Annotated in this window: 48 protein-coding genes (2 of these 48 only partly in view); all 48 read right to left on the minus strand. The window is 48.2% G+C overall.

What is annotated here, in order from left to right; all coding sequences use genetic code 11:
• Positions 1-2,444: the 5' portion of a DNA mismatch repair protein MutS gene (gene mutS, locus KTG14_RS01195; protein WP_216968632.1), read on the minus strand. Its footprint begins 82 nt before the window's first position; only the first 2,444 of its 2,526 coding nucleotides appear in the window; the start codon lies at positions 2,442-2,444; its stop codon lies off the left edge, out of view.
• Between the two features lie 134 nt (positions 2,445-2,578).
• Positions 2,579-3,007 carry a YlbF/YmcA family competence regulator gene (locus KTG14_RS01200; RefSeq protein WP_211654411.1) on the minus strand — a complete coding sequence of 143 codons (429 nt, stop codon included), beginning with the start codon at positions 3,005-3,007 and terminating at the stop codon, positions 2,579-2,581.
• Positions 3,008-3,239: 232 nt separating this feature from the next.
• Positions 3,240-4,037 (minus strand): TIGR00282 family metallophosphoesterase, encoded by a 798-nt coding sequence (locus tag KTG14_RS01205; protein ID WP_216968633.1) that lies wholly within the window; start codon positions 4,035-4,037, stop codon positions 3,240-3,242.
• 66 nt (positions 4,038-4,103) lie between these two features.
• The gene (gene rny, locus KTG14_RS01210; protein WP_211654413.1) at positions 4,104-5,663 is read right to left on the minus strand and encodes a ribonuclease Y; all 1,560 of its coding nucleotides are present in this window, start codon (positions 5,661-5,663) and stop codon (positions 4,104-4,106) included.
• A 228-nt stretch (positions 5,664-5,891) separates the two neighbouring features.
• Positions 5,892-6,959, minus strand: coding sequence for a recombinase RecA (recA, locus tag KTG14_RS01215; RefSeq protein ID WP_216968636.1), 1,068 nt, complete (start codon positions 6,957-6,959; stop codon positions 5,892-5,894).
• A gap of 175 nt (positions 6,960-7,134) precedes the next feature.
• Positions 7,135-8,388, minus strand: coding sequence for a competence/damage-inducible protein A (locus tag KTG14_RS01220; RefSeq protein WP_216968637.1), 1,254 nt, complete (start codon positions 8,386-8,388; stop codon positions 7,135-7,137).
• 24 nt (positions 8,389-8,412) lie between these two features.
• Positions 8,413-8,991, minus strand: a complete 579-nt coding sequence (gene pgsA / locus KTG14_RS01225; protein ID WP_216968639.1) for a CDP-diacylglycerol--glycerol-3-phosphate 3-phosphatidyltransferase — start codon at positions 8,989-8,991, stop codon at positions 8,413-8,415.
• 49 nt (positions 8,992-9,040) lie between these two features.
• Positions 9,041-9,904 carry a helix-turn-helix domain-containing protein gene (locus tag KTG14_RS01230; protein WP_216968641.1) on the minus strand — a complete coding sequence of 288 codons (864 nt, stop codon included), beginning with the start codon at positions 9,902-9,904 and terminating at the stop codon, positions 9,041-9,043.
• 17 nt (positions 9,905-9,921) lie between these two features.
• Positions 9,922-10,722 carry a YmfK family protein gene (locus tag KTG14_RS01235; RefSeq protein WP_058380490.1) on the minus strand — a complete coding sequence of 267 codons (801 nt, stop codon included), beginning with the start codon at positions 10,720-10,722 and terminating at the stop codon, positions 9,922-9,924.
• 88 nt (positions 10,723-10,810) lie between these two features.
• Positions 10,811-11,530: an elongation factor P 5-aminopentanone reductase gene (gene ymfI, locus KTG14_RS01240; RefSeq protein WP_216968643.1), complete on the minus strand. Its 720-nt coding sequence runs from the start codon at positions 11,528-11,530 to the stop codon at positions 10,811-10,813.
• Positions 11,527-12,828, minus strand: coding sequence for an EF-P 5-aminopentanol modification-associated protein YfmH (yfmH, locus tag KTG14_RS01245; protein WP_216968646.1), 1,302 nt, complete (start codon positions 12,826-12,828; stop codon positions 11,527-11,529). Before yfmH ends, ymfI begins: the two co-directional genes overlap by 4 nt.
• Entirely contained in the window at positions 12,821-14,095 is a 1,275-nt protein-coding gene (gene yfmF / locus KTG14_RS01250) for an EF-P 5-aminopentanol modification-associated protein YfmF (protein WP_216968648.1), read from the minus strand. The genes yfmH and yfmF overlap by 8 nt, the downstream gene beginning before the upstream one ends.
• A 265-nt stretch (positions 14,096-14,360) precedes the next feature.
• Positions 14,361-15,320, minus strand: a complete 960-nt coding sequence (locus tag KTG14_RS01255) for an ABC transporter permease (protein WP_216968651.1) — start codon at positions 15,318-15,320, stop codon at positions 14,361-14,363.
• Between the two features lies 1 nt (position 15,321).
• Positions 15,322-16,371: an ABC transporter permease gene (locus KTG14_RS01260; protein WP_216968652.1), complete on the minus strand. Its 1,050-nt coding sequence runs from the start codon at positions 16,369-16,371 to the stop codon at positions 15,322-15,324.
• A complete protein-coding gene (locus KTG14_RS01265; RefSeq protein ID WP_216968654.1) occupies positions 16,361-17,902 on the minus strand; it encodes an ABC transporter ATP-binding protein in 1,542 nt (513 codons plus the stop codon). The genes KTG14_RS01260 and KTG14_RS01265 overlap by 11 nt, the downstream gene beginning before the upstream one ends.
• Before the next feature lie 166 nt (positions 17,903-18,068).
• Positions 18,069-19,148 (minus strand): BMP family lipoprotein, encoded by a 1,080-nt coding sequence (locus KTG14_RS01270; RefSeq protein ID WP_216968656.1) that lies wholly within the window; start codon positions 19,146-19,148, stop codon positions 18,069-18,071.
• 46 nt (positions 19,149-19,194) lie between these two features.
• Positions 19,195-19,923, minus strand: a complete 729-nt coding sequence (locus KTG14_RS01275; protein ID WP_216968658.1) for a GntR family transcriptional regulator — start codon at positions 19,921-19,923, stop codon at positions 19,195-19,197.
• 176 nt (positions 19,924-20,099) lie between these two features.
• Positions 20,100-22,517, minus strand: coding sequence for an FtsK/SpoIIIE family DNA translocase (locus KTG14_RS01280; RefSeq protein ID WP_216968660.1), 2,418 nt, complete (start codon positions 22,515-22,517; stop codon positions 20,100-20,102).
• Positions 22,518-22,594: 77 nt separating this feature from the next.
• Positions 22,595-24,262: a ribonuclease J gene (locus KTG14_RS01285; protein ID WP_216968663.1), complete on the minus strand. Its 1,668-nt coding sequence runs from the start codon at positions 24,260-24,262 to the stop codon at positions 22,595-22,597.
• A 250-nt stretch (positions 24,263-24,512) separates the two neighbouring features.
• Entirely contained in the window at positions 24,513-25,523 is a 1,011-nt protein-coding gene (locus KTG14_RS01290; RefSeq protein ID WP_254177932.1) for an aspartate-semialdehyde dehydrogenase, read from the minus strand.
• A gap of 106 nt (positions 25,524-25,629) precedes the next feature.
• Positions 25,630-26,841 carry a M16 family metallopeptidase gene (locus tag KTG14_RS01295; RefSeq protein WP_216968673.1) on the minus strand — a complete coding sequence of 404 codons (1,212 nt, stop codon included), beginning with the start codon at positions 26,839-26,841 and terminating at the stop codon, positions 25,630-25,632.
• 74 nt (positions 26,842-26,915) lie between these two features.
• Positions 26,916-29,024 (minus strand): polyribonucleotide nucleotidyltransferase, encoded by a 2,109-nt coding sequence (gene pnp, locus KTG14_RS01300; protein ID WP_068462809.1) that lies wholly within the window; start codon positions 29,022-29,024, stop codon positions 26,916-26,918.
• Positions 29,025-29,164: 140 nt separating this feature from the next.
• Positions 29,165-29,434 carry a 30S ribosomal protein S15 gene (rpsO, locus tag KTG14_RS01305; protein WP_068462811.1) on the minus strand — a complete coding sequence of 90 codons (270 nt, stop codon included), beginning with the start codon at positions 29,432-29,434 and terminating at the stop codon, positions 29,165-29,167.
• A 134-nt stretch (positions 29,435-29,568) separates the two neighbouring features.
• Positions 29,569-30,510, minus strand: coding sequence for a riboflavin biosynthesis protein RibF (gene ribF / locus KTG14_RS01310; protein ID WP_216968675.1), 942 nt, complete (start codon positions 30,508-30,510; stop codon positions 29,569-29,571).
• Position 30,511: 1 nt separating this feature from the next.
• Positions 30,512-31,441, minus strand: a complete 930-nt coding sequence (gene truB, locus KTG14_RS01315; protein WP_216968677.1) for a tRNA pseudouridine(55) synthase TruB — start codon at positions 31,439-31,441, stop codon at positions 30,512-30,514.
• Between the two features lie 92 nt (positions 31,442-31,533).
• A complete protein-coding gene (rbfA, locus tag KTG14_RS01320; RefSeq protein WP_068462817.1) occupies positions 31,534-31,887 on the minus strand; it encodes a 30S ribosome-binding factor RbfA in 354 nt (117 codons plus the stop codon).
• Between the two features lie 18 nt (positions 31,888-31,905).
• Complete coding sequence (locus KTG14_RS01325; RefSeq protein WP_068462819.1) at positions 31,906-32,184, minus strand: DUF503 domain-containing protein; 279 nt, start codon at positions 32,182-32,184, stop codon at positions 31,906-31,908.
• Positions 32,181-34,481 (minus strand): translation initiation factor IF-2, encoded by a 2,301-nt coding sequence (gene infB, locus KTG14_RS01330; protein ID WP_216968679.1) that lies wholly within the window; start codon positions 34,479-34,481, stop codon positions 32,181-32,183. Before infB ends, KTG14_RS01325 begins: the two co-directional genes overlap by 4 nt.
• 14 nt (positions 34,482-34,495) lie before the next feature.
• The gene (locus KTG14_RS01335) at positions 34,496-34,804 is read right to left on the minus strand and encodes a YlxQ family RNA-binding protein (RefSeq protein WP_058380471.1); all 309 of its coding nucleotides are present in this window, start codon (positions 34,802-34,804) and stop codon (positions 34,496-34,498) included.
• On the minus strand, positions 34,801-35,082 hold the full coding sequence (gene rnpM, locus KTG14_RS01340) for an RNase P modulator RnpM (RefSeq protein WP_216968681.1): 282 nt from the start codon (positions 35,080-35,082) through the stop codon (positions 34,801-34,803). The genes KTG14_RS01335 and rnpM overlap by 4 nt, the downstream gene beginning before the upstream one ends.
• Before the next feature lie 19 nt (positions 35,083-35,101).
• Complete coding sequence (nusA, locus tag KTG14_RS01345) at positions 35,102-36,229, minus strand: transcription termination factor NusA (RefSeq protein ID WP_216968684.1); 1,128 nt, start codon at positions 36,227-36,229, stop codon at positions 35,102-35,104.
• A gap of 25 nt (positions 36,230-36,254) precedes the next feature.
• Positions 36,255-36,734: a ribosome maturation factor RimP gene (rimP, locus tag KTG14_RS01350; RefSeq protein WP_068485948.1), complete on the minus strand. Its 480-nt coding sequence runs from the start codon at positions 36,732-36,734 to the stop codon at positions 36,255-36,257.
• Between the two features lie 126 nt (positions 36,735-36,860).
• Complete coding sequence (locus KTG14_RS01355) at positions 36,861-41,168, minus strand: PolC-type DNA polymerase III (RefSeq protein ID WP_216968685.1); 4,308 nt, start codon at positions 41,166-41,168, stop codon at positions 36,861-36,863.
• Between the two features lie 80 nt (positions 41,169-41,248).
• Positions 41,249-42,952 (minus strand): proline--tRNA ligase, encoded by a 1,704-nt coding sequence (locus tag KTG14_RS01360; RefSeq protein WP_216968688.1) that lies wholly within the window; start codon positions 42,950-42,952, stop codon positions 41,249-41,251.
• An 86-nt stretch (positions 42,953-43,038) separates the two neighbouring features.
• Positions 43,039-44,298 carry an RIP metalloprotease RseP gene (gene rseP, locus KTG14_RS01365; protein WP_216968690.1) on the minus strand — a complete coding sequence of 420 codons (1,260 nt, stop codon included), beginning with the start codon at positions 44,296-44,298 and terminating at the stop codon, positions 43,039-43,041.
• Between the two features lie 44 nt (positions 44,299-44,342).
• The gene (dxr, locus tag KTG14_RS01370; RefSeq protein ID WP_216968692.1) at positions 44,343-45,485 is read right to left on the minus strand and encodes a 1-deoxy-D-xylulose-5-phosphate reductoisomerase; all 1,143 of its coding nucleotides are present in this window, start codon (positions 45,483-45,485) and stop codon (positions 44,343-44,345) included.
• A gap of 18 nt (positions 45,486-45,503) precedes the next feature.
• The gene (locus KTG14_RS01375) at positions 45,504-46,295 is read right to left on the minus strand and encodes a phosphatidate cytidylyltransferase (protein WP_216968695.1); all 792 of its coding nucleotides are present in this window, start codon (positions 46,293-46,295) and stop codon (positions 45,504-45,506) included.
• Positions 46,292-47,086 carry an undecaprenyl pyrophosphate synthase gene (locus tag KTG14_RS01380; protein WP_216968696.1) on the minus strand — a complete coding sequence of 265 codons (795 nt, stop codon included), beginning with the start codon at positions 47,084-47,086 and terminating at the stop codon, positions 46,292-46,294. Before KTG14_RS01380 ends, KTG14_RS01375 begins: the two co-directional genes overlap by 4 nt.
• 152 nt (positions 47,087-47,238) lie before the next feature.
• Positions 47,239-47,796 carry a ribosome recycling factor gene (gene frr / locus KTG14_RS01385; protein WP_216968698.1) on the minus strand — a complete coding sequence of 186 codons (558 nt, stop codon included), beginning with the start codon at positions 47,794-47,796 and terminating at the stop codon, positions 47,239-47,241.
• Entirely contained in the window at positions 47,796-48,521 is a 726-nt protein-coding gene (gene pyrH, locus KTG14_RS01390; protein WP_058380460.1) for a UMP kinase, read from the minus strand. Before pyrH ends, frr begins: the two co-directional genes overlap by 1 nt.
• A gap of 79 nt (positions 48,522-48,600) precedes the next feature.
• The gene (gene tsf, locus KTG14_RS01395) at positions 48,601-49,485 is read right to left on the minus strand and encodes a translation elongation factor Ts (protein WP_216968700.1); all 885 of its coding nucleotides are present in this window, start codon (positions 49,483-49,485) and stop codon (positions 48,601-48,603) included.
• A gap of 88 nt (positions 49,486-49,573) precedes the next feature.
• On the minus strand, positions 49,574-50,290 hold the full coding sequence (gene rpsB, locus KTG14_RS01400) for a 30S ribosomal protein S2 (protein ID WP_068462849.1): 717 nt from the start codon (positions 50,288-50,290) through the stop codon (positions 49,574-49,576).
• A gap of 257 nt (positions 50,291-50,547) precedes the next feature.
• Entirely contained in the window at positions 50,548-51,327 is a 780-nt protein-coding gene (gene codY / locus KTG14_RS01405) for a GTP-sensing pleiotropic transcriptional regulator CodY (protein WP_121297659.1), read from the minus strand.
• A gap of 95 nt (positions 51,328-51,422) precedes the next feature.
• Positions 51,423-52,820 carry an ATP-dependent protease ATPase subunit HslU gene (hslU, locus tag KTG14_RS01410; RefSeq protein WP_216968702.1) on the minus strand — a complete coding sequence of 466 codons (1,398 nt, stop codon included), beginning with the start codon at positions 52,818-52,820 and terminating at the stop codon, positions 51,423-51,425.
• Entirely contained in the window at positions 52,817-53,365 is a 549-nt protein-coding gene (hslV, locus tag KTG14_RS01415; protein ID WP_058380455.1) for an ATP-dependent protease subunit HslV, read from the minus strand. Before hslV ends, hslU begins: the two co-directional genes overlap by 4 nt.
• Before the next feature lie 16 nt (positions 53,366-53,381).
• Positions 53,382-54,275: a tyrosine recombinase XerC gene (xerC, locus tag KTG14_RS01420; RefSeq protein WP_216968704.1), complete on the minus strand. Its 894-nt coding sequence runs from the start codon at positions 54,273-54,275 to the stop codon at positions 53,382-53,384.
• A gap of 69 nt (positions 54,276-54,344) precedes the next feature.
• Positions 54,345-55,655 (minus strand): FADH(2)-oxidizing methylenetetrahydrofolate--tRNA-(uracil(54)-C(5))-methyltransferase TrmFO, encoded by a 1,311-nt coding sequence (gene trmFO / locus KTG14_RS01425; RefSeq protein WP_216968706.1) that lies wholly within the window; start codon positions 55,653-55,655, stop codon positions 54,345-54,347.
• A gap of 20 nt (positions 55,656-55,675) precedes the next feature.
• Positions 55,676-57,671 carry the 3' portion of a type I DNA topoisomerase gene (topA, locus tag KTG14_RS01430; RefSeq protein WP_216968708.1) on the minus strand. It continues 74 nt past the right edge of the window, so the window shows 1,996 of its 2,070 coding nt (coding positions 75-2,070); the start codon falls outside the window, past its right edge; its stop codon occupies positions 55,676-55,678.

Raw genomic sequence — 57,671 nt, forward strand, 5'->3', positions numbered from 1 at the left:
TCTTTGATGGTTTGCAGAACTTCTTCGTTCACCGTATCGCGTTCATCAAAAAACGATAATTGTTCGGCTTGCTGCTGTGTTTTATGGTTATCCGCCTCAAAACTAAGCAATAATTCACGCGCGCGGCGCAAAATCGCTTCCGGCAAATTGGCCAGTTCCGCTACATGGACACCGTAACTCTTATCGGCAGGGCCTCGTTTTACTTTATGCAAAAACACCACTTTTCCGGATTGTTCCATTGCTGAGACATGGACATTGCTAAGCTTCGGAAGCGTCTCTTCCAAAGCCGTCAATTCGTGGTAATGCGTCGAGAACAAGGTATTGGCGCCGATTTGTTCATGGATGTATTCAATCATCGATTGCGCCAGCGCCATGCCGTCGTAAGTAGAGGTACCGCGCCCAATTTCATCAAACAGCAGCAAACTGCGTTCTGTCGCATGGGTGATGGCGTATTGCGACTCCATCATTTCGACCATGAACGTACTTTGGCCGGATACGAGGTCATCCGCTGCGCCGATGCGCGTGAAAATCTGGTCGACGATCGGCAATTCTGCAGAAGCCGCCGGGACGTAGCTGCCGATTTGCGCAAGGACAATCGTTAAGGCGACTTGGCGCATATAAGTGCTTTTACCGGACATGTTCGGCCCAGTGATCAACAGCATATTGCCATCATCGCCGAGTTCGCAGTCATTCGGGACATAATGCTGTTTGTTGAGCATTTTCTCGACGACTGGGTGGCGGCCTTCGCGGATCGAAATTTTCCGCCCATCGTTAAAGGCCGGTTTCGTGAAGCGATATTTTTCCGCGACTTCCGAAAAGCTGATATAGACGTCGAGTGCGCTGACTTTGGAAGCCAATTGCTGGATGCGCGAAATGTATTCCTTTACTTGTTCGCGCACACTGACGAATAATTCGTATTCCAGTGTCAAACTTTTCTCTTCCGCCGTTAAGATCAAAGTTTCTTTTTCTTTCAACTCCGGCGTGATATAGCGCTCAGCATTGGCCAAGGTCTGTTTTCTTTCGTATCGATCAAGGTCCGCCAAATGCATATTGGCTTTTGAAATCTCAATATAATAGCCAAAAATACGATTATAGCCGATCTTCAAGGATCGGATGCCCGTTTTCGCACGTTCTTTTTGCTCGAGTTCCGCAATCCAGTCCTTGCCGTTTCGAGAAGCGTCCCGGTATTCATCCAATTGCGTGTTGAAGCCGTCACGGATGATGCCGCCTTCTTTCGCCGATAACGGTGGATTGTCGCTGAGCGCTGCCAGCAACTCGCAAACTTCCGGGCAAGGGTCTAACCCGGCGCTGAATTGCTCGAGCGAGGCGTGTCCTGAATCCGCAAGCTCACGTACAAGTTCTGGAATCTTCTCCAAGGAATTGCGCAGCTGCGCCAAATCCCGCCCGCTCGCGCTGCCGAATGCCACACGTCCAGATAAACGCTCCAAGTCATACACTTGTTTCAGTAATTGCTGCAATTCCACGCGCACGAAATAACGATCCATTAAAGCTTCCACCATTTGCTGGCGTGCTTCGATCGCAAAGCGGTCCGCCAAGGGCTGATGCAGCCATTGTTTTAATTTACGGCTGCCCATGGCCGTGACTGTTTCGTCTAATAGCCATAATAACGTGCCTTTATTGTCGCCGCCGCGAATGGATTCGATCAACTCCAGATTGCGTTTTGAGTAATAATCAATGCCCAGGATGCGGGCATTTTCACGGAATACGAAGGGCTGGATATGGCCGAGCGATTGCTTTTGTGTCGATGAGATATAGGCAAGCAAGCGTTTGCCGCACATTTCGAGCTCGCTTGGGCATTCGGCGAATAAAGCCGGGTCCGCCGAAAAAGGCGCCTCCATATGCTCCACTGATAAAATCAGCTGCTGGTCTTCTTCTGCTAGTAATAAGCGCAATTGCTCGGAGACAACCAGTTCCCGGATGTGCAGTGCCTGGAGTTCGTTGAGCAGTGCTTTTTCATTGCCTGCTATGTAGGTGGCAGTCGATTCGCCCGTTGAAATGTCTAAATACGCAAGACCGAAACCACCTGCCACTTCATCGGCCGCGGCGATGAAATTATTCGCTTTGGCGTCGACACTTTTGCCCTCGGTATGGGTACCAGGTGTGATGAGCCGAACCACTTCGCGCTTGACTACGCCTTTCGTCGTTTTTGGGTCTTCCACTTGTTCGCATACCGCGACTTTGTGGCCTTTTTGGATTAGCTGGTCAATATAGTTTTTGGCAGAATGGTGCGGCACACCACACATGGGAATGCGGTCTTCCCCGTTGCCGCCACGGCTCGTCAATGTGATTTCTAGAAGCTGGGATGCTTTGATGGCATCGTCGTAGAACATTTCATAAAAATCGCCCAAACGGAAAAACAGGAAGGCATCCTGATATTCGGATTTCACTTGCAAATATTGTTGGATCATTGGTGTCGGTGCCATTGTTTACCCTCTCTCATTCATTCAATTGTTCGTTTCCTCATTATAACAAACTCGTAGGCAGAAACGAAAAAACTGAAAGAGCTGGGCTCTTTCAGTTTCTTTAGATCACTGCGCCATTTGTTTCGCGCTGTGGATTATGAGCAGCCTCCGCCGCCATCGTTTCTTACTTTGGACCCTGTTTCGCCGCGCAGCAAGTCGCCGCCGGTATCCGTGATGATATTGTTCGTCACTTGATTGGCAATCGCCGTTGAAACCATCTGCAACAGCGAATTGACATCGCTTTGTGATTGCTTGAATTCTTGAACGATCGGCACAGCGTCGATTTCCTCTTCGATTTTCTGGATTTTCTTCTCGATCAATTCAAGCGCGCGTTCTTTTCCGTAATGCTGGAAATTGACCGCTTGTTTTTGTAGGCTTTTCAAGCTGGCGATTTTTTCGCGGATCTGTTGGTTTTCATTGATTTGTGCTTCCGCACGCTTAAAGAAATCCACTTCTTCTGTTTCGGCGATCATGTCTGCCACTTCACGCGCTTTATCGACGATTTGTTGTTTTGTATAAGTCATTTCCGTAGACACCCATTTCCTGGTCCGGTGCCGAGAACCGGCATCAGACGCTGTATTTTGATTTTCTTTATCTGTCAGAACACGTTCGCTTACGATTGTACAGTGAATCCGCTAAGCTCGACAACAATTTCGTCTCAAGCCAGCCATTCGGCGATCTCTAATCATTATACTGAACGAATGAGGCTCGATACAAGCTGTCCGGGCAATTGTCGTTAATTCGACACCAGCTTACTTATGCTTGGAACGGGTAATCTTCGTTGACGTAGATTCTCTCGCATCTCAGAGCTTTGCCTGTATTGTCGTCAATCTCCGTGAAAAATCCACTGACGACCGAACGGCCCGACTTTGGCACTTCAAAGCGCGTCGGCATATTCGTCTTGAAACGATACAAAACAGAATCTTTTTTCATGCCGAGGATTTCGTCGTATGGGCCGGTCATGCCGACATCCGAAATATACGCCGTTCCGCCAGGGAGAACACGTGCATCCGCTGTTTGGACATGGGTGTGCGTCCCGACAACGACAGAAGCGCGGCCATCCAAATGCCAGCCCATCGCAATCTTTTCGCTTGTTGCCTCCGCATGGAAGTCGACGAAGACGAGCGGCGATACTTGCTTTGCTTCTTCAATCAACTCATCTGCCATTTTGAACGGATCGTCATGGGCAGGAAGGAACACACGGCCATGCAAATTGATGACCGACAAGGTTTTGCCGTTTTTCGTGACAGTTGCGATGCCGCGTCCAGGTGCCTCTTCCGAAAAATTTGCCGGGCGGATCAAGTAATCCACATCGTCGATAAAATCAAAAATTTCTTTTTGGTCCCATGTATGGTTACCCATTGTCACCATGTCGACCCCCATGAACAATAGATCCTGGTAAATCGATTTGGTAATGCCGCGTCCTGCAGCGGCGTTTTCGCCGTTTGCGATGACGACATCGGGTGCATATTTGCGCTTCAGCCGCGGCAAATAACTTTCGAGTGCTTCTCTCCCGATCGACCCTACAATATCCCCGATAAATAAAACTTTCATGCAATCACCTTTCTCCATAAGAAAAAGGCTTCTTTGAATGGATATTCAACGAAGCCTTTTTCGTTTTTATTTTGCGTATTCAACGGCACGCGTTTCGCGGATGACCGTCACTTTGATATGTCCTGGATAATCCAATTCTTCCTCGATGCGCTTGCGGATATCGCGTGCAAGGCGGTGAGCTGTCATATCGTCGATCTGCTCCGGACGAACCATAATCCGGATTTCGCGGCCTGCTTGGATGGCGAACGATTTCTCGACGCCTTCATAAGACTCTGAAATCTCTTCCAGCTTTTCAAGCCGGCGGATGTAGTTTTCGAGCGTTTCGCTTCTGGCACCTGGACGTGCTGCGGATAGTGCATCCGCTGCTGCGACGATGACCGAAATGACCGAAGTCGCTTCCGTATCCCCGTGGTGGGAGGCGATGCTGTTGATGACGACCGGATGTTCTTTGTATTTCGTTCCAAGCTCGACGCCGATCTCGACATGGCTGCCTTCGACTTCATGGTCGATGGCTTTGCCGATATCGTGTAAGAGACCTGCACGTCTTGCAAGTGTCACATCTTCCCCAAGCTCTGCTGCCATGAGGCCTGACAAGAACGCCACTTCCATCGAGTGTTTCAGGACGTTCTGGCCATAGCTTGTGCGGTAGCGGAGTCGACCGAGTATTTTGATCAAGTCTGGATGCAAGTTATGTACACCTACGTCAAATGTGGTTTGTTCCCCAATTTCACGAATTTGTTCATCGACTTCACGTCTTGACTTTTCAACCATTTCCTCGATTCTCGCTGGATGGATGCGCCCGTCCGACACCAATTTCTCAAGTGCCAGACGTGCCGTTTCGCGGCGGATCGGGTCAAATCCGGAAAGAATGACCGCTTCCGGCGTATCATCGATGATTAAATCGATGCCCGTCAAGGTTTCAAGCGTCCGGATATTGCGTCCTTCACGCCCGATAATGCGGCCTTTCATCTCATCGTTCGGCAAGTTGACCACGGAAACAGTCGTTTCCGCTACATGGTCTGCAGCAAAGCGCTGCATCGCGAGCGACAAGATATTCTTCGCTTTTTTGTCCGATTCTTCTTTGGCACGGGCTTCCGATTCCTTGACCATAACTGCGATGTCTGTCGACAATTCATTTTCCACTTGCTCGAGAATGATGCTTTTCGCTTCCTCGCGTGTCAAAGATGAAATCCGTTCCATTTCGGTTTGTTGCTGCTGAACCAACTCTTCAGCTTTGCTCTCCATCTGTTCAATATGCTGTTGTTTTTCGGCAAGAGCCTGATCTTTGCGTTCAAGTCCGGCCTCGCGTTTGTTTAATGCATCATCCTTGCGATCCAAATTTTCTTCTCTCTGCAACAACCGATTTTCATGTTTCTGCATTTCCGATCGGCGTTCGCGAATTTCAGATTCAGCTTCAGTACGCAATTTATGATTTTCGTCTTTCGCTTCCAGCAAGGCTTCTTTTTTCAGCGCCTCTGCTTCCCGTTTTGCATCTTCGACCACTTGCTCTGCGGAATGTTTGGCGCCTGCCATTTTGGAATCGTTTGCCTTTTTCAATGCAAAATACCCAACAACTACACCGACGATGATACCAAGCAAAGCGAAGATGAACTCAGTAATACCCATTCGAACACCTCCTCTTGCTATTGATTTTTTACATTTTCAAAGGATGAATCAATAACTCTTTGTCTTTCATCATTCGTTTAAAAATTAGTAAATAATACAATTTTAATTGTATAGATGGACCTATGCGCTGTCAACCCTGCCAAGCCGGCGCCACTTGCTTGTAAAAAGACTGCGAAGCATCCGCTTCGCAGTCTTTAAAGAAAGTCATTATAAAGTTTCAAGTACTGCCTATTCCTCTTCGTCGACGAGCAAGTTAAAGTCTTCTGCTTCTTTCTTGTCATCTTTAGGTACAGAAACGGAATAAGACGCTGCTGTCATGCCGTAATGTTCACGGACTTTGCCAGCGATTTCGTTGCGTGTGTCTTCGTGCTCACGCATGAATTGCTTGGCGTTTTCACGGCCTTGCCCAACGCGTTCGTTGTTGTAAGAATACCATGAACCGCTTTTTTGGACGATATCAAGGTCTGCCCCAAGGTCGACGATTTCACCTTCGCGCGAGATCCCTTGTCCGTACATGATGTCTACTTCCGCTGTGCGGAAAGGTGGTGCTACTTTGTTTTTAACGACTTTAATCTTTGTCCGGTTACCGATGATGTCATTGCCAGATTTCAACGCTTCTGCACGACGCACTTCAAGTCGGACAGACGAATAGAATTTCAATGCGCGTCCGCCTGGTGTTACTTCCGGGTTACCGAACATTACGCCGACTTTTTCTCGGATTTGGTTGATGAATACAGCAATGGTGTTTGATTTATTGATGGCACCCGAAAGTTTACGGAGAGCCTGTGACATGAGACGAGCTTGCAAACCGACGTGAGAATCGCCCATTTCGCCTTCGATTTCAGCTTTTGGTACAAGTGCCGCTACCGAGTCGATGACGACGATGTCTACTGCACCACTGCGCACAAGCGCTTCTGCAATTTCAAGTGCCTGTTCGCCAGTATCTGGCTGAGACAGCAATAGTTCATCTAAGTTGACGCCAAGTGCTTTGGCATAAACCGGATCAAGTGCGTGCTCTGCATCGATAAATGCAGCTGTTCCTCCAGAAGCTTGTACTTCAGCAATAGCATGAAGTGAGACCGTCGTTTTACCTGAACTTTCAGGTCCGTAGATCTCAATGACTCGTCCGCGCGGATATCCGCCTATGCCGAGTGCGATGTCGAGTGACAATGACCCACTGGAAACAGTTGAGACATTATGGCCCGTACTCTCACCCAATTTCATGACAGAACCTTTACCGAATTGCTTTTCTATTTGTTTTAGCGCCATATCCAACGCTGCTTTACGATCGCTCAAAAGAAATCCTCCTCTTATGTGAAAACCAATTTTCTAACTGATTTCAGTATACTAGTTTATTGAGAAATTTACAAGAAAAAAGCGAACGTTTATTCGTGTTCGTATAAATGTTTACCGAATTTGACCCCCGCTATTTTATCATTCCCCTGAAATGGGCATAAAAAAACACGCAAAATTAAATTTTGCGCGCATCTTCATCTGTTAGTGTTCGTATCAAGTAATACAGACCTAGTTTCACAGCACGTAAGCGATTGGTGTTTCTTAAGCCGGACAGTTCGAGCCGGTAAGTATGGGTGTCTTGAGCACTTGCAATACCAATCCATACTGTACCAGCCGGCTCTTCGCCATGTGCATCTGGACCGGCCGCTCCGGTAAGGCTTACCGCAATATCAGTGCCGAATTTTTCCAGTGCGGCAGCCGCCATTGCAGCTGCCGTTTCTTCGCTAACAACAGAATGCTTTTCGAAAAATTCAGCAGCCATGCCGAGTTGCTGAATCTTCATTTGCTCATTATAAACAACCACGCCACCATTCAATACAGCACTTGCCCCTGTTACGGATGCTAGTTCTGACTGGAACAGCCCCGCCGTCAGGCTTTCAGCAGCCGAAATGGTTTTGCCTTGCTGTTTTAACAGGTCGATTGCTTTCGAAGCGAGCGAATCGTCATCATAGCCGTACAGATAGTCACCGACGCGTTCCATAATTTCTTCTTTGGCTGCTTCGATCAATTCCCATGCCTGCTCTGTCGTATCCGTTTTAGCCGTGATGCGCAATGTCACTTCGCCGGCAGAGGCCAGCGGTGCAATTGTGGGGTTGGTCTGTTTGTCCAAGATATCCTGCAGCCGGTCTTCGAGTTCTGCTTCCCCGATGCCGTAAAAACGCAAGACATGCGACAAGATAATATTTCCTTCATTGAGCATGCGCACCAATTTCGGTTTCGCTTCGAATTGGAACATCGGCTCTAGTTCATGCGGCGGACCGGGCAGCAACATGTACATATGATCGCCGTTTTGGTACATCATTCCAGGCGCCATACCATTCTCATTGAACAGCACCTCGCAGCCTTCAAGTACAAGCGCCTGCTTTTTGTTGTTGTCGGTCATCGGGCGGCCAGCGCGTTCAAAGTAGGCAGCAATTGACACCATGGCTTCTTCATCCATTGCCAGTGTTGTACCCAGATGATTGGCGATGGTCTGCTTTGTCAAATCGTCTTTTGTCGGCCCAAGCCCACCCGAGAAGATGATCAGGTCAGCACGAGATTCCGCGACGGCGATCGTGTCTTTCAAGCGCTCCGGGTTGTCTCCTACTACTGTATGGTAATAGACGTTGATCCCGATTTCGGCGAGATGCCCGGAAATGAAGCGCGCATTCGTATTAGTGATCTGGCCGAGCAGAAGCTCTGAGCCAACTGCAATAATTTCAGCGTTCATAGCAACCTTCCTTTCATGTGGCGCTTATTTGGACGTCATAAGCCCTTTGCGGTTGGCATAGAAATAATCCCATCCGGACCATACCGTAAATACCAAAGCGATATAAAGCATGATCTCGCCGAACGGAATACCGGCCAATGCAAAAATCATATTGTAAAGCAATAGCGAAATAATCGCGAGCAGTTGTGTAACGGTCTTGATTTTGCCTAAATTGCCGGCTGCCACGACTTCACCTTCGCCTGCCAGCACCAAGCGCAAGCCAGTGACCGCGAATTCGCGGCTGATAATGATAATGACAACCCATGCCGGCGCGAAGCCTAGCTCGACTAAGATGATCAATGCCGCAGAGACAAGGAGTTTATCGGCAAGGGGATCCAAGAACTTGCCGAAAGTCGTGACTAAATTGTATTTGCGCGCATAATAGCCATCAACCCAGTCGGTGGCGGAGGCAAAAATGAAGATCAATGCGCCGATGAAGTGTGCAACCGGAAGCGTTGCTCCAAGAAGCGTCATATCTCCCCATCCGAAATCGATGAGCATGAACGCCATGAAGAGTGGGATCAGCAAGATCCGTGAGATGGTGATTTGATTAGGAATATTCATTTGTTTTTCTCCTTTCAATTCTCGCAGAAAAATAGCCATCAGGTGATGGCTACTGAGCATCATCAAAACGGATGATGATGTTTTGCGGTTTAAGTTCTTGTTCATAGGGCACCGCTTCACCGTTCAGTTCAATGGAAAGCATCGGGTAATCCCCGACCCGCATGAAAATGTCCGTTTCATCAGATACATCAATAGCTTCCGTCTCCCCGGCCTCGAACACACGAGCGAGGCTCAACAGTTGAGCTCCGCCGTCATTTAAAACACTCAACCATGATTCGCCGTTTGCGGTAAATTCAAGCTGTTTGTCAGCCGGGCCAGCGAACGTATATGTCGTCGTTTCACCCGATACACTCTCAAGTTCCAATTGGGCTTGAGGCTCTTCGGGTTCCGGTTGTTCTTCCGGTTCATCAACAGGAGCTTCTTCTGGTGCCGCTTCCGGCTGCTCTTCCGGTTGTTGCTCAGGCGCAGCTTCGTATTCCACATCGCCGCCTTCTTCTTCCTGTTGGACATCGTTACCCGATGTGCTGAGCAGATAGAAATACCAAATGACCAATAATATGAAAACGATAAATAATGCCACCAGTACTTTCGGCATTGATTCTGCGACGGGGCCAGAGTTGCTTTTTTTCTTCTCGGGCCTGCGCGTCAAATGCTTAGCCGGCGCGGCCTCTAGGGTATCTTCAGGCAGCTCGTTTTCATGTTCCCTTAACAGGGCATCGCCGTCCATACCGACGGCTTGTGCATAGCGCTTGATAAATGCACGCACATAAAAGCTGCCAGGGATGGCCGAATAATCTCCTGTTTCGATGCCTTCCAAATGATGCTTTTGGATTTTTGTCCGCTCATTGAGCTGTTCTAGGCTTAAGCCTTGTTCGAGCCTTGCCTGTTTCAGCTTCTTGCCCAATAGTCCCATCGTCATCACCTGCCTGGTTAAAAATTGAAACCGTCACCAAACATATCCATTTGGTCTTTATTGTCCATAAACGTGTTTTTCTCCAATACTTCATACGTAATCTTTTCTTCCGGATGATGTCGCAATTCGATAATATAATCGAAATCATCGATGCTGTACTCCGAATGCTCGACGAATTTGTCGGGATGCTCAACCACTTTGATGGTCGGCATGCGCATCATCTCCCGCACGAGCTGAAGATGGCGCTCATCGGCTGAACGCCTTGTGACGATGCCGTCCAAGATGAAAATATTATTGTCGTTATGTTCATCGCCCATCAATTGGTTGCGGACGGTCTGCTTGATCATCGTAGACGACAGGAAAATCCATTTCTTGTTGGCACTGACGCTTGCAGCAACAATTGACTCGGTCTTGCCGACGCGCGGCATGCCCCGGAGCCCGACCAGTTTATGGCCTTCCTGTTTGAAGATTTCCGCCATGAAATCGACGAGCAGCCCGAGTTCATCCCGCACGAAACGGAAAGTTTTGCGATCGTCTGCGTCGCGCTGGATATAACGGCCATGCCGCACCGCGAGAATGTCTCGCAATTTCGGTTCGCGGAATTTCGTCACCGCAATCGTTTCAATCGTCGACAGGATCTGTTCGAAGCGTTCGATCTGCACGTCATGCTCTGCGCGCAACAGCATGCCGCGACGCCCTTGGTCTACACCGTTGATGGTAACGATATTGACGCGCAGCATGCCGAGAAGCGATGCGATGTCCCCGAGCAAGCCCGGGCGGTTGACTTGGATTTCATACTCAAAATACCATTCTTTCATGCTTCACTCTCCCTCCATATATGTGTCATCCTATGGTCCATTGCCTTTATGATAGCCTACATCAACAATGATGAAAAGCTTGCGTACATTAAATGAGCCAGCCTCCGTTGACGCGAATCGTCTGCCCGGTAATATAATCCGCCTTGCCGCTCGCTAAAAAAGCAACAGCATGGGCAATATCTTGTGGAGAACCTGCCCCGAGCGGAATCTCTTCTTCGAGCTCCAGCCATTCTTGCTCTGTCAATCCGTCATTCATTTTGGTGCGGATCAATCCCGGCGACACGGCATTGACGCGTGTGCCGGACGGCGCCATCTCTTTCGCATACGCTTTCGTGAATGCGAGTTGTGCGCCTTTCACAGCCGAATACGCCGTTTCCATAGAAGCGCCCGTTTCGCCCCAGATCGATGCAATAAATATGACATAGGATTTTTCATGCCTCATGAAATAAGGCGACAACAGCCGCACCGTCTCGATCGGATTTTTTACATGGACGCGCCATAAAGCATCCTGGTCGTCGCTGCTCGTGTCCTGCAATAGGCCAGACAGCGCGTGCCCACTCGCACAAACGATGCACGAGCTGTCGAACACTTGGCTTGCGACTTGCTGGGCGCCGCCGTCTTGCGTGAAATCGCCCTGTACCGAAATGAACTCCTGCTTTGGGTAATGTGCGCTGAGCTCCTCCGCAAATGCTTCAAGGGCGTTCGAATGATAATGAAGATAAAGCGACCAGCCCTCGTCCGCCATCTGTCTGGCAATAGCTCCGCCGATGTCTCCCGATGCCCCGAGAATCAGAGCGAATTGCTTCACGCCTGTTCCTTCTCCGGTGATTTGATCGTAAAGACCGATTGCTGGCTTTCTGCACTGACTAAAGCGAATGCATTTTGCAAATCGGCCACTTCGATCTGTTCAAGCACCGGCACGACATCGAAAAGGTTCATGCCGTTGAACGCATATTGCGTAAATTGGTTGGCAATATATTCCGGTGAATTCAACGCGCGCATGAAAAAGCCGATTTTCTTGCGGCGCACGCGGTCTAGGTCTTCCTGACCGAACGGCCATTTTTCCACTGCCTGATGGATCGCTTTTTTAACCTCTTCTGCAAACTTTTCAGGATGGTTCGTATCCGTCCCGATCAGTGCATAGCCGAATCCGCTTTCCAATGAATAATCGAATGAATACGATTCATCGATCCAGCCGTTCTCGTAAGCTTCATGGTAAAAGTTCGAAGTTCTGCCAAACAATAACTCGTACGCGAGCTGCGCGGATAATTCATGCTTGAGCATTTCCGGCCCGTGCAGATCCAGCCGCTCCGGTTTGACGCCGACAAAGACTTTCGGTTTTTGGACCGCCATTTCTAGCGTCCGTTCCTTGACCGCCGCTTCTTTCGGCTCGTCAGGAAAAATGCGCTCGATCGGTGCAGGCGCATCGAATGTTTTCGCCGCCTGGTTGTCTTTGACGAATTGCATCATGCTGTCAGGCTCAACGTTTCCGACGATAAACAACGCCATATTCGACGGGTGGTAGAACGTATGGTAGCACGTATAGAGATGTTCCGCCGTGATGTGCTGAATCGACTCAACTGTCCCAGCAATATCGATTTTGACGGGATGGTTCTGGTATAGGTTCTCGATCATGCCAAAGTACAGGCGCCAATCGGGTTGGTCGTCATACATGGTGATTTCCTGTGCAATGATGCCTTTTTCCTTTTCTACTGTCTGTTCGGTGAAGTACGGGCTTTGGACAAAATTCAGCAAAGTCGTGACGTTTTCCTGAATCCGCCCTGTCGCGGAAAATAGATACGCCGTCCGCGTGAACGAAGTGAACGCATTGGCAGAAGCGCCGTTTTTACTGAACTCCTGAAAAATATCGCCTTCTTCTTTTTCGAACATTTTATGCTCGAGGAAGTGGGCGATGCCATCCGGCACTTGAACCGCTTGTTTTTCACCTAGCGGCACGAAATGGTTATCAATCGAGCCGTATTTCGTCGTGAATGTCGCGTAGGTTTTTGAAAATCCGCGCTTCGGCAGGATGTAAACCGTCAAACCATTAGGCAATTGTTCGTGATAAAGCGTTTCTTCGAGTTGGTTGAATTCCATTTTATTCATCTTTTGCTTCCTCCTTGCCAGACAAGAAATACGTCATTTGCAAACTGATATTGTTTGCTGCCTGCGCAATCTGCTCTTTTGTTACGCTTTCCCATCTTTCAATCAAATAGGCAGGTTCAAAGTCTTCCGAAAGTTCCATGTATTGATCGTAAATATCGATTTGGCCTCTTGCCGAATCGAGCGCTTCTTTTAATTGGTTGGTGAGCAAAGCTTTCGTCTGGTCCAACTCGGTATCGGTAATATGCCCTTGCTTGATTTCATCCAATTGGCCTAGGATCAACGAAACCGCTTTTTCTTCCAACTTGCGGTCGATGCCGGCAAGGACGAACATCAGGCCGAACTGCGAGGCATAGGAACTCGATACGTAATAAGCCATGCTTTCCTTCTCGCGGATATTGGCGAACAATTTTGAATGCGCGTATCCGCCGAAAATGCCGTTCATCAATTGCATGACCGGGAAATCTTCGTCGCGGAATGTGACCGGTGTGAAGAACATCATATGCAATTTCCCTTGTTTCATGTCCTCGTATTCTAGCACGCGGGACTGTTCGGGCGGCTGCAATTGGGTTTCCATTTTTTCAGGAAGTTCTTTGCGGTCGGTAAAATGGAAATAATCGCGGATATGCGCAGAGATCACTTCCGGTGAAACGTCTCCCACCACGTAAATCTCCACTTCGTTATTTTCCAGCATATGGTGGTATGCAGCAACAAGCGACTCATTGGTCACTTGCTTGACTTGTTCGATTGAACCGTTCGAAGTAATCGAAGCAGGATGGCCGGGAAGCCCGAGTTCCATCATGCGCTGCTGGGCGTAACGGGTTTTATCATCAAATACCGATTCGATGCGCTGGACGATGGATTCCTGTTCCCGCTTGAAAATGCTCTCCTTGAACAGCTCATTCTCAAAATTCGGCTTGAACAGGACGATATACATCAAATTCATCACTTTCTCAAGAACGCCTTCATCCGATAGATATTGGTCATTAACGGTTTCGACATTCAAATTGAGGATATGGTCGTCTCCGCGTTTGGTGGAATCTATGTATAAGGAGGTTCCGTATAAATCATCGAGCACCATGCGCAGTGCTGTATGGGATGGATACATTTCGTTGCTGTGCTGCAAGACATTTGCCAGGATCGCGCGTTCGGAAGCATTTTTCACGGTAAGGCGGTCCTTGAAGCGGATCGAAAAATTAATCGTTTTGAATTGCGTCGTTTGGTGTACGTGGACATGGACGCCTTGTGCAATCTTATTGGTTTCAAACATGTTGGATCCCCTCTCGTAATTCATACACTAACTATACCGGACTTTTTCCTTTAAATGCAATGAAACCGGAGGAAACCACTGGAAAAAAGCAGCCGGATTTCAAGCGATTCCTCGATTATGCAAATTCCTTGAAACATCTCAGCCTCCAGCACGCTATTTAATGAAGGGTTTTTCCAACCGCCAGAGCCTGCTCTTGATTTTTTCCATAAAAAAACTGGCGGGGAGTTCCCCGCCAGTTTTCAGTCCGCTGATATGCGGCATCTGTTTAACGCTGTCCTTTAATATACGGTTTCCCGTTCGCTTTCGGAGCATTGGCGCGGCCGATGAAGCCAGCCAGCGCAAAGATCGTCAAGACATACGGCAAGATCAACAGGAAGACGTTCGGAATTTCCTGGATATACGGAATCGAAGAACCGACAATGCTCAAGGATTGCGCGAAGCCAAAGAATAAAGCCGCGCCCATTGCACCAAGCGGATGCCATTTTCCGAAGATCATTGCAGCAAGCGCCATAAAGCCTTGGCCGTTGATTGTCGCATGGCCGAAGTCTCCAGTAATCGTCTGCGCATAGATCGCGCCGCCGATTCCAGCGAGTGCGCCGGAAATCATGACTGCTACATAGCGCATTCTTGCGACGTTGATCCCCATTGTATCAGCTGCCATCGGATGCTCGCCGACTGCGCGCAAACGCAAGCCGAACGGAGTCTTGTAGATGACGAACCATGCCAGGATCGCCACACCGATTGCAAAGAATGAGGTATTGTAAACCGATGTGAAGAATAATGGGCCGATGACAGGAATGTCAGATAACACCGGAACGTTATAACGTGCAAAACGTTCGGTGATGAAATCCGTCTGGCCTTTATCGAAAATGCTTTTCACCAAATAAAGTGCAAGTGCGATTGCCAATAAGTTGATGGCAACCCCTGAAACGACTTGGTCGGCGCGGAATGAAATCGATGCCACGGCGTGAAGCAGCGACAACAGCATCGCTGCAACCATTGCAGCAATCAATGCTAGCCATGGTGTCATTCCACCGAATGTATCCGCGAATAACAAGTTGAACAAAATACCGACAAATGCGCCGATGACCATCAAACCCTCCAGGCCGATGTTGACAACGCCAGAACGTTCAGAGAACACACCGCCAATTGCAACAAGAATAAGCGGTGCTGCATAGAAAATTGCCGAAGGAACGATGAAATATAGAATCTCCATAAAGCTCATATCACTTCGCCTCCTTCTTTTTGCCAGCCGCTCGGAGCAGCAGCAAACGAATGATATAGCCGGATGCTACGAAGAAGATGATCACGGCGATGACAATTTCAACGATCTCAATTGGAATGCCTGCAGCATTCGGCATATTGAGTGCGCCGTATTTCAAGGAACCGAATAATGTAGCCCCGAAAATGACACCAAGCGGCGTATTCATCCCCAGAAGCGCAACGGCGATGCCGTCAAATCCGATTCCAGTGAAACCACCTTTTGACGAAACATACTCGAATGTCCCCAGAGCTTCCATCGCGCCCGCAAGGCCTGCAAATGCTCCGGAAATGACCATCGCCATGATGATATTTTTATTGACGTTCATTCCAGCATATTCAGAAGCATGCTGGTTGAAACCGACCGCTTTCAGCTCGAAGCCAAGCGTTGTCTTCTCCAGGATAAACCACATAACACCGACCATAATCAGTGCAAGCAGCAACCCAAGATGCAGACGGGAAAATTCCGTCAAGTTCTCTAAGAATTCGGAACGAAGGGAAGCACTGGCGAAAATCCGCTCCGTGCGGTCTCCCCCCTCAGACACCGTTCGGATTAAGGCATTGGTAACGTGAAGCGCAATATAGTTCATCATGATGGTGACGATAACTTCATGTACACGGAACTTGGCTTTCAATAGCCCCGGAACAAAGCCCCATAAAGCTCCAGCGACAGCCGCAGCAAGAATCGCCAGCGGCAAATGAATGATTTTCGGCAGTTCAACCGCTACGCCAACATAAGCTGCAGCGAACCAACCGACGATCAATTGTCCTTCTACTCCAATGTTAAAGAGCCCTGAGCGGAAAGCGAATGCTACCGCTAGACCGGCCAATAAATAAGGTGTAATTTGGCGAAGTGTTTCGCCGATGGTGTAAAGGTCTCCAAAAATACCGTTCCATAATGCAGCATAGCCTTCGATTGGGCTATAACCGCTGACGAGCATGATAATCGCGCCTACGATCAGGCCGAGCACGACGGAAACGATCGGGACCAGCAAGTTTGTCGCTCTATTCGACACGGTGCTTCCCGCCTTTCTTGTCTTTATCCGCATGTCCTGCCATGAGAAGACCCAGTTGTTGTTCAGTCGTTTCTTCAGGAATGACCACGTCGACGATTTCACCGTCGTGAATGACGGCTATGCGATCAGAGACGTTCATGACTTCATCCAATTCAAATGAAATCAATAGGACCGCTTTGCCGTTATCGCGTTGTTCAATTAGACGGCTATGGATAAATTCGATAGCCCCTACATCCAAACCGCGCGTTGGGAGCGCCGCAATGAGCAAGTCTGGATTGCGGTCGACTTCACGGCCGATGATTGCTTTTTGCTGATTGCCCCCAGACAACGCGCGCGCTGGCTCATGTGGGCCTTGAGTACGCACATCAAAATCCTTGATGATCTGCTGGGCTTTTTCCGTAATTTTGTTATAATCCATGATTCCGGACTTCGAGATCGGCGCTGTATAGTAAGTTTGCAATGCGATATTGTGGCCGATCGGAAAATCAAGTACCAAGCCGTGCTTATGTCGGTCTTGCGGAATATGGCCGACGCCGGATTCCGTCACTTTGCGCGGTTTCATCCCGGTGACGTCTTTGCCATGAATCCACACTTTCCCGCTTTTGACTTTGCGCAGGCCCGTGATGGCTTCAATCAATTCTGATTGGCCATTGCCGTCGATTCCCGCAATTCCGACAATTTCGCCTTTACGAACAGTAAGATTCAAGTTTTTCACCTTGGCGATGCCGCGGTAATCCTCGACAACGAGATCTTTGACAGACAAGATCTCCTCTGTTGGATATGCTGGGCCTTTTTCGGTCTTGAAGGTAACTTGGCGACCGACCATTAAGGCTGCCAAATCATTCGGATTGGTTTCCGATGTCGTCACCGTCCCTATGCCTTGTCCCTTGCGGATGACTGTCACGCGGTCTGAAACATCCATGATTTCTTTTAATTTGTGGGTGATCAAAATGATCGACTTGCCTTCTGCAATTAAACGCTTCATAATCTGGATCAATTCCGTGATCTCCTGAGGCGTCAGTGAAGCTGTCGGCTCATCGAATATCAGAATTTCTGCGCCGCGGTAAAGTGTTTTCAAAATTTCCACGCGCTGCTGCATGCCGACTGAAATGTCTTCGATGATGGCATATGGGTCGACATTCAAGCCATATTGCTCTGATAATTTCGCCACTTTTTGTGCCGCATCTTTCTTGTTGGTGACGCCCATTTTAGTCGGCTCGCTGCCGAGTATAATGTTTTCGGTGACGCTGAAATTCTCGACCAGCATAAAGTGTTGATGTACCATGCCAATGCCGAGATCGTTCGCTACGTTCGGGTTGGAAATATCCACTTTCTTCCCTCTGACCCGGATTTCGCCGCCTTCCGGTTGATACAATCCAAACAAGACGTTCATCAAGGTGGATTTTCCTGCCCCGTTTTCACCGAGCAGTGCATGAATCTCCCCTTTTTCAAGCTGCAAGGTGATATTGTCGTTGGCGACAAAGTTCCCGAACTCTTTGCGGATATTCAGCATTTCAATAACATATTCCACGGTTTTCACTCCCTCGGAGACTGGTTGTTTCTTAATGTAATGAATTAATACATGAAAGGCTTCTTTTAGCAGAAACCTTTCATCTATTAATCTTTCGAAAAATAGACGAAAAAAAATCATAAAGACCGGATACCCGGTCTTTATGATGACCGTATTTGACTACAGCTTATTCAGAAACTGTTTCAGGAACTTCAATGTCCCCAGAAATTACTTGTTCTTTGTATTCTTCGATCTGGCTCATGACATCTTCAGGAATCGCGCCACGAGAATCTGCAAGGGCTACTCCATCGTCAGACAAACCATAAGTAACCGTTTCCCCGCCTGGGAATTCCCCGTTCATCGCTTGTTCAGAAATGTTGATAACCGCTGTATCTACACGTTTCAAAACTGAAGTCAATGTAACGTTTACATCGCCAGCTTGTCCTTCTTCGTATTGGTCAGCATCAACGCCGATAACCCATACTTTTTCATCAGGGTTAGCTTCGATGCGCTCTTTTGCTTCAGTGAATACGCCGTTACCCGTTCCGCCTGCTGCGTGGAAGATGATATCTGCCCCAGCACTGTACATGCGGTTAGCAGTTGTTTTACCCAATTCTGCTTTATCAAAAGCACCTGTATATTGAACATCGACTTCGATTGTATCGTCAACAGCTTTTACCCCTTCAAGGAAGCCGGCTTCAAAGCGTTCGATAACCGGAATCTCCATGCCGCCGACAAAACCGATTTTATCGGTTTCTGTCATCAATGCTGCAGCAACCCCTGCAAGGAATGCCCCTTCTTGCTCTTTGAACAAGACGCTTGCAACATTTGGAGCATCAACTACCGCATCGATGATGGCGATTTGTGCGTCAGGCTGCTGTTCAGCGATTTCTTTGACAGCGCCTTCCATCAAGAAGCCAATCCCGAAGACCACATCGAAATCACGGCGGATTAAGTTATTCAAGTTGGTGTTGTAATCAGCGTCAGAAGCAGACTGGAGGTAATCGAACCCGCCGTCGCCTTTTTCAAGGCCATTTTCTTCACCGAATTGCTGAACGCCTTCCCATGCAGATTGGTTGAAGGATTTGTCATCGACGCCTCCGACATCCGTAACCATCGCTACAGAGAAATCGCTTGCTTCTTCAGTGCCTTCTCCGCCTTCAGCAGAGTCGCCGCCGTTCGAAGTATCTTCTTCGCTGCCGCATGCTGCAAGAACTCCAGCCGCCAGCATTAATGATAAACCTACGCCAAATTTACGTTTAATCAATGTGATAACCCCCAAGGTTTTTTTGATAATAGCAGGAATCAGATGTTTACAGACGTTTGCGAACTACGTGGAAACTGAACTTGTCAGCCCGGAAATAGTTCTTGGAATACAGCACCAGGCGATCGTTTTCATCGTAATGATGCTGTTTTAAGACAAGTAATGCGGTTTCTGGATCGCATTCGAGGATCGGTGACGCTTCTTCGTGATACCCTGTTGGGTCGATGAAGGTGACCGCATACGAGATGCGGATATCGCCGGATTCTTCAAGCGCCGAGAAGATAGAACTTTCTTTGCGTCCGAGAAAACCTTCGGGCATGAAGACGGAAGGCACTTTGTCGATGCAATAGACGACAGGCTCCCCATTCGCCGTTCGGACGCGTTCAATGGAAATGACAGTATCATCCGGATTGCAATGAAAGCGGTTAACATCTTCTTCAGAACAAACGGACTCCGAAGTGCTCAAGTAGACCACTCCGGGTTCCATTCCCGCCTGCCGGATCATATCGGAGACGCTTGTCAATTCCTCTATGCCCGATGAAAATACCGGTTTCGAATTGACAAACGTTCCGACACCGTGGCGCCTGACGATTACATTATCTTCTTCCAGAAGCCGCAGCGCCTCGCGTAGAGTCGCACGGCTCACTCCAAGTGATTTCGATAATTCGAACTCGGATGGCAATTTCTCTTTCTCTTTATAGACACCCGAAGCAATATCTTGCTTCATTCGATCGATCACTTGGAGATACAATGCACGGTGATCCGATTTGATTGTCATATGATTCACCACCCATGACAGAGATCAGACATCTGATGTAAAACATTCCTACTAATCAGAATTACTATACCATTTAATAGAAATGAAATAAATAGCAATTTGTCGAATTCTGCGAATTTTCCTCCACAAGCTTTCTCAAATACTAAACATTTTGTCACAAATCAGCTATTGACCAATCAGTATTCTTCCTGCTTAGGAACCAGGACATGGCGCGGCTTACTACCTTCATATGGTCCGACGACCCCGCGCTGCTCCATTTGGTCTATGATTCGGGCGGCACGGGAATAGCCGACACGGAACCTGCGCTGCAGCATCGACACAGATGCCGTCTGCATTTCTGTGACCAATTGCACCGCTTCGTCATAAAGTTCGTCTGTTTCCTGGTCGATGCTTACTTCTTCCACATCTGATGGGATCATATCTTCCTGGTATTGCGCTTTTTGCTGTTCGATTGAAAAGTCGACGATTTTTTCCACTTCGGTATCCAACAGGAACGCCCCTTGCACGCGCACCGGTTTGGATTGTCCGGCACCGAGGAACAGCATATCGCCGCGGCCGAGCAATTTCTCTGCCCCGCCCATGTCGAGAATGGTGCGTGAATCGATTGCGGATGACACTGCAAATGCGATGCGCGATGGGATATTCGCCTTGATAACGCCGGTGATGACATTGACGCTCGGGCGCTGTGTAGCGATGATCAAATGGATGCCGGCAGCACGCGCCATTTGCGCAAGCCGCGTGATGGCATCTTCCACTTCGTTGGACGCGACCATCATCAAATCCGCCAATTCATCGACGATGACAACAATAAACGGCAGCTTCGGATGCTTTTCTTCGTTTTCTGCGTTGAATGTGTCGACATAATCGTTATAGCCTTCGATATTGCGTGTACCGGTATGGGAAAACAGCTCATAGCGCCGCTCCATTTCCGAGACGATTTTCTTTAAGGCTTGGGCCGCTTTCCGTGGGTCTGTCACTACTGGTGCGAGTAGATGGGGAATGCCATTGTAGACATTCAGCTCGACCATTTTCGGGTCAATCATCATCATCTTCACTTCATGCGGCTTGGCGCGCATGATAATGCTCGTGATAATGCCGTTGATGCATACCGATTTCCCGCTGCCTGTAGAACCCGCAACGAGCAGATGGGGCATTTTATTGAGTTCGGTCATGACCGCTTGGCCCGTGACGTCGCGGCCGAGACCGAACAATAATTTCGAGTCGGGCCGGTTGTTTTCTTCCGATTCTAGTACTTCCCGAAGGCTCACGACTGCGACTTCGGTATTCGGCACTTCAATGCCGATCGCCGATTTTCCAGGAATCGGTGCTTCAATGCGGATATCGCGAGCAGCAAGCGCCAATGCTAAGTCGTCGTGAAGGCTGACAATTTTGCTGACTTTCACGCCGACATCCGGCAGTACTTCATATTTCGTCACGGCAGGACCTAGATGAACTTGCGTCACTTTCGCGCGAACACCGAAGCTTTGGAAGGTTTTCTCGAGTTTCTTGGCATTTTTTTGAATGCCCGAATATTCCCCACTTTGGTCACTATGCGGCGGCAAGGTCAATAAATCGATCGGCGGCAAGGCATAATCTTCGTTTTCCGCTTCCTCTTTCATCGACATGACCGGCTCCTTCAAAATCTCCCCCGTTTCTGGGTCAACATGCCTGATTTCTTCGGAAGCCTCGGTTTTCGGTTTTTCCTTCTCTACATCCTGGCGCTTCGGTTTGACCTTTTCTGTAAATGCCGAAATGATCGGCTCTTTTTCCGCTTCCTCTTCCGGCTCCCGGTTTGTTTCCTGATCAAAGACCAGTGTAGTCTCCGATTCTTCAAGTGTGTCGTCATAAGCCAATTGTTCGTTCATTTCCAATACCTTTTCAGGTGCATTTTTTCTGCGCGGCTGTTTCTTCGCCGGTTTGCGTTCCGGCTTGAAGCGTTCTACGAGTGACCGCATCGCTTCGCCGACAATCGGCAAGCGCTCTGCAATAACTGGCGCAGCCGTTTTGCCTGTCAAGATGATGGCACCGATCGACAGCAAGATGATGGCAATCACCCAAGTCCCCGCAGTGGCGAACAGGATGTGGAGCAGCGCATACAACACCGCGCCGAAAAAGCCGCCTCCTGTCGCTTCATAATTGCCCCAGATCGTTCCCGTCATTTGCGTCATTTTAGAAGTTTCCGACATGACATTCGCAGAAGTAATCGGCAGGATCGAGCCAGCTGACCAGATTAAATGGCTGATCAATAAGGCACCGGCAAGGAGAAATAGTGAGCCGGCTGCAATTTTCGCGCGGATTTTCGGCAACCCACGTTTGACCATGATGTGAAGTGCGGCTGCAATCAAGGCCAGTGGTGCGAGAAAGGCCAAATAACCGAGCAGGTATTCAGCCATATTGTTGAACATGCGGCCGATCAAGCCGAGCCGGAAGACCATTAAGATCGCGATGCCGATCATAATGAGCCCCGTTACTTCATAAGCGATCATCGGCACCGGCTGGCGTTTTTTCTTGGCTCTTGGTTTAGCTTTTGGCTTGGTGCGTGGTTTGGTCCGCGGCTTAGCGCTTGGTTTTTTATTGGTCCGGCTTGGCGCCATAAGATTCCCTCTTTTCTTACGTAATGAAAAAGGATTCCTGCCGATAACATCGGTATGGAATCCCTTTACTTGTATTCTTAGTATTCCATGATGATCGGAATGATCATCGGACGTCGCTTCGTTTGCTGGTACAGATAAGAATTCAGCGTATCGCGGATTTCCTGTTTGATGTTGTTCCATTCGAATGCATCGCGCATCACGTATTTATCGACGACTTTGCGCACCAATTGACTCGACTCATCAAGCAATTGTTCCGATTCGCGAACGTAGACAAACCCTCTGGAAATGATCTCAGGCCCTGAAGCAATACGTTTCTCTTTGCGGTTCAAAGTAACGACAATGATGAAAATTCCATCTTGCGACAATAGTTTGCGGTCACGGAGGACGATATTTCCGACATCCCCGATACCAATTCCATCGATCAAGACATTGCCCGTCGTAACACGGCCGCTCATACGGACTTTTTCTTTTCGATATTCGACGATATCGCCTTTATCGGCAATGAAGATATCCGATTTAGCGATTCCAACCTGTTGAGCTAATTTTGAATGGGCGATGAGCATTTTGTATTCCCCTTGGATTGGGACAAAATACTTCGGCTTCATCAAATTCAGCATCATCTTTAAATCTTCCTGGCTGCCGTGCCCGGAGACGTGGACTTTCTTGTTCGATGTCAGTACTTTCGCGCCGGCTTTTGCCAATTTGTTCATTGTCTGAAACATTGGTACTTCCATGCCTGGTGACGGCGTGAACGTGATCAACACCGTGTCGGTTTCGTTGATACGCACGTCTTTATGCTGGCGTTTAACCATTTTGTCGAGCGCTTCGAGCGGTTCACCTTGGTTGCCCGTCACGATGATAACAACTTCATCATCATTGTATTTCTCCAGATCTTTCAAGGAAATAACGGTGTCTTCGTCCACTTCCAAGTAACCCAGGCGTAATCCGACTTCATAGCTCTTCTCCAGGCTTTTGCCGATGACGGCAACTTTCTTGCCAGTTTGATGCGCAATGTCGAATACTTGCTGGATACGGATGAAGTTGGATGAATAAAGCGACACAAGAATGCGCCCTGGAGCCTGATGGAATGCCGTCAAAATATGGTCGGCTACTACCGTTTCGGACGTCGTATAGCCTGGACGCTCCGCTTCTGTGGAATCTGATAGCAACATCAAGACGCCATCTTCCCCGAGCTTCGCCATTTTGGCGTAATCCGGGCGGTAGCTGCCCTGCATCGACTGGTCGAACTTGAATTCACCGGTGTGGACGATAGCGCCTTCCGATGTATGGAAGACGATTCCTAGTGCATCCGGGATGCTGTGTGTCGTATGGAAAAAGGTGACGTGTGTCTTGTCGAAATTCATGCGGCTCTTATTGGTAACTTCAAAGAATTTATGGTGCTTAAGCGAACCGAGCTCTTTTACATGTTCTTTGGCAAGCGCGATGGTCAGCTTCGAGCCGTACACCGGCGCTTGGACTTTCTTCAATAGGTATGCAATCGAACCGATCGCATCTTCGTGGCCGTGCGTCAGGAAGATCCCTTTGACACGGTCTTTGTTTTCTTCGAGATATGTGACATCCGGAATGACGATATCGACGCCAAGCATCTCATCTTCTGGGAACATCAAGCCGCTGTCGACGACGAACAGGTCATCGTCGATATCGATAACATACATCGCTTTCCCGATTTCTCCTACTCCGCCAAGCGGAATGACTCTTATGACTTCGTTTTTAATTTTACTCAATTGATTTCCTCCTAAAAATATTTCACCCGTACAGATCCATAGCCTTCATTATACGGTAATCACCGGTAACAGTCCAAAGAAAAAATATTCACGGGTATTTACCTCACATGCCTGACTCAAAACATCCGTTCGTGAAACAAAAAAAGCCACCCGCACACACCAGGAAGCAACAACTTCCAAGCGGCATCGGATAGCCTTAGATTTTACACGCGTATGCCGAACATCCGCAGCAGGATGATGGTCAAATCGCTTACAGCAATTGTTCTTCGATGAGCGCTTCAGCAATTTGAACCGAGTTCAATGCCGCTCCTTTGATCAAATTATCGGAGACAATCCATAAATGATAGCCATTCGGGTTGTCGAGGTCTTTGCGGATACGGCCGACGAACACATCATCTTTCCCAGCCGCCATCAAGGGCATCGGGTATTCCTGATTGGCGGGATTGTCTTGCAGCACGACGCCTGGCGCGCCGTTCAGCGCATCTCTCACTTGCTCGACAGACGGCGTATCATTCAATTCCACATAAACGGATTCGGAGTGGCCTGTCACGACGGGCAATCGCACACAAGTCGCTGCGACCGCCAAGCCTTGGTCGCTCATGATTTTCTTCGTTTCGTTGATCATTTTCATTTCTTCCAGCGTATAGCCGTTGTCCGCGAATTGGTCGATCTGCGGCACTGCATTGAAGGCGATCGGATAATGGCGATCGGCTGATTTTACAGGTAAAACTTTCGCTTCGGCCGTTGCAGCGTTATCAAAATCCGCTGATTGATCTTTTAATTCGTTGATGGCATCGATTCCGGCACCTGACACCGCCTGATACGTGGAAACGATAATTTTTTGCAAGCCGAATTGCTCTTTTAGCGGCTGCAAGGCGCACACCATTTGGATGGTCGAGCAATTCGGGTTGGCAATAACGCCAGAATGGCCTTTTAGCGCTGATTTGTTCACTTCAGGGACGACGAGCGGCACATCTTCATTCATGCGAAATGCGCTCGTATTATCGACTACGACTGCGCCACGTTTCACGGCTTCAGGCGCAAATTTTTCCGAGATGCTGCCACCTGCGCTGAACAGAGCGATGTCCACTCCCTCAAACGATTCTGGCATCGCTTCTTCTACGGTGTACGATTGTCCATTGAACTTGATTTCTTTGCCGGCAGAGCGGGCAGAAGACAGGAATTTAATGTCCCCGACAGGGAAGTTGCGCTTTTCCAGCTGATCCTTCATTTGCTGGCCGACGGCACCGGTTGCGCCCATGATCGCTACATTATAGGTTTTCACTCGACTCTCTCCTTCTTAGCTAATTTGCGTTATTGTAACATAATTTATCGCATCAACGCGACAAATTGCCGCAATTCAGTTTTCATTGGGAACGGATAATGGAGACGGCCGGTGCAGTGGAAGTCAATTGCACCAAATCCATTACGTGTTCATGTTCGACGGAGTCAATCAAGCGAATGATCTCGTCAGCAGATTGGTGTTTGCCGTGAAGCAATTCATATTTCCCGTTGCGGCTCATCCGGGCTCCTGTACTCTCTAGCCCGAGCAGCAAATTGCCTTTTAATTGCTCGCGGGAATCGGAAATTTCCAAGTCGCTGATATCGCCTTCTTGCATGCACTGGAGCGATGTCCGGATCAATTCTTCGACTTCTCCTACTTGATGGTCGGCAGTTCCTCCGTAAATGGCAAGCGTACCATGATCTGAGTATGCGGAGTGGTAAGAATAGACCGAGTAGGCAAGCCCGCGGTCTTCGCGGATTTCCTGGAACAGGCGAGAAGACATTGAGCCGCCGATGATATTGTTCAATACCGCCAGCGCAAACAACTTATCGTCCTGCAGCGCCAACCCTGGATACCCGAGACAAATGTGGGCTTGCTCTGTTTCTTTATACTTAATCGATTGTCCAGCAACGAACGTCGGCATAATATGCGCATTGTCCGGGCGTTTTCGCTCAAACGAACCGAACAGGGTTTCGATTTGGCCAAGCAATCGATCATCTATATGGCCAGCTACGGAAACTACTGTGTTTGATGGCGTGTAATGGCGCTCCATAAAAGCCAAAATCTGCTGTCTTGAGAAGCGGTCCAGCGTTTCGTTGGTGCCTAAGATCGGTGCGCCAATCGCATTATCTGGATACATGACACGCCATAATTGTTCATGGACATCATCGTCCGCCATATCTTCGGTCATGCTGATTTCCTCTTTAACAACGAGCCGTTCTTTATCAATTTCCACAGGGTCCATCACCGAATTGAAAAACATATCGGCCAATACTTCAACCGCGAGTGGCGCATGGTGATCAAGCACTTTAGCATAATAGCATGTATATTCCTTTGAAGTGTAGGCGTTCAAGTCGCCGCCGATGCGGTCGAATTCACGTGCAATATCCTTGGCGCTGCGTTTCTCTGTTCCTTTGAACAACAGATGTTCGATAAAATGCGTGATGCCGTTTTCTTCCGGCCGCTCATCGCGCGATCCCGTATTGACGAATACGCCGACTGCTACGGAACGGAAATGCGGGATGTGTTCAGAAACGATGCGCAAGCCATTTTGGCAAGTATGTGTGGTAACCATTAAAAGCCCTCCTGGATATGAAAAAAATTGCCGGCGAATGCCACCGGCAATTTTCCCATTTTTTATTTAACGTTTTATGCCTTTTCAGCTGCTTCTTTTTCTTCTTTCAAAACCGTTTTGCGGGACAAATTAACGCGTCCTTGACGATCGATTTCGATAACTTTTACTTTCACAACATCGCCCATTTTCAAGACATCTTCCACTTCTTTTGTCCGTTCTTCCTGGATTTCTGAAATGTGGAGAAGGCCGTCTTTGCCTGGGAACAGTTCAACGAATGCGCCGAATTTTTCGATGCGTTTAACGGCGCCCTCGTAATATTCGCCGACTTTTGCTTCGCGCACGATGTTTTCGATCATCGCTTTCGCTTTAGCGTTCATTTCTTCATCAACAGAAGAAATGAAAATCGTACCATCTTGTTCTGTATCGATCTTAACGCCCGTTTCATCGATGATTTTATTGATGACTTTTCCGCCCGGCCCGATGACGTCGCGGATTTTGTCTGGATTGATCTTCACCATGATAATCTTCGGCGCAAATTTGGACAATGTCGTGCGCGGTGTGTTGATTGTCGCAATCATCGACTCCAAAATGTGCAGACGCCCGATTTTCGCTTGTGTTAATGCTTCTTCGAGAATTTCACGGGACAAGCCGTCAATTTTAATATCCATTTGAAGGGCAGTGACACCATCTGCTGTTCCGGCAACTTTAAAGTCCATATCGCCGAGATGGTCTTCCATTCCTTGGATGTCAGACAGAACCGTATAGTTCTCGCCTTTTTTCACAAGGCCCATTGCAATGCCGGCAACCGGTGCTTTAATCGGTACACCCGCGTCCATCATCGCCAAAGTCGAAGCACAGATACTTGCTTGCGATGTTGAACCGTTCGATTCCAACACTTCGGAAACGAGTCGAATCGTATAAGGGAAATCTTTTTCATTTGGAATAACCGCTTCAAGAGCCCGTTCGCCTAGTGCCCCGTGGCCGATTTCGCGACGGCCAGGGCCGCGCAAGAAGCCAGTTTCCCCAACAGAGAATAACGGGAAATTGTAATGGTGCATAAACCGCTTCGTCTCTTCCAAGCCAAGGCCATCGATGATTTGAACATCACCAAGTGCGCCAAGGGTACAGATGCTCATTGCCTGCGTTTGGCCGCGCGTGAAAAGGCCAGAACCGTGAGTACGTGCAAGAACGCCGACTTCAGAAGAAAGTGCGCGGATCTCGGACGGGCCACGGCCGTCTGGACGGATTTTCTCATCCGTGATCAGACGGCGGACTTCATCTTTAACCATTTTATCGAGCACTTGGCCTGCTTGTTTTTTAATATCGTCTTCTGAATCTGCATAGGCTTCAAGCGCACGTTCGCGAACAGCGGCAATGGCTTCATTGCGCGCTTGCTTTTCGTTTACTTGAACAGCTGCATTCATGTCTTGTTCCACAGCTGTTTTCAGTTCAGCCGTCAAGTCCGCATCCAATTCGTATAATTGGACGGCCGATTTCTCTTTAGCCACTTCTGCAGCGATTTCTTCTTGGAAAGCGATCAATTTCTTGATTTCTTCGTGGCCGAACATGATCGCTTCAAGAATAGCCTCTTCAGACACTTCTTTCGCACCGGCTTCTACCATATTGATGGCGTCTTTTGTACCGGCAACCGTCAAGTTGATCGAGCTTTTCTCCAGTTGTTCGCCTGTCGGGTTGATAACGTACTCGCCATCAATCATGCCGACAATGACGCCTGCGATTGGCCCGTCGAATGGAATATCTGAAATCATCAAAGCGAGTGACGATCCAAACATCGCAGCCATTTCAGATGGGCAGTCCTGATCGACTGACATAACCATGGAAATGACTTGTACCTCGTTGCGGAAACCGTCAGGGAATAGCGGACGCAATGGACGGTCAATCAAGCGGCTGATCAAAGTCGCTTTTTCAGACGGGCGCCCTTCGCGTTTGATGAATCCACCCGGGATTTTTCCGACTGCGTATTGGCGCTCTTCATAGTTCACCGTAAGTGGAAAGAAATCCAATGGCTTCGGTGATTTCGATGCGGTTGCAGTAGATAGTACCGCTGTATCGCCGTAACGGATCAATGCCGCTCCGTTCGCTTGTTTAGCCAATTGACCGACTTCGACCTTTAGTTCGCGGCCAGCCCAGTCAAATGAATAAGTCTTTTTTGTTTGCTCCATAGTCGAGCTCCTCTCTTACTGTGTTTCGTTGTAGTATGTATCTTTCAATAGTGTATCAAAAAAGCACATCAAGTGCGATTCAATGATAAGTTTTAAGCATAAAGAAAAAGCGGGACGAATCCCGCTTTCTCTGCTTGCTATTATCGGCGTAGGCCAAGTCTTCCGATTAACTCACGGTAGCGTTGTACATCGTTCTCGCGTAGGTATTTAAGCAAGTTACGACGGCGTCCAACCATTTTGAATAGACCACGACGTGAATGGTGATCTTTCTTGTGGGTACGCAAGTGCTCGTTCAAGTTGTTGATGTCTTCTGTAAGAATGGCGATCTGAATTTCTGGAGAACCAGTATCAGTGTCATGCACTTTGTATTCATTGATCAATTCATTTTTACGTTCTTGAGTGATTGCCATGCTGTTCCACCTCCTAATCTCTGATAGCCCCTATTACCTAGCAAACGTTGGTGATTCGATGTGCCAAGCAATGGTTAGTACGTTCAGTACTTTGATATCATAGCACAGGGATTTCCTGAAATCAACTGTCTGCTTTACACTTCGAAATATTGCTTTGCGGTGTCTTTATCCTGCCCGATTTGGGTTTTCAATTCATCGATGCCGGAAAATTTCTGTTCATCGCGGATACGCTTATGCCATTCAACGACGACTTTCTCACCATAGATTGACTTATCGAAATCCAGGATATGGACTTCAATGACCAGATTTTTGACATCGGGGTTATTGAATGTCGGTTTGTAGCCGACATTGCAGACACCATCGAAATAAGCGCCTTGCACTTCAATCCGCACAGCATAGACGCCGCGCTTCGGAACGAATGTGCCGAGTTCGGGTTCGACGTTCGCCGTCGGAAAGCCAATCGTACGCCCGCGCTTGTCGCCGTTGACAACGGTGCCGGAAATCCGGTAGGGCCTGCCAAGCAGGCGATGGACAGGTTCGACGAGCCCGTCTTTCAATAGATGGCGAATGCGGGTCGAACTGACCTTTTCATTTTCTGCTTCGATTTTGCCAACGGTTGTGACATTATAGCGCCCTTTGCCGGCCGACTCCATCAAGTCCATATCACCGCCGCCTTTAAAGCCGAACGAAAAATCAAAACCTGCTACGACTTCCTTGACGCCCAAGCCATCGATGAAATGTGCGATGAATTGTTCAGGAGATAATTTGGCAAATTCCGAAGTGAAACGGACAATATAGCAAATATCGACGCCCATTTCCTGCAAGATTTCCATTTTTTGCCCAAGAGGCGTGATATAGAAAACTTCTTCTTTGCGGCCGCCAAGTACGAGCGATGGATGCGGGTCGAAGGTCATAACGGCAGATTTCATTCCGCCTGCCTGAGCTTTGTCAATTGCCGTGCCAATTACTTTCTGGTGACCGCGGTGAACGCCGTCAAAAAAGCCGATTGCCATCGACAGCGGGCCGTGTTCTTGTGCTTTCATCTCGTGAGGATAACTCAAGTGAATGATTTTCATACTACACCTCGTCCGTTGGAGGAAATCCAAACATTTTTTCGGGTTTCATTTTGCCCGGCTTTTCCGGATGTCTTTTGTATAATGCTGCCGGTTTGCCTTGATATGTGAAAACGACAAACGGTTCCGTTTTCAAGACCGGATGTTCCTCAAGTACTTGGCCATTTTTGATGCCAAACAGTAAATCCGCTGTGATTTCTTCAAAAGGGAAAGCACTCAAGCCATAGGAAAGAGGCTGCAAAATAGAACCGATATCCCCATTTTGCGCAATTTCCTCCACTTCGGCAAGTGTCACACATTGTTCCTTCGTAAAACTGCCGGATTGCGTGCGTGTTAGCTGGGACATATGAGCTGGATAGCCAAGCGCTTCGCCAATCTGGACAGCGAGTGTCCGGATATAAGTCCCTTTCCCGCAACGGATGCGGATGCGGAAACGGATATTCTGCCCTTCCCAAATATCCCCGTCATCCAATAGGTCAATCGAGTCGATACGTACCGTCCGCACCGGACGCTCTACCGATTCGCCTTTGCGCGCGTATTCATAAAGCTTTCGGCCGTTCACTTTGACTGCGGAATACATCGGCGGGATTTGTTCAATGTCGCCGGTTAGGCTTTGCAATGCATCTTCTAACTGTTTGCGGCTAATTGTTTTGTCGCTCGCATCTTGTTCCACTACTGCACCTTCGGCATCTTCTGTTTCCGTTGAAAAACCAAGCAATACTTCAGCTTCGTATGTTTTTCCTTGATCAGTGATATACTCCGCCACTTTGGTCGATCGCCCTAAGCAAATTGGCAAGACACCGTCTACTTGTGGATCAAGCGTCCCGGTGTGCCCGACCTTTTTTGTTTTCAGGATTTTGCGCAAACGGAAAACGCAATCGTGGGAGGTCATACCCGGTTCTTTCCATAATGGAAGAATTCCATTCGGTTCCATGGCCAATACCCCTTTCTTTATCGGCTGTCACACCGATCGGTACTATGTAGAAAAAAGCCTGCTGTCTAAAAATAGACGGGCAGGCTTTCGGTTTATTCTTCTGTTGGATCTTTGATATCCCGCAGCAATGACTCAATCCGATTGCCGTATGCGACAGACGAATCGATTTCAAAAGCCAATTCAGGAGTCTTGCGCAAACGGATCCGCTGCCCGATTTCCGAGCGGATGAATCCTTTGGACTTGGCGAGGCCGAGCAAAGTCTGCTCTTTCTCTTTGTCGTCGCCCAATACGCTGATATAGACTGTTGCTTGCTGAAGGTCGCCCGTCACTTCGACATCCGTCACTGTAACAAAGCCGATGCGTGGGTCTTTCAATTTTCTGCCGATAATTTCGCCAAGCTCTTTTTTCATCTGCTCAGCTACACGATTCGAGCGCATTGATGACATTTCGAATCCACTCCGTTCTTACAAATATTCGTTCTCTATTTCCATGCATTCCCACGACGGATTACTTTCAAGAAATCGCAGCACATGAGCCATTTCACGTTCCGCTGCTTCTTTTGAAGAAGAGACCGTGACAAATGCGAGGCGCGTGCGCTGCCAAACTTCCTGATGATCGACTTCCGCCGCTGACACATTGAATCTCTGTTTCGTGCGGGTCACCATGCTTTTGACGATGGCCCGTTTATCTTTCAATGAATGCGCGGTCGGGATAAAAAACTCGCATTCCATTGAGAGGATCATTTTCTTTCGATTTCTTCCATGATGTACGCTTCGATGATGTCGCCTTCTTTGACATCGTTAAAGTTTTTGATCGTCACACCACATTCGTAGCCTTTGGCAACTTCTTTTGCATCATCCTTAAAGCGTTTCAATGTATCGATTTCGCCTTCGAAGACGACAATGCCATCACGGATGACACGTACGCCGCTATCGCGTGTAATCTTGCCTTCTGTTACATAGCTTCCGGCAATCGTTCCGACTTTAGATACTTTGAAGGTGCTGCGGATTTCTGCTTGGCCGATAATTTTCTCTTCGAATTCTGGGTCCAAGAGGCCTTTCATTGCGGCTTCGATTTCTTCGATTACTTTGTAGATGATGCGGTGCAAGCGAATATCGACGCCTTCTGCATCCGCCGCGCGTTTAGCGTTGACATCCGGGCGTACGTTAAAGCCGATGATAATGGCATTAGAAGCTGCCGCTAGGGATACATCGGACTCTGTGATTGCTCCAGCACCCGTGTGGATGACTTTGACGTTAACGCCTTCTACATCGATTTTCAAGAGAGAAGCAGCCATAGCTTCAACTGTTCCTTGAACATCTGCTTTGACGATCAAGTTCAACTCTTTCATCTCGCCTTGTTTCAATTGATCAAACAAGTTATCCAGTGTTACGCGGTTCTTTTCAGAACGCATTTCCTGCAAGGCAGTAGCCGAGCGCGCTTCACCGATTTGACGGGCTGTTTTCTCATCTTCAAAGACAACAAAACGGTCGCCTGCTTGTGGCACATCACTAAGACCAGTAATTTCAACTGGCGTCGAAGGCCCAGCAGTTTTCACACGGCGGCCAAGGTCATTGACCATCGCACGGACGCGTCCGAACGTATTGCCGACAACGATTGGGTCACCAACATGCAAAGTGCCATCTTGTACGAGCAATGTCGCGACCGATCCACGGCCTTTGTCGAGTTCTGCTTCAATAACCGTACCGATTGCACGGCGGCCAGGATTTGCTTTTAGTTCCCCCACTTCAGAGACAAGCAAGATCATCTCAAGCAATGTATCGATTCCGTCTCCGTTTAAAGCGGAAAGCGGTACGAAAATCGTCTCGCCACCCCATGCTTCAGGCACTAAGCCATGCTCGGTCAATTCCTGCATAACGCGGTCCGGGTTAGCAGACGGTTTATCCATTTTGTTGACTGCGATGATGATCGGAACTTCAGCCGCTTTTGCGTGGTTGATTGCTTCTACTGTTTGTGGCATAACGCCGTCATCAGCAGCTACGACGATAATCGCGATATCAGTTACTTTCGCACCGCGAGCACGCATTGTTGTGAACGCTGCGTGTCCTGGTGTATCGAGGAACGTGATTTTCTTGCCATCTTCTTCGACTTGGTACGCGCCAATATGCTGTGTGATTCCGCCTGCTTCTCCAGCAGTCACTTTCGTGTGACGGATTGAATCCAGCAAAGTCGTTTTCCCGTGGTCGACGTGGCCCATGATTGTAACGACAGATGGGCGTTCTTCTTTTTTGGCTTCTTCTTCAGGTTCGAAGTAGACTTCCAAATCTGTTTTGTCGATTAAGATTTCTTCTTCTACTTCTACATCGTATTCTGCACAGACGAGTTCAATGGCATCTTTATCCAACTCTTGGTTGATCGTTGCCATAACGCCGAGCATGAACAACTTTTTGATGATTTCTGAAGGCTCGCGCCCTAATTTTTTCGCCAAATCGCCTACAGTCAACGATTCACTGAATGTGATTTTTGACGGCAATTCTTTTTCGCGTTTCGGCATTGGCGGCATCGGGTTTACCGGACGCTGCTGCTTGCCTTTACGATTGCGATTTTGCCCGCCGCGGCCTGGTCCACCAGAACGGCCGCGTTGGCCTGGTCCTGGAGCTGGTTTAGCAGCTTTTGGCGTGAAGTTTGATCCGCGGCCTGCTTGAGCATTCGCTCCAGTTCCTGTGCCTTGCTGCGACGATTGTGAACGGTTTTGACCACCCTGTGTGCGGTTTTGTCCGCCTTGGCTACCTGTACGGTTCTGGCCTTGACCGCCTTGAGGACGGCTTTGCCCACCTTGGCTTCCTTGTCCACTTTGACCGCGACGCTGGTTTTGGCCTTGCGGGCGGGATTGTGAACCTTGTGCACGGTTTCCTTGTGCAGGTTTTTTATAAATGCCGTCCAATTTCGTCACAGCATTATCTTCTAAAGTAGCCATATGATTATTGACCTTGATATTCATTTTTGACAATTCGTCGATGATGTCTTTGCTCGGTTTATTTACTTTTTTAGCGTATTCATGTACTCGAATTTTGGTCATCTGCTCACCCCCGGTTAGTTTTCATCAAACAAGCTCGTCATTTTCTTGGCAAAACCGTTATCGGTAATCGCCAGAACGACGCGTGCTTCTTTTCCTATTGCATGGCCAATTTCATAGCGGCTAGCGCCTATGCGCACTGGAACATTATAGGAATTGCATTTATCATGCAGTTTTTTTCTCGTATTTTCGGACGCATCTTCAGCCACAATGACTAATTTCGCGTTGCCGCGGCGCACTTCGCTAATGACCAGTTCTTCACCGGTTACCAGCTTGCGTGCACGCGTGGCAAGTCCTAAAAACTGCAGGATTTTTTCTTTATTCATGATTTCAGCTGCTCTCTGCGTACGGCATGGACGAGCTCTTCGTAGATTTCGCCTGGAACTTTCACTTCAAGCTGCTTGTCCAAAACCTTCTTTTTGCGTGCCAATTCAATGGCATCTTCCGATTTGGAAACATAAGCGCCTCTACCTGACTTTTTGCCGGTAAGATCGACGAATACTTCTCCTTCTTTGGAACGCACCACGCGGATCATGTCCTTTTTCGGATGCATTTCACCGGTTGCGACGCATTTTCTCAGCGGAATTTTCTTTTGCATAGCCAACGGATATCACCTTCTCAGCTTATTCTTCTTCGCCGTAAAAATCAAAGTCATCTGTGTCATTTTCAGCATCCGTCTTGACGATTACCGCGCCTTCAGGCGGATAAATCCCTAATTCACGGGCATCCGTTTCACTCTTGATATCGATTTTCCAACCTGTCAATTTTGCCGCCAAGCGCGCATTTTGCCCACGTTTACCAATAGCAAGAGACAATTGGTAATCTGGTACGACAACTGTCGTCGATTTATCGTCTTCACTCACTTGCACATCCAAAACTTTAGAAGGGCTAAGGGCGTTCGCTACAAATACGACCGGGTCTTCTGACCATTCCACGATATCGATTTTTTCGCCGCCCAGTTCGTTGACGATGGTCTGCACGCGGCCCCCTCTTGACCCGACGCATGAACCGACTGGATCCACTTCTTCATCGTTTGCGTGGACTGAGATTTTCGAACGGTCTCCTGCTTCACGCGCAATTGATTTGATTTCGACGATGCCGTCATAGATTTCCGGCACTTCGTTTTCGAACAAACGGCGCAACAGCCCTGGATGTGTGCGTGATACAAACACTTGCGGGCCACGTGTTGTGCGTTCGACTTTAGTGATATAGACTTTGATGCGGTCATGCGGCTGGTAGCTTTCGTTCGGCATTTGTTCCGTCTGAGGCAATACCGCTTCGACTTTGCCTAGCCCAACATATAAATTGCGGGCATCCATGCGTTCAACGATACCGTTGACAATATCGTCTGCACGGTCTACATATTCCTCAAAGATCAAGCCGCGCTCTGCTTCACGCACGCGCTGTGTGACGACTTGTTTCGCCGTTTGGGCTGCAATTCGGCCGAAATTGCGCGGTGTGACTTCCTCTTCTACGATATCGCCGATTTCATAAACTGGGTTCAAAGCGTGCGCATCTTCCAATGAAATCTGCAAGCGGTCATCTTCGACTTCCTCGACTACATCCTTACGGGAGTAGACCAGCATTGTTCCAGTATCAAGATTCAAATCGACACGGACGTTTTGCGCTTGGTTGAAATTGCGTTTATAGGCGGTGACAAGCGCTGCTTCAATCGCTTCGATCAACACATCTCGCGAGATTCCTTTTTGTTTCTCCAACACTTCTAAAGCATCCAATAGCTCACTGCTCATGTTATTCACTCCTAAATTCTTCTATTCAGCTTGCAGAAAAATCGATCGCCAGACGAATCACGGCAATTTTCTTTCTCGGGATGCTGATGGTTTTTCTACGAGTTTTGATTTTGACCTCAATCTCTACTTGTTCTTCATCATACGACTTTAAATAACCTTCGAATTCTTTCGCATCTTCAATCGGTTCGTACGTTTTGATGTAGATGAAGTTTTCCAAAGCTTTTTCGAAATCCTTTTCTTTTTTCAACGGGCGTTCCGCACCTGGTGATGATACTTCCAAGAAATAATTCTGCTCGATTGGATCAGTTGCGTCCAACTCTTCGCTTAAACGCTCGCTGACAATTGCGCATTGATCGATGTCGATCGGCTCCTGTGGATTGTCCACATAAACGCGCAAGAACCAGTTCTTGCCTTCTTTCACAAACTCGACATCGACTAGTTCAAGTTCCAGTTCGTCGACGATCGGTTGTGCCATTGCTTCAATTTGTTCTGTAATTTTGCTCATAAAATGCCTCCTGCCAATAATATGCCATAACAAACAGAAAAGAGCGGGAGAACCCACTCTTCTGCGACAGAGCTATCAGTAAATGTTATTACAATAATACCATGCTTCGCGGCGCTCTGCAACTGACTAGAACAAGGACAGCTGATTGGCATCAGGCATTCCTTCTAGGCAACCGTGATCATCCATGTACTCGATGATTGTTTTTGAGACGCGCCCACGCTGCTGTAAATCTTCCTTCGACAGGAACTCGCCCTCCGCTCTTGCGGCAACGATCGATTTCGCTGCATTTGTGCCGAGTCCTGGAATGGCATTAAACGGCGGAATCAAGGTATTGCCTTCAATTAGGAATTCATCTGCGGACGATTTATACAAATCGACTTTTTGGAACGAATAGCCGCGTTCGACCATTTCAAGCGCCAGTTCCATGACCGTCAGCAAGTTTTTCTCTTTCGTCGAGGCTTCCAATCCCCTTGAATTGATTTCGTCCACTTTGGCACGGATCGACTGGGACCCTTTTGCCATGGCGTTGACATCGAAATCTTCTGCCCTCACTGTGAAATACGCTGCGTAGTAGAGGACTGGGAAATGCACTTTGAAATAAGCGATACGGACCGCCATTAAGACGTAAGCGGCGGCGTGCGCTTTCGGGAACATATACTTGATTTTTTTGCATGATTCGATATACCAATTCGGGACGGCTTTCTCTTTCATTGCCGCTTCCATCTCCGGCGTCAAGCCCTTCCCTTTCCGAACTGATTCCATAATCTTAAACGCCAAAGATGATTCAAGCCCTTGATAGATCAAGTAGACCATGATGTCATCCCGACAGCCGATGACGTCGGACAGCTGGCATGTGCCGTTGTGAATTAATTCCTGTGCGTTGCCGAGCCAGACGTCCGTGCCGTGCGACAATCCGGAAATCTGCACGAGTTCAGAGAACGTCGTCGGTTTCGTGTCTTCGAGCATTTGGCGGACAAAGCGCGTCCCGAATTCTGGGATGCCGAGCGTTCCGGTTTTGCAGCCGATCTGCTCTTTCGTGACGCCGAGCGATTCGGGGCCAGCGAAAATCTTCATCACTTCCGGATCATCTGTCGGGATCGTCTTCGGATCGATGCCGGACAGATCCTGCAACATGCGGATAACCGTTGGGTCATCATGCCCGAGAATATCAAGCTTCAATAAGTTATCGTGGATCGAATGGAAGTCGAAATGAGTTGTCTTCCATTCGGAGTCTTGTGCATCCGCCGGAAACTGGATCGGCGAAAAATCGTAGATGTCCATATAATCAGGCACAACGATGATGCCGCCCGGATGCTGGCCTGTGCTGCGTTTGACGCCGGAACAGCCTTGCACCAAACGGTCGATCTCCGCGCCGCGTATCGTCATATCTCGATCATTGGCATAACCGCGCACGTAACCGTAGGCTGTTTTTTCTGCCACGGTTCCGATTGTGCCCGCCCGGAAGACATTGTCTTCGCCAAACAGTACTTTCGTGTAATTATGCGCTTGCGGCTGATACTCCCCACTGAAGTTCAAGTCGATATCGGGTACTTTATCGCCTTTAAACCCGAGGAAGGTTTCAAACGGGATATCCTGTCCATCTTTTTTATACGGAATCCCGCAATCTGGACAGTCCTTATCTTTCAAGTCAAAACCAGAGCCGACTGAGCCGTCATCAAAAAACTCGGCTTTTTTGCATTTGCGGCACACATAATGAGGCGGCAAAGGGTTAACTTCCGTAATCTCAGTGAGCGTCGCAACAAGTGAAGAGCCGACCGACCCACGCGAACCGACGAGGTAGCCGTCGTCCAGTGATTTTTTTACTAGTTTATGTGAAATCAAGTAAATAACCGCGAAGCCGTGTCCGATAATCGATTTCAGTTCCTTCTCGATGCGCGCTTCGACAATCTCTGGCAAGTCATCGCCATAAATCGATCGCGCCATCGTATAGCTGAGTTCACGGACTTCCTCATCCGCTCCTTCAATTTTTGGTGTATACAATTCATCTTTGATCGGTTTGACGACATCGATCATGTCAGCGATTTTCAAGGAATTTTCGACAACAATCTCACGTGCCGTTTCTTCCCCTAGAAAATCAAACGCATCGAGCATTTCATTGGTCGTCCTGAAATGCACTTTCGGCAATGTCGAACGGTTGAGCGGATTTGCACCGCCTTGCGAACCGATCAGCACTTGGCGGAAGATGGCATCCGTCTCGTCTAGATAATGGACATTTCCTGTCGCGACCAGCGGCTTATCAAGCTTGCGGCTCACTTTGGCCAATTTACGGATGATGTCTTCCAAATTCCATTCGTCGCGGATCAATTCACGGTCGATCAATGGCTGGTACACTTCTTTCGGATGCACTTCCAAATAATCATAGAACTGTGCCGTCCGTTCGACTTCTTCCATCGATTTCTGCATGACCGCTTCGAACACTTCACCTTTATCACAGCCTGAACCGACAAGTAAGCCTTTCCGGTGGCGCTGGAGGAGCGAACGCGGGATACGCGGCACGCGGTAAAAATAATTGATGTGAGATGCTGACACAAGCTTAAACAAATTCTTCAAGCCTTCCTGGTCTTTGGCAAGCAGCGTACAATGAGTCGGACGCGAACGTTTATAGGAATCTCCCGTACCGACGTAATCATTCAATTGATCGTGGTATAGAATGCCTTTATCATCCGCTTCTTTCAATAGATGCGTTAACAGGTAAGCGGTCGCTTCGGTATCATAGATGGCGCGGTGATGCTGCGTCAGTTCGATATTGAACTTTTTCGCCAGCGTGTTCAAACGGTGGTTTTTCATTTCCGGGTGAAGCATGCGGGCAAGTTCTAAGGTATCAATCGTGGCATGCGTTTTATCGATGCCATATTTCTTATAGGCGACATACAGGAAGCCCATATCGAATGATGCGTTATGCGCAACCATGATATGATCGCCTGCCCATTCATGATATTCGCGGATGACTTCTTCCACTTCGGGTGCGTTTCGGACCATATCATCTGTGATGCCCGTCAAATCGATCGTCGTCGCAGACAAGGGATGGTGCGGATTGGCGAAACGCTCGAATTTATCGATGATATTTCCGCCCTTGATTTTGACCGCTGCCAGTTCGATAATTGTGTCATAAACGGCGGATAATCCGGTCGTCTCTAAGTCAAAGACAACAAAAGTTTCTTCTTCAAGCAAGGCGTGGCGTTCTTCGTAAGCAATCGGCACACCGTCATCCACTAAATTCGCTTCCAATCCGAATATCGCTTTGATGCCGTGCTTTTGGCTCGCGGCATACGCATCTGGAAAGGCTTGTACGCCGGCATGATCCGTGACGGCAATCGCCGGATGCCCCCATTTTGCCGCTTGTTCGACCAATGATCCAATCGAAGAGACCGCATCCATTTGGCTCATGGGTGAATGCAGATGTAATTCTGCCCGCTTCACTTCAGCGGTATCTTTGCGGACCGATGGATTGATTTCGACCATGTCGTTCGACATCATAACCAGGTCTCTTACAAAGGTATCGGTTTGAATTGAGCCCCTGGCTCTCAGCCACATACCCTTTTTCGCCTGCGCCATGAGCTCTGCGTCTTCTTTATCGCGCGAGAACATTTTGACGAGAATCGAATCTGTGTAATCGGTCATCTTGACGGTCAATAGCGAACGGCCGCTGCGCAATTCGCGCACTTCAACATCAAAGACAAATCCTTCGATAGTCACGCGGCGTTCTTCATCGACAATCGAACGGATCTCGACAATCGGCTCATCCGGTTTGATGGCAGAACCCATTTGGAACGGCCCGGACGGCGCGCCATTCTCTTTGCGTTCGGTCTCGCGTTTCTTCATATCCGCGACCGCTCTTTTGGCCATCGCTTCTTCTTCGGCTTTGCGTTCTTCCATAAAGGCCGCACGCGCTTCTTGTTGGTCTTCTGCCGATAGCTGGAAATCGATTGTAAACGCAGGAAATCCGAATTGCTGGAATACCTGGCTCAGTTTTTCGGTGTACTTCGATTTCAATGCCATCATCTCGTGTTCATGGCAGCAGTCGACAATCAATTTATTGCCGTTCCACACAGGTGCTTGCGACAATAGGCGCTCACGCAATGGCGGTGCCATATCCGCTAATTCGTCGACGACATGCCGCCAGTATGCGGCGACTTGTTCGCCATCTGCTTGTTGCGTGGGTGTTTCTATATGCACTTGAACGCTTGCAATCGATGAAAACTTGGCTTGCAGCCGCTCGCGGAAAATAATAAACAATTCAAGCGGCAGCACTTGATTGAGTTTGACGAGAAAGCGCCATGCCCGGTCTTTCTTGTGGACCGTCATGCGCGTCAATTCCGCCTCTTCAAAATATGGCATGTGGACATCGTCGGTTAACTCCAGATGCTGCAGCAGCAATTTAAATCTCATTTTGGCGTCTTGCTCATTTATCATGATTATCCCCTTCGCCATTTATTTCAGAAAAAGAAAGGAAAGTACGGTTGTACTTTCCTTTTATCATATCAGATTATTATTCATTTCTTAAAGAAATCGCGTACCTTGTCGAGCACTTCATCTTTATGCCATTCGACCGTTTCATTGGTTTCGCGGATTTTCACTTCCAGAATTCCTTCTGCAGCCCGCTTGCCCACAGTAATGCGGAGTGGCAAGCCAATCAAGTCAGCATCGGCGAATTTCACACCGGCACGCTCCTTGCGGTCATCGAGCAGCACTTCGAATCCTTGCGCTTTCAAGTGTTCATAAATTTCTTCGCCAGTTTCGCGCTGGACATCGTCTTTGACGTTGACAGGCACTACATGGATTTCATACGGTGCGACCGCATTCGGCCACGTAAATCCGGAATCGTCTTGGAATTGTTCTGCGACAGCTGCCACAATGCGCGAAACGCCAATGCCGTAACAGCCCATGATATAAGGCATCGCTTTGCCCTGGTCATTGAGGAAGGTCGCTTTCATCGGTTCACTGTAAGTCGTACCCAATTTGAAGATATGCCCAACTTCAATGCCTCTGGCAAATTGAATTGTGCCTTTTCCATCTGGAGACGGATCCCCTTCTTTCACAAAGCGCAAGTCTCCGTAAGCTTCTACAGTGAAATCTTCACCAGGCGTGACATTTTTCAAATGGACGCCGTCTTCATTGGCACCTGTCACGCCGTTGACGATTGATTTAACGGCGCTGTCCGCAAATACGCGGACACCAGCCGGTAAGCCCACAGGCCCGATCGAGCCAATATCACATGACAGTAATTCACGCACTTCTTCAGGAGTTGCCAGTTCGATCAACTTAGCGCCTGATATGTGCTTGGCTTTCACATCATTCACTTCGTGGTCGCCCCTCGACAATACGACGATCAACTCATCGTCCGCTTTGAACACTAAGGTCTTGATGCAGTTTTCAGAAGTCGTCTCAAGGAATTCCGCCACTTGTGCGATGGTCTTTTGGTCAGGAGTCTCCACTTTTTCGACAGTAAGAGCTTGTTCATCAGATATTGGGTAATCCATTTGAACAGCCGCCATTTCGATGTTGGCAGCATAAGGTGAGCTGTCCGAATAAGCGATGGTATCTTCACCGATTTCTGACAGCACCATGAATTCATGGTTGTCCTTACCGCCTATTGCTCCTGAATCCGCTATGACGGCACGGAAGTTCAATCCGAGGCGGCTGAAAATATTGCTGTAGGCCTGCATCATATCGTCGTAGGTTTTATCCAGGCTATCAGTCGTTGCATGGAAGGAATACGCGTCTTTCATAAGGAATTCGCGTCCGCGCAACAAACCGAAACGCGGGCGTTTTTCGTCGCGGAACTTCGACTGGATCTGGTACAAAGTTAGCGGTAATTTTTTATAGGACTTGATTTCGTCGCGCAATAAGCTCGTGATGATTTCTTCATGCGTCGCCCCAAGTGCAAACTCACGGTCGTTGCGGTCTTTTAAGCGCATCAATTCGTCGCCGTAAGAGTACCAACGTCCTGTCTCCTGCCAAAGTTCTGCTTGTTGCAAAGCCGGCATGAACACTTCAACGCTGTTGATCGCTTCCATTTCCTCACGGATAATTTTCTCGACCTTGTGTAGAACACGTTTACCGAGCGGCAGGAATGAATAGATCCCGCTCGTATTTTGGCGGATAAATCCTGCACGCAGCAATAATTGATGCGATTTCACTTCCGCATCAGCTGGAGTTTCCCTTAAAGTTGGGATAAAGCTTAATGTTTGTCTCATATCCGAATACACCTCAACTGGTCATTGTATTTGTAAATCTCTATGTAGCAGAGAAAGGAAAGCGATAGACGCTTTCCTTTCATCAGTTAAAAGAAAAATCGCTGAATGTCATTCCAGGTAACGACGATCATCAACAGCATCAACAGCATGATCCCGACAAAATGGACCATCCCTTCTTTTTGCTTATCGACCGGCTTGCCTCGCAAGGCTTCGAGAACAAAGAACATGAGGCGTCCGCCATCAAGCGCTGGCAGTGGCAATAAGTTCATGATCCCTAAGTTGATGCTTAGCATACCGGCCCAGCTCATGAGTGTAAAAATGCCGTACTGGGCAACTTCTTCAGTCGTTTTATAGATGCCTACAGGTCCCGACAAGGCATCGATGGTGAACTGGCCTGTCACAAGCATACCGAGTAGGCGGAAAATTTCTTTGAACCAAAAGACTGTCTGTTCAGCACCGTAAGCGAATGAACCGAAAAAGTCTTTTTCAACGGGACTTTGATACAAGACACCGATAACACCAACTTCTTCTGCCGATTGCTCGGACAGTTCGGGGGTGATCGTAAAGCTTAATGGCTCGCCGTCACGTTCCACTTGGAAATCAAGAGCCGTTCCAGCACTGTCTTGTACGGATTCAACCAATTGATCCCACGTACTTATTGATTGGCCATCGATCTCCGTCACCAAATCGCCGTTTTGCATGCCTGCCTGTTCAGCAGGGCTGTCTTCTGTCACTTCGGTAATGACTGGCTCAAAAGTCGGCACACCTTGCATCATGCCGATCGCTGTGAAGATGAAAAATGCCAGGATGAAGTTGAAAAATGGCCCAGCAAAAATCGTCATGAAGCGGTTCGGCAAATTTTTCGCGTCGAATGTGCGGTCGTAAGGCGCCAAGATCGTTTCACGCCCGTTTTCTTCCACTACCGCATCTCGGGCGACTTTGATATTCACCAATTGCTCGTCTTCATCATAGCCCTTGATAAAAAGATCTTTTTCGAGGTCTGCTTGTTCCACTTCCAGAAACAGGATATCGGGATAGACATGCTTTTGGTTGAGAATAACTTTCTTTGCCTGTCCCTTTTCATCCAATAGCAGTCCGATGCGATGGCCTGCCTGCAGATGGATAGCATCCATCTCTTCACCCGCCATGCGGACATAACCGCCGATTGGAAGTAATCTAATCGTATACAGCGTCTCGCCTCGAGTAATGCCCAAAATCTTGGGGCCCATTCCGATTGCGAATTCACGAACAAGAATCCCGGCCCGCTTAGCGAACAGGAAATGGCCCAGTTCGTGGAAAAACACTAACGCGCCGAAAATGATGATGAACGCTAATACTGTCTCCATTTTGAACCCATCCTTCATAAACCTTATTCGGTTTTAATCTGTCGCTATTTTAGCATGTTTTCCACAGTTTTTCTCGTTTCAGAATCTGCAGCCAAGATCGTCTCAAGATCGGGGGATGCAATCGTTTTATGTGCAAGCATTGCCCGCTCGATGAATTCTTCGATTTGTAAAAAGCCGATTTGACGGTTCAAGAACATCGAGACTGCTTGCTCATTGGCAGCATTCAAGACAGTGGTCATCGTGCCGCCTTCCCGCCCGGCGTCAAATGCAAGCTTTAATGCACGGAAGCGCTCATAATCCATCGCCCGGAAGTTTAATTGGGCAATTTCAGCCAGGTCCAGCCGTTTGGCAGTCGGGCGCGGCAGTCGGTCCGGATAGGACAGTGCATACTGGATAGGCACTCTCATATCGGGAGTCCCGAGCTGCGCCATGACGCTCGTATCCTGGAACTCGACCAGAGAATGGATGATGCTCTCTCTATGCAGCAAGACATCGATATCATCATAAGCAAAATCAAACAGTACATGCGCTTCAATGACTTCGAGCCCTTTATTCAGCATCGTCGCAGAATCAATGGTGATCTTGGATCCCATTGACCAGTTCGGATGATTGAGCGCGTCTTCCACTGTGACGTCGACGAGCTCTTCGCGTGTTTTGTCGCGGAAGCTGCCACCTGAAGCAGTTAGGATTAACCGGCTTGCTTGTTCGATCCTTTCTCCGTTTAGCGCTTGGAACAAAGCGGAATGTTCACTATCCACCGGCAAGATATCGGCACCGTATTTTTTAGCGCTTTGCATCACCAGGTGGCCCGCAGTCACAAGCGTTTCTTTATTGGCGATGGCGATTGTGCGGCCAAGCTTGATTGCTTCCAAAGTCGGCTCGAGTCCGACGCTGCCGATCACCGCATTGACCAAAACATCCGATTCATAAGTCGATACTTCGATCAAGCCTTTATTGCCATGGACGAAATGAATACCCTTGAATTCCTGTTGCAGCTGTCGCGCATCTTCAGCGAGCTGGACACAGACGACTTCCGGCTGGAACTCTTGAATTAGCTCGCGTGTTTTTTTCATGTTTTTACCGGCAGATAATCCGACCAGTGAAAATTCTTCGGGATGTTCCCGGATGATATCCGCTGTCTGGACGCCAATCGAGCCGGTCGCCCCGAGCAATATGATTTTTTTCATCTATAAAACAATCCTCTCTTAAATAAAATGCAGGAAGTGCAATAACGGCATGACGAAAAGGATGCTGTCGAAGCGGTCCAGGATGCCCCCATGCCCAGGCAGCATCTTTCCTGAATCTTTAACATTGAAATGGCGCTTCAGAGCCGATTCTACCAAATCGCCCAATTGGCCGAAAATCGAAGCAACAATTGCGACAATGATGACCAAGACGGTAGGCTGTTCCATGCCCGCAAAATAGGCGAAGATCAAGGCGATGCCAACAGCCCAAATAATGCCGCCGACAAACCCTTCAATTGTTTTATTCGGTGAAATTTCCGGCCACAGTTTGCGCTTTCCGATTTTGCGCCCTGTAAAATAAGCGCCGGAATCAGTGAACCAAACAACAAGCAGTGCAAAAATCAATACCGCAAGCCCCGATTCCCGTGTTTCGATTAAGTAATAGAACCCTAAGCCCACATAAAGCGTGCCAAGGATAGCGAACGCGGCATCGTCAAAGGTAAAGCTGTTTTTGACAACAACCGTATGTATGAGCAGCAAGATGACTGCCATGAAGACAAATTCCACTTTCAAATAGCCGGTCCATTCATATACTTGCTGCGACCAATCGCCTGGCAGCATGAAAGCATACAAAGCAACCAGAGAAATAAGGCCGGGCACACTCATAAGGCTCCGGCCTTTCATTTTAAGCAATTCCTGAAACCCGATTGTTGCAAGGACGTATACCAAAAGAATAAACGGAATACCGCCGATGATGACAAATGGAATAAATAGGGCAGCTGCTATAGCTCCTGTAATAATGCGTTGCTTCAATTTGCTTCTTCCCCCTTCAAGCCACCATAACGCCGATTTCGTTTTTGATAAATCTCGAATGCCTCGAGCAAGCAATCTTCACCAAAATCAGGCCATAAGGTATCAGTAAACCAAAATTCGGTATAAGCCAATTGCCATAGCATGAAGTTGCTCAAACGAACCTCCCCGCTCGTTCGGATCAATAAATCAGGCTCTGGCAAACCGTTTGTCATGAGACGGCTTGTGATCATTTCTTCAGAAATTTCGGATGGTTCCAATTCGCCTGCCTGAACTAGAGCAGCCAAGTTTTTCACAGCGTCGACGATTTCCGCGCGGCTGCCGTAATTTAATGCAAAATTCAACACCAAACCATCATTATGCTTAGTTGCTTCTTTCGCTTTTTGGATCGCTTGGATTGTATGGGCAGGTAAATCGTCCACATAGCCCATCATTTCCACACGAACATTCTCTTCGATCAGCTCCGGTAAAAAACTGGACAGAAACTCTTCAGGCAAACGCATCAGAAAATCGACTTCCATTTTCGGGCGCTTCCAGTTTTCTGTCGAAAAGGCATATAAAGTCAATACATCTACACCAAGATGGCTCGCGAGCTTGGTGATTTTTCGGACTGTCTTCATGCCTTCGTGATGCCCGGCGATTCTCGGCATGGAACGTTTTTTCGCCCATCGCCCATTACCGTCCATGATGATCGCCACATGGGACGGAACCCCAGCGCCGGCTACAGCCATGGCACGTTCCCCATACTCAACCACGACCGGCTCTATATTTCTCTTTAATAGTTTATTGAACATAATTAATCCTCCACTTGTAACCAATCGGAATGTCTATTGCTTATCATATCAAAAAAATGCGCGTTGTGCGTGAACTTTCAAAGCACTTCCGAAATTTTGGCATGAAAAAAGCGTCCTGTTAAACAGGACGCTTTGGAACAGATGAAGTTCGCTTAAACTGCCATGATCTCAGTTTCTTTGTCTTTAGCCATGTCATCGATCTTCGCGATATGCGTGTTTGTCATATCTTGCACATCATCTGAGTAACCACGCAAATCATCCGCTGTGATTTCGCTCTTTTTCTCAAGCTTCTTCAAATCATCATTGGCGTCGCGGCGAATATTGCGGATGACGACTTTTGCCTCTTCCGCTTCTTTCTTCACCTGCTTGACCAAATCTTTACGGCGCTCTTCTGTAAGAGCTGGCACTGCAAGACGGATGACGTTGCCATCGTTTGAAGGGCTGAGTCCTAGATCTGATTTCATGATTGCCTTTTCGATTTCAGGCAATACGGTCTTATCGTAAGGCTGGATCATGATCAAACGCGCTTCCGGAACCGAAACGCCTGCTACTTGGTTGATCGGTGTTGGCGCCCCGTAATATTCGACTGTAATCTTGTCGAGCAACGACGGGGTAGCACGCCCCGCTCGGATAGAAGCCAAATCACGTGAAAAAGTTTGAATGGCATTGCTCATTTTTGTTTTTGTATCATTCATGATTGTTTTCGGCATTATAATGTTCTCCTCACTACTGTCCCGATCTTTTCACCAAGAACAGCACGTTTTATGTTTCCTTTTTCCATTATAGAGAATACTACGAGTGGAATATCATTGTCCATACATAATGTGGAAGCTGTCGAGTCCATCACTTGAAGCCCTTGCTGAATGACATCAAAATACGAGAGTTCATCATATTTGACTGCTTCAATGTCAGTTTTTGGATCAGCGGAATAAACACCGTCGACATTGTTTTTCGCCATCAAGATGACATCGGCTTCGATTTCTGCAGCTCTCAAGGCAGCCGTCGTGTCCGTCGAGAAGTAAGGGTTTCCGGTGCCTGCTGAGAAAATAACCACACGTTTTTTCTCAAGGTGGCGAATCGCTCTTCTACGGATATACGGCTCAGCGACTTGGCGCATTTCAATCGAAGACAATACGCGTGTTTCCACGTCTTGCTTCTCGAGTGAATCTTGTAAGGCCAGTGAGTTCATGACAGTTGCCAGCATGCCCATATAATCTGCAGTTGCACGATCCATGCCCATTTCCGAACCGACTTTGCCGCGCCAGATATTGCCGCCGCCAACCACTACCGCTACTTCAACGCCAAGGTCTACGATTTCCTTCACTTGCGCTGCGACAGATTTGATGATTTCAGGGGAAAGACCGAAACCTTGTCCGCCTGCCATCGCTTCTCCACTTAATTTCAGTACAATGCGTTTGTATTTTGGAACACTCATCGGTACCCTCCGTTACACGTTTATTGAAAAACAGGGAACACAACATTGTGCTCCCCGAATGACTCATATAAAAGTTGAATTATTTTTTGTTGACTTGGCTCATAACTTCGTCAGCGAAGTTGTCTTCGCGTTTTTCAATGCCTTCGCCTACTTCGTAACGGATAAACTCTTTTACAGAACCGCCAACAGATGCTGCGAAGTCGCGGACTTTCTGGTCAGAGTTTTTAACGAATGCTTGGTCAAGCAAGCAGATGTCTTCGAAATATTTCCCAAGACGGCCTTCAACCATTTTTTCAACGATTTTTTCTGGCTTTCCTTCGTTCAATGCTTGCTCAGTCAATACAGTGCGCTCGCGCTCTACTTCGTCAGCGGATACTTCGTCGCGTGAGATGTATTTCGGGTTAAGAGCAGCGATGTGCATAGCGATATCGCGTGCAGCTTGTGAATCAGAAGAACCTTCCAATACCACTAGAACGCCGATACGTCCGCCCATGTGCAAATAAGGACCAAAAGCATCGTTGTCTGATTTCGTGCGGATTTCAAAGCGGCGCAAAGTGATTTTCTCGCCGATCTTAGCGATAGCATTTGAGATGTGGTCCGCTACTGACAAGCCGTTAGACATTGTCGAAGCGTTCGCTTCATCGATTGTTGCTGGTTTAGTTGCAAGCAAATGCTCGCCGATTTCTTTAACCAAAGTTTGGAAACCTTCGTTTTTCGCAACGAAATCAGTTTCAGCGTTAACTTCGTAGATAACGGCTTCGTTTCCTTCTTCAAGGATTGAAGTGATTCCTTCAGCTGCGATGCGGTCTGCTTTTTTAGAAGCGCTTGACAAACCTTTTTCGCGAAGGAAGTCTAGTGCTGCATCAATGTCACCGTCAGTTTGTACCAATGCTTTTTTGCAATCCATCATACCTGCGCCTGTTTTTTCACGCAATTCTTTAACCATTTGAGCTGTAACTGCCATGATTAAGTTCCTCCTTCAATTTGTCTGGGTTTTCTCAAAAAAAGGTGATAAGTGGGGTTGGCCGCTTATCACCTGTAAACATTGCGAATTACTCAGCAGATTCTGCTGATACTTCTTCGTCTTCTTCTGGCTTAGACTCAAGAAGAGCGTCTGCCATTTTGCCAGTCAATAGTTTGACCGCACGGATTGCATCGTCGTTTGCAGGGATTACGTAATCGATTTCGTCCGGATCGCAGTTTGTATCAACGATACCAACGATTGGAATGTTCAATTTCATAGCTTCTGCTACTGCAATGCGTTCTTTACGAGGGTCTACAACGAACATTACATCCGGAAGACCGTTCATGTCACGGATACCGCCTAGGAATTTCTCCAAGCGTTCGTGTTGTTTTTTCAATTGGACTACTTCTTTTTTTGGAAGGACATCGAAAGTGCCGTCTTCTTCCATGCGCTCGATCTGTTTCATGCGGTTAACACGTTTTTGGATCGTGCCAAAGTTTGTCAAAGTACCACCCAACCAGCGTTGGTTGATGTAGTAGTTGCCAGAACGTTCTGCTTCTTCTTTGATAGCGTCCTGTGCTTGTTTTTTTGTTCCTACGAACAAAACTTTACCGCCTTCTTCGCCCACTTGTTTCATGAAGTTATAAGCTTCCTCAAGTTTACGGACCGTTTTCTGAAGGTCGATGATGTAGATGCCGTTACGTTCCACGAAGATGTATTTTTTCATTTTCGGGTTCCAGCGGCGGGTTTGGTGGCCAAAGTGAACACCAGCTTCAAGCAATTGTTTCATTGAGATTACTGCCATGATGTATTTCCTCCTAATAGGTTTTTGTTTACCTCCGCATTCTTCGCTTCTGAACCGTTACCCATTCAGGCACCAGCGGAACAGATCGGAATGCGTGTGTATTTAACACCATTTGAAATTATACCACGCTCTTGCTGGTGCCTGCAACTGATTTTTACAAATCCTATAAATTGGGTCACTGGTCGATGAATGCATCGAATGCCTGCAACGCAAAAGCCGCCCCGGAACTATTGGATAGTCCGAGGCGGCGTGTGAAATTAATTCATTTTCAATTGTTCAAGCTCTGCAAGGAATTTCGTATTCAATACTTTGATATACGTTCCTTTCATGCCGAGTGAACGTGATTCAATGACGCCAGCACTTTCGAGTTTACGAAGTGCGTTGACGATAACCGAACGCGTAATGCCGACACGGTCAGCGATTTTAGAAGCAACAAGCAAGCCTTCGTTGCCATCTAGTTCTTCGAAGATATGCTCGATCGCTTCAAGTTCGCTGTACGAAAGCGAGCTGATTGCCATTTGGACAACAGCTTTGCTGCGGGCTTCTTCTTCGATACGGTCGCCTTTTTCACGGAGGATTTCCATGCCAACAACTGTCGCGCCGTATTCGCCAAGGATCAAATCGTCGTCGCCGAACTGGTCGTTGACGCGGCCGAGCAGCAAAGTACCAAGACGTTCGCCCCCTCCGATGATCGGGACGATTGTCGTCAAGCCGTTTTTGAATAGTTCGCGCTCTTCAACAGGAAAGATTGTATGCTCACTGTTCACATCCATGTTAGCGGATGTTTCTGTAACGTTTGAAAGGTTTTGTGTGTATTCGACCGGGAATTGGCGTTCTTCGAGCATGTTCTTCATGCGCTCGTTTTCGATCTGTTGGTTGACAGCATAGCCAAGTACCTTCCCTTTGCGGCTGACAACGAAGACATTTGCTTCGATGACTTCGCTCAATGTTTCAGCCATGTCCTTAAAGTTTACCGGCTTGCCGGCTGCTGCTTGCAGCATAGAGTTAATGCGTCTTGTTTTTCCCAATAAATTCATAATAATGAACCTCCTACATGATTCGTACGTATTTCGCACCGTTTATTCAATATTCTAAAGGTTTTTACACTTTAATGAAACCAATATGCCTCGTTCTACAAGATAAATTGTGACAAATCTTTGTTTTTCGCCACATTTTCAAGCTTTTCGTTAACATATTGGGGGGTGATATCGATTTGGGCAGGTGAAATCTCAGATGCCTCAAATGATAAGTCTTCCAATAAGCGTTCCAATATTGTATGAAGTCGGCGAGCGCCGATATTATCCGTCTGTTGATTTACTTCATAAGCAATTTCCGCAAGTCTGACGATTGACGCATCAGTAAAGTGTACCATAACTCCCTCTGTTTCGAGAAGGGCTTTATACTGATTGAGCAAGGAATGTTTCGGTTCCGTCAAAATTTTCACGAAATCTTCGACTTCTAGCTTGGTCAATTCGACACGAATTGGGAATCGTCCCTGCAATTCTGGGATCAAGTCAGACGGTTTTGACATATGGAATGCCCCGGCTGCAACAAATAGCACATAATCTGTTTTCACCGCGCCGTATTTCGTCGACACAGTCGAGCCTTCGACAATCGGCAGGATATCGCGCTGGACGCCTTCCCTGGATACATCTGCAGAGGAACTGGAGTTTTTGCTTGCAATCTTGTCCATTTCATCGATAAAGATGATGCCGTGCTGTTCAGCGCGGCGGATCGCCTCCATCGAAATTTCTTCGCTATCAACCAGCTTTTCCGATTCTTCTGCCGTCAACACGCGGCGAGCATCTTTCACTTGCATACGTCGCTTTTTCTTTTTCTTCGGCATCAAAGAAGACAAAGCATCTTGCATGTTTTCGCCCATTTGCTCCATTCCTGAACCTTGGAAAGCATCAAACATGGAAGCGGTATTTTCGGTCACTTCCACGGTCACCCATTCGTCTTCAAGCTTGCCGGCTTTCAAGTCACCTGCAATTTCGCGGCGCTTAACGCGCACTTCCACTTCAGCTTCTGGGTCTTCCTCTTCCTGCTCCTGTTTTTGGCCGAAGAACATTTCAAGAGGATTTTGCGCAGTCTGCTTTTTCTTCATCGACGGCGCCAGCAATTTCACAAGCCGGTCGTTGGCAGAGGCTTCTGCACGCTCTTTCACGGCTTCATATTTTTCTTCTTTAACGATGCGTACGGACGCTTCCACCAAATCACGAACCATCGACTCTACATCGCGGCCGACATACCCAACTTCCGTGAATTTTGTCGCTTCGACTTTGATGAATGGCGCGCCAGTCAATTTTGCAATGCGCCGTGCGATTTCCGTTTTCCCTACGCCGGTCGGGCCAATCATTAAAATATTTTTCGGGATAACTTCATCTTGCATTTCTTCATCGAGGCGGCTGCGGCGGTAGCGGTTGCGCAGCGCAATGGCGATCGAGCGTTTGGCATCTTTCTGCCCGACAATGAAGCGGTCCAAGTGATCGGTGATTTGCCGGGGAGTTAAATCGGTTTGTGTTTTCATTCTGACAACTCCTCCATGATGATTTGATGGTTAGTGTAGACGCAAATATCTGCAGCCGTTTCAAGCGCGGACTGGGCAATTTCTCCCGCCGTCAATTGATCGCCCGCATATTTTTTCAATGCCCGGCCGGCGGCGAGTGCATAATTGCCGCCAGAGCCGATTGCCAGAATCCCATCGTCAGGCTCGATAACTTCACCGGTTCCTGATACCAGTAAAAGTTCGTCTTTGTTCATGACGATGAGCATCGCTTCGAGCTGCCGCAGCATTTTATCGCCGCGCCATTGCTTCGCAAGCTCAACAGCAGCACGCTGGAGGTTGCCGTTGAATTCGGTGAGCTTGCCTTCAAACATTTCAAATAGTGTAAAAGCATCCGCTACGGAACCGGCAAATCCAGTCAGCACTTCATTATTGTAGAGCCTGCGCACTTTTTTCGCAGTGTGTTTCATGACGACGGCATTGCCGAATGTCACTTGCCCGTCACCAGCCATAGCCGATTTGCCTTTATGCTTTACTGCAAAGATTGTGGTTGCATGAAATTCCTGCATGTTAAGCTTCTCCTCCTTATGCCCTTGGATGGGCTTTTAAATACGTATTGCGCAAATGGTCTTTCGTCACATGCGTATAGACTTGCGTAGAACTGAGATGTGCATGGCCCAGTAGTTCCTGGACCGTACGCATATCCGCACCGTTGTTCAATAGGTGGGTAGCGAATGTATGGCGGATCATATGGGGATAGATTGAAGAATTAAGCGATGCCTTTTTCATGCATTCATTCAAGATATGGCGGATGCCACGATCCGTCACCCCATCTCCGCGGCTATTGACGAATAACATGTCGTGTTGTTTCGACTTCATCAACTTTGGACGTGATTGATCAATATAAAGTTCCAACGCATCATGTGCAAATTGGCCATAGGGGATATAGCGCTCTTTCCGACCCTTGCCTAGCACTTTGACGATGTGCATGTGGCGGTCCAAATCTTTCATCTTGATCGAGACACATTCACTGACGCGCATGCCGGTTGCATAAAGCAACTCCAACAAAGCACGGTTTCTGAGCGACAGTGCATCCTCACCCGTGAGTGAAGCGAACAGCTGCTGAAGTTCTTCCTCATAGAAAAACTGCGGCAGCCGCTCTTCTTTCTTCGGATGGAACAGCGACCGGAATGCTGCTTCACTGAGACCGAATTCGCGGTTGCCGTAGCGGAAAAACGACCGGATGGCGGAGATTTTCCGCGAGATTGATGTTCGGGATAATTCGGCTTCATATAGTTTCGTTACATAATTTCTGGCATGAAGGTATTCGACTTCGTGCAGATCACTCACGCCTTCTTGTTCCAGGAACAGAAAAAAACCCTCCAGATCCTGTAGGTACTGGTGGACAGTGTGGGCGGAATAATTCTTTTCCAACTGGATATAGCTCATGAACGATTCGAGCATTTGTTCTTTCGTCATCTGACACGCCGCCTTTCAGGCAATTAAAAAAGCCTCTAAAGTATACCAATACTTAGAGGCTTTTTTCAATTAAACCGTCACTGAATTCATATAATTTTGAATTGATTCGAGTGCACGGTTGGCGTGGCGCTCAGCGCGCTCCTGTTTTGATCTGATGCGTTCGCCAAGGTCTGGGAATAAGCCGAAATTGATGTTCATCGGCTGGAAGTTTTTCGAATCCGCTTCGGTGATGTAACGTGCCATGCTGCCAAGTGCCGTTTCTGCCGGCAATACGACCAGCTCTGCGCCAAGCGCAAGCTTCGCTGCATTGATGCCGGCGAGCAAGCCGCTTCCTGCAGATTCCACATAGCCTTCGACACCTGTCATTTGGCCGGCGAAGAAGATATTCGGGGCGGCTTTCAATTGATAGGTCGGCTTCAGCACGTTCGGTGAATTGATAAAGGTATTACGGTGCATGACGCCATAGCGCACGATTTCCACATTCTCAAGCCCCGGGATCATGCGCAGGATTTCTTTTTGTGCGCCCCATTTCAAATGGGTTTGGAATCCAACAATATTATAAAGCGATCCGGCTGCATCGTCCTGGCGCAATTGCACGACCGCATAAGGACGTTCACCGGTTTTCGGGTCTTCGAGCCCAACAGGTTTCATCGGCCCGAACGTCAAGGTTTTATCTCCTCTAGCGGCCATCACTTCAACAGGCATGCAGCCTTCGAAATAGATTTCCTTCTCGAATTCCTTGAGCGGTACGACTTCCGCTTCGACCAAAGCCGTATGGAAGCTGCGGAATTCTTCTTCTGTCATCGGGCAATTCAGATAAGCAGCTTCACCTTTATCATAGCGCGATTTCAAATAGACCTTGTCCATGTCGATACTGTCTTTCTCGACGATTGGCGCAGCCGCGTCATAGAAATAAAGGTATTCCTCACCAGTCAACTTGCGGACTTTCTCAGCTAGCGCGGGTGAAGTCAATGGGCCAGTTGCGATGATGGTGATGCCTTCCGGAATTTCTGTCACTTCTTCATTGATTACTTCGACGAGCGGGTGATTGCGGACATTTTCCGTGACCATCCCTGCGAACTCGTGACGATCAACTGCAAGGGCACCGCCAGCAGGCACCGACGCTTTGTCGGCTGCATCGATGATGACTGAATCCAGTTTGCGCATTTCTTCTTTGATGACGCCGACCGCGTTGGTCAACGAATTGGCGCGCAGCGAGTTGCTGCACACTAGTTCCGCAAATTTGTCCGTATGGTGCGCAGGCGTCTGTTTGACTGGACGCATTTCATAAAGTCTGACGTTGACGCCGCGTTTGGCGATTTGCCATGCCGCTTCGCTTCCTGCAAGCCCGGCACCAATTACACTTACAATTTTCGTCATGATAAAACACCTCTATTTAGTTATTGAACTTCTTCTTTATAGTCGCAAGCTGTGCAATTGATCTGCACCCCTTTTTTCACTTTCTTTTCGACCATCAAGCTGCTGCATTTCGGACAAGGACGCTCGATCGGCTTGTCCCATGACACGAATTCACACTCCGGATAGCGTTCGCAGCCGTAGAATACGCGGCGCTTCTTGCTTTTCCGTTCGACGATCTCGCCTTCTTTGCAAGTCGGGCATTTGACGCCGATATGCTTGACGATCGCTTTCGTGTTGCGGCATTCCGGAAAGTTGCTGCAGGCCATAAACTTGCCGTAGCGCCCAAGTTTGAACACCATCGGCGAACCGCATTCCTCGCAATCTTCTCCAGCAGGCTCATCTTTGATCTGGACTTTCTCCATTTCGTTCTCCGCCACTTCGAGGTCTTTGGCGAACTCTTTGTAGAACACATCGATGATCGCGCGCCAGTCGACTTCACTTTCTTCGATGCTGTCCAAATCGTTTTCCATCTTCGCGGTAAACTCGATGTTCAAAATATCTGGGAAGAAATCACGCACCAATTGATGGACGATTTCCCCAAGTTCGGTCGGGATGAAACGCTTCGCGTCCAATGCGACATAGCCGCGTTTTTGAATCGTGTCCAAAGTCGGCGCATAAGTCGACGGGCGGCCTATGCCGAGCTCTTCCAAAGTACGCACCAAGCGTGCTTCCGTGTAGCGTGGAGGCGGCTGGGTAAAGTGTTGGTTTGGTGTGATGTCGGTCGCTTTAACTTTGTCACCTTCCTTCATTTCTGGAAGGATATTGTCTTTTTCTTCTTTTTTGTCGTCAGACCCTTCAATGTAAAGCTTCATGAATCCCGGAAACTTCACTTGGGAACCATTGGCACGGAAAATCGCTTCGCCGTTTTGCAGCTCTGCCATCACCGTGTCAAGAACAGCGGGTGACATTTGACTGGCTACAAACCGATCCCAGATCAGTTTGTACAAACGGTAAAGATCGCGGGACAAAATGCTCTTCAGCGATTCGGGCGTACGGTGGACACTAGTCGGACGGACAGCTTCGTGGGCATCCTGCGATTTTTGCGATTGCTTGGCTGCAGGCTTCTGCGTCACGTATTCCTCCCCGTATTTATCGAGGATAAAACCAATGGTATCTTGCTTGGCTGATTCGGAGATGCGTGTGGAATCCGTACGCATATAAGTGATCAAACCCGTTACGCCTTCTTTTCCTACCGAGATCCCTTCATAGAGCTGCTGGGCGAGCATCATCGTTTTCTTGGCACGGAAGTTCAACTTGCGCGCTGCTTCCTGTTGGAGAGAAGATGTGGTGAAAGATGGGGAAGGATTGCGTTTGCGTTCTTTTTTGACAACGCTCTTCACTACGAAATCCTTGCCTTTCATCGTAGCTAGTACGGCTTTGACCTCTTCTTCATTCGAGAGCTTCAGTTTCTTCTCGGGAGTTCCGTAAAACTGTGCCTCGAAAGTTTTTTTCGCTTTTTCGAACTCACCGGTAATTGACCAATACTCTTCAGGTTCGAAATTTTTTATTTCATTCTCGCGGTCGATGATGAGGCCTAGCGCAACCGATTGAACGCGTCCAGCAGACAAGCCTTTTTTCACTTTTTTCCATAGGATTGGGCTGATGCTGTAGCCGACAAGACGGTCTAGAATACGTCGCGCCTGTTGGGCATCGACCAAATCCATATCCAGTTTACGCGGCTGCTTGAATGCATCTTTTACTGCATCTTTCGTAATTTCGTTGAACACGACGCGGCAATCCGAATCGACATCCACTCCGAGTGCGTTCGCCAAATGCCATGCGATCGCTTCGCCTTCTCTGTCGGGGTCAGCCGCGAGAAAGACTTTTTTTGCTTTTTTTGCTTCTTTTTTGAGATCCTGTAAAATCGGGCCTTTTCCGCGAATCGTAATATAGCGGGGCTCGTAATTATTTTCAACATCTACCCCCATCTGGCTGCGCGGCAAATCACGCAAATGGCCAAGAGAGGCTTTTACTTTA

Origin of the sequence: Planococcus sp. CP5-4_YE (assembly GCF_019042655.1) — a bacterium.
GTDB lineage: Bacteria > Bacillota > Bacilli > Bacillales_A > Planococcaceae > Planococcus.

Excerpts from the sequence above, each read along its gene's own strand:
- KTG14_RS01200 (WP_211654411.1), bottom strand. The coding sequence starts at position 3,007 with ATGACTTATACAAAACAACAAATCGTCGATAAAGCGCGTGAAGTGGCA.
- KTG14_RS01205 (WP_216968633.1), bottom strand. The coding sequence starts at position 4,037 with ATGAAAGTTTTATTTATCGGGGATATTGTAGGGTCGATCGGGAGAGAA.
- rny (WP_211654413.1), bottom strand. The coding sequence starts at position 5,663 with ATGGGTATTACTGAGTTCATCTTCGCTTTGCTTGGTATCATCGTCGGT.
- KTG14_RS01220 (WP_216968637.1), bottom strand. The coding sequence starts at position 8,388 with ATGAACGCTGAAATTATTGCAGTTGGCTCAGAGCTTCTGCTCGGCCAG.
- pgsA (WP_216968639.1), bottom strand. The coding sequence starts at position 8,991 with ATGAATATTCCTAATCAAATCACCATCTCACGGATCTTGCTGATCCCA.
- KTG14_RS01230 (WP_216968641.1), bottom strand. The coding sequence starts at position 9,904 with ATGGGACTATTGGGCAAGAAGCTGAAACAGGCAAGGCTCGAACAAGGC.
- KTG14_RS01235 (WP_058380490.1), bottom strand. The coding sequence starts at position 10,722 with ATGAAAGAATGGTATTTTGAGTATGAAATCCAAGTCAACCGCCCGGGC.
- yfmH (WP_216968646.1), bottom strand. The coding sequence starts at position 12,828 with ATGAATAAAATGGAATTCAACCAACTCGAAGAAACGCTTTATCACGAA.
- yfmF (WP_216968648.1), bottom strand. The coding sequence starts at position 14,095 with ATGTTTGAAACCAATAAGATTGCACAAGGCGTCCATGTCCACGTACAC.
- KTG14_RS01255 (WP_216968651.1), bottom strand. The coding sequence starts at position 15,320 with ATGAGCTTTATGGAGATTCTATATTTCATCGTTCCTTCGGCAATTTTC.
- KTG14_RS01275 (WP_216968658.1), bottom strand. The coding sequence starts at position 19,923 with ATGACAATCAAATCGGATCACCGTGCATTGTATCTCCAAGTGATCGAT.
- KTG14_RS01280 (WP_216968660.1), bottom strand. The coding sequence starts at position 22,517 with ATGGCGCCAAGCCGGACCAATAAAAAACCAAGCGCTAAGCCGCGGACC.
- KTG14_RS01290 (WP_254177932.1), bottom strand. The coding sequence starts at position 25,523 with ATGGGCGCAACCGGTGCCGTCGGCCAGCAAATGAAGGATCAGCTGGAA.
- KTG14_RS01295 (WP_216968673.1), bottom strand. The coding sequence starts at position 26,841 with ATGGTTACCACACATACTTGCCAAAATGGCTTGCGCATCGTTTCTGAA.
- pnp (WP_068462809.1), bottom strand. The coding sequence starts at position 29,024 with ATGGAGCAAACAAAAAAGACTTATTCATTTGACTGGGCTGGCCGCGAA.
- rpsO (WP_068462811.1), bottom strand. The coding sequence starts at position 29,434 with ATGGCAATCACTCAAGAACGTAAAAATGAATTGATCAATGAATACAAA.
- ribF (WP_216968675.1), bottom strand. The coding sequence starts at position 30,510 with ATGAAAATCATTCACTTGAGTTATCCTCACGAGATGAAAGCACAAGAA.
- truB (WP_216968677.1), bottom strand. The coding sequence starts at position 31,441 with ATGGAACCGAATGGAATTCTTCCATTATGGAAAGAACCGGGTATGACC.
- rbfA (WP_068462817.1), bottom strand. The coding sequence starts at position 31,887 with ATGTCATCAATGCGCTCGAATCGTGTAGCTGAGCAGATGAAAAAAGAG.
- KTG14_RS01325 (WP_068462819.1), bottom strand. The coding sequence starts at position 32,184 with ATGATCCTCTCAATGGAATGCGAGTTTTTTATCCCGACCGCGCATTCA.
- infB (WP_216968679.1), bottom strand. The coding sequence starts at position 34,481 with ATGACCAAAATTCGAGTACATGAATACGCTAAAAAAGTAAATAAACCG.
- KTG14_RS01335 (WP_058380471.1), bottom strand. The coding sequence starts at position 34,804 with ATGAATAAAGAAAAAATCCTGCAGTTTTTAGGACTTGCCACGCGTGCA.
- nusA (WP_216968684.1), bottom strand. The coding sequence starts at position 36,229 with ATGAGCAGTGAGCTATTGGATGCTTTAGAAGTGTTGGAGAAACAAAAA.
- rimP (WP_068485948.1), bottom strand. The coding sequence starts at position 36,734 with ATGAGCAAAATTACAGAACAAATTGAAGCAATGGCACAACCGATCGTC.
- KTG14_RS01355 (WP_216968685.1), bottom strand. The coding sequence starts at position 41,168 with ATGATAAATGAGCAAGACGCCAAAATGAGATTTAAATTGCTGCTGCAG.
- KTG14_RS01360 (WP_216968688.1), bottom strand. The coding sequence starts at position 42,952 with ATGAGACAAACATTAAGCTTTATCCCAACTTTAAGGGAAACTCCAGCT.
- rseP (WP_216968690.1), bottom strand. The coding sequence starts at position 44,298 with ATGGAGACAGTATTAGCGTTCATCATCATTTTCGGCGCGTTAGTGTTT.
- dxr (WP_216968692.1), bottom strand. The coding sequence starts at position 45,485 with ATGAAAAAAATCATATTGCTCGGGGCGACCGGCTCGATTGGCGTCCAG.
- KTG14_RS01380 (WP_216968696.1), bottom strand. The coding sequence starts at position 47,086 with ATGTTCAATAAACTATTAAAGAGAAATATAGAGCCGGTCGTGGTTGAG.
- frr (WP_216968698.1), bottom strand. The coding sequence starts at position 47,796 with ATGCCGAAAACAATCATGAATGATACAAAAACAAAAATGAGCAATGCC.
- pyrH (WP_058380460.1), bottom strand. The coding sequence starts at position 48,521 with ATGAGTGTTCCAAAATACAAACGCATTGTACTGAAATTAAGTGGAGAA.
- tsf (WP_216968700.1), bottom strand. The coding sequence starts at position 49,485 with ATGGCAGTTACAGCTCAAATGGTTAAAGAATTGCGTGAAAAAACAGGC.
- rpsB (WP_068462849.1), bottom strand. The coding sequence starts at position 50,290 with ATGGCAGTAATCTCAATGAAACAATTGCTTGAAGCTGGTGTTCACTTT.
- codY (WP_121297659.1), bottom strand. The coding sequence starts at position 51,327 with ATGAATTTATTGGGAAAAACAAGACGCATTAACTCTATGCTGCAAGCA.
- hslU (WP_216968702.1), bottom strand. The coding sequence starts at position 52,820 with ATGAAAACACAAACCGATTTAACTCCCCGGCAAATCACCGATCACTTG.
- hslV (WP_058380455.1), bottom strand. The coding sequence starts at position 53,365 with ATGCAGGAATTTCATGCAACCACAATCTTTGCAGTAAAGCATAAAGGC.
- xerC (WP_216968704.1), bottom strand. The coding sequence starts at position 54,275 with ATGACGAAAGAACAAATGCTCGAATCGTTCATGAGCTATATCCAGTTG.
- trmFO (WP_216968706.1), bottom strand. The coding sequence starts at position 55,655 with ATGACGAAAATTGTAAGTGTAATTGGTGCCGGGCTTGCAGGAAGCGAA.